This is a genomic window from Alkalimarinus coralli (genome assembly GCF_023650515.1).
Classification (GTDB): Bacteria; Pseudomonadota; Gammaproteobacteria; order Pseudomonadales; family Oleiphilaceae; genus Alkalimarinus; species Alkalimarinus coralli.
The window spans coordinates 2,408,361-2,466,031 of the sequence record NZ_CP096016.1 but is presented as its reverse complement, the minus strand read 5'-3'; the positions used below and the strand labels follow the sequence as shown (position 1 = coordinate 2,466,031).

Annotated in this window: 52 protein-coding genes and 2 tRNA genes (2 of these 54 cut by a window edge); 32 read left to right on the top strand and 22 right to left on the bottom strand. The window is 44.8% G+C overall.

Annotated features, from left to right (window positions below):
* Positions 1 to 450: the beginning of a methionine--tRNA ligase gene (metG, locus tag MY523_RS10940; RefSeq protein ID WP_250654741.1), read on the bottom strand. Its footprint begins 1,614 nt before the window's first position; 450 of the gene's 2,064 nt are visible here — the first part of the coding sequence; its start codon is at positions 448 to 450; its stop codon lies off the left edge, out of view.
* Between the two features lie 312 nt (positions 451 to 762).
* Between metG and apbC the strand changes: the two genes are divergently transcribed.
* The gene (apbC, locus tag MY523_RS10935; protein ID WP_250654740.1) at positions 763 to 1,863 is read left to right on the top strand and encodes an iron-sulfur cluster carrier protein ApbC; all 1,101 of its coding nucleotides are present in this window, start codon (positions 763 to 765) and stop codon (positions 1,861 to 1,863) included.
* Here apbC and MY523_RS10930 read toward each other — a convergent pair.
* The 5 genes from MY523_RS10930 to MY523_RS10910 all read right to left on the bottom strand — a co-directional run bounded on the left by MY523_RS10930 (position 1,831) and on the right by MY523_RS10910 (position 5,382).
* Positions 1,831 to 2,040: a CopG family ribbon-helix-helix protein gene (locus tag MY523_RS10930; RefSeq protein ID WP_250654739.1), complete on the bottom strand. Its 210-nt coding sequence runs from the start codon at positions 2,038 to 2,040 to the stop codon at positions 1,831 to 1,833. The two genes, apbC and MY523_RS10930, sit on opposite strands and share 33 nt — an antisense overlap.
* A gap of 88 nt (positions 2,041 to 2,128) precedes the next feature.
* Positions 2,129 to 2,884: a hypothetical protein gene (locus MY523_RS10925; RefSeq protein ID WP_250654738.1), complete on the bottom strand. Its 756-nt coding sequence runs from the start codon at positions 2,882 to 2,884 to the stop codon at positions 2,129 to 2,131.
* Positions 2,885 to 2,914: 30 nt separating this feature from the next.
* Positions 2,915 to 3,715 carry an ABC transporter permease gene (locus MY523_RS10920; RefSeq protein WP_250654737.1) on the bottom strand — a complete coding sequence of 267 codons (801 nt, stop codon included), beginning with the start codon at positions 3,713 to 3,715 and terminating at the stop codon, positions 2,915 to 2,917.
* Positions 3,712 to 4,323, bottom strand: coding sequence for an ABC transporter ATP-binding protein (locus MY523_RS10915; RefSeq protein WP_250654736.1), 612 nt, complete (start codon positions 4,321 to 4,323; stop codon positions 3,712 to 3,714). Before MY523_RS10915 ends, MY523_RS10920 begins: the two co-directional genes overlap by 4 nt.
* Before the next feature lie 18 nt (positions 4,324 to 4,341).
* Positions 4,342 to 5,382 carry a polysaccharide deacetylase family protein gene (locus MY523_RS10910; RefSeq protein ID WP_250654735.1) on the bottom strand — a complete coding sequence of 347 codons (1,041 nt, stop codon included), beginning with the start codon at positions 5,380 to 5,382 and terminating at the stop codon, positions 4,342 to 4,344.
* A 75-nt stretch (positions 5,383 to 5,457) separates the two neighbouring features.
* Here MY523_RS10910 and MY523_RS10905 point away from each other — a divergent pair, with 75 nt between their 5' ends.
* From MY523_RS10905 to MY523_RS10825, 17 genes are all read left to right on the top strand, one after another.
* Positions 5,458 to 6,675 (top strand): hypothetical protein, encoded by a 1,218-nt coding sequence (locus tag MY523_RS10905; protein WP_250654734.1) that lies wholly within the window; start codon positions 5,458 to 5,460, stop codon positions 6,673 to 6,675.
* Between the two features lie 51 nt (positions 6,676 to 6,726).
* Positions 6,727 to 7,347 carry a CpsD/CapB family tyrosine-protein kinase gene (locus MY523_RS10900; protein WP_250654733.1) on the top strand — a complete coding sequence of 207 codons (621 nt, stop codon included), beginning with the start codon at positions 6,727 to 6,729 and terminating at the stop codon, positions 7,345 to 7,347.
* Between the two features lie 19 nt (positions 7,348 to 7,366).
* A complete protein-coding gene (locus MY523_RS10895; protein WP_250654732.1) occupies positions 7,367 to 8,374 on the top strand; it encodes a polysaccharide biosynthesis/export family protein in 1,008 nt (335 codons plus the stop codon).
* A 15-nt stretch (positions 8,375 to 8,389) separates the two neighbouring features.
* Positions 8,390 to 9,670: a GumC family protein gene (locus MY523_RS10890; RefSeq protein WP_250654731.1), complete on the top strand. Its 1,281-nt coding sequence runs from the start codon at positions 8,390 to 8,392 to the stop codon at positions 9,668 to 9,670.
* 34 nt (positions 9,671 to 9,704) lie between these two features.
* Positions 9,705 to 10,829: a glycosyltransferase family 4 protein gene (locus MY523_RS10885; RefSeq protein ID WP_250654730.1), complete on the top strand. Its 1,125-nt coding sequence runs from the start codon at positions 9,705 to 9,707 to the stop codon at positions 10,827 to 10,829.
* Positions 10,830 to 10,867: 38 nt separating this feature from the next.
* The gene (locus tag MY523_RS10880; protein WP_250654729.1) at positions 10,868 to 12,325 is read left to right on the top strand and encodes an O-antigen ligase family protein; all 1,458 of its coding nucleotides are present in this window, start codon (positions 10,868 to 10,870) and stop codon (positions 12,323 to 12,325) included.
* 37 nt (positions 12,326 to 12,362) lie between these two features.
* Entirely contained in the window at positions 12,363 to 13,355 is a 993-nt protein-coding gene (locus MY523_RS10875; protein ID WP_250654728.1) for a glycosyltransferase family 2 protein, read from the top strand.
* A complete protein-coding gene (locus tag MY523_RS10870) occupies positions 13,352 to 14,497 on the top strand; it encodes a glycosyltransferase family 2 protein (protein WP_250654727.1) in 1,146 nt (381 codons plus the stop codon). Before MY523_RS10875 ends, MY523_RS10870 begins: the two co-directional genes overlap by 4 nt.
* Positions 14,498 to 14,556: 59 nt before the next feature.
* Positions 14,557 to 15,900: an oligosaccharide flippase family protein gene (locus MY523_RS10865; protein WP_250654726.1), complete on the top strand. Its 1,344-nt coding sequence runs from the start codon at positions 14,557 to 14,559 to the stop codon at positions 15,898 to 15,900.
* 58 nt (positions 15,901 to 15,958) lie between these two features.
* Positions 15,959 to 17,986: a hypothetical protein gene (locus MY523_RS10860; RefSeq protein WP_250654725.1), complete on the top strand. Its 2,028-nt coding sequence runs from the start codon at positions 15,959 to 15,961 to the stop codon at positions 17,984 to 17,986.
* 348 nt (positions 17,987 to 18,334) lie between these two features.
* Positions 18,335 to 19,081 carry a sugar transferase gene (locus tag MY523_RS10855; RefSeq protein ID WP_250654724.1) on the top strand — a complete coding sequence of 249 codons (747 nt, stop codon included), beginning with the start codon at positions 18,335 to 18,337 and terminating at the stop codon, positions 19,079 to 19,081.
* Between the two features lie 288 nt (positions 19,082 to 19,369).
* On the top strand, positions 19,370 to 19,936 hold the full coding sequence (dcd, locus tag MY523_RS10850) for a dCTP deaminase (RefSeq protein ID WP_250654723.1): 567 nt from the start codon (positions 19,370 to 19,372) through the stop codon (positions 19,934 to 19,936).
* Between the two features lie 144 nt (positions 19,937 to 20,080).
* The gene (locus MY523_RS10845) at positions 20,081 to 21,211 is read left to right on the top strand and encodes an MFS transporter (protein ID WP_250654722.1); all 1,131 of its coding nucleotides are present in this window, start codon (positions 20,081 to 20,083) and stop codon (positions 21,209 to 21,211) included.
* 35 nt (positions 21,212 to 21,246) lie between these two features.
* Positions 21,247 to 21,945 carry a class II aldolase/adducin family protein gene (locus tag MY523_RS10840; RefSeq protein WP_250654721.1) on the top strand — a complete coding sequence of 233 codons (699 nt, stop codon included), beginning with the start codon at positions 21,247 to 21,249 and terminating at the stop codon, positions 21,943 to 21,945.
* 65 nt (positions 21,946 to 22,010) lie between these two features.
* On the top strand, positions 22,011 to 22,613 hold the full coding sequence (locus MY523_RS10835) for a DUF416 family protein (RefSeq protein ID WP_250654720.1): 603 nt from the start codon (positions 22,011 to 22,013) through the stop codon (positions 22,611 to 22,613).
* Between the two features lie 132 nt (positions 22,614 to 22,745).
* Positions 22,746 to 24,005, top strand: coding sequence for a valine--pyruvate transaminase (locus MY523_RS10830; RefSeq protein WP_250654719.1), 1,260 nt, complete (start codon positions 22,746 to 22,748; stop codon positions 24,003 to 24,005).
* 106 nt (positions 24,006 to 24,111) lie between these two features.
* On the top strand, positions 24,112 to 25,917 hold the full coding sequence (locus tag MY523_RS10825; protein ID WP_250654718.1) for an acyl-CoA dehydrogenase C-terminal domain-containing protein: 1,806 nt from the start codon (positions 24,112 to 24,114) through the stop codon (positions 25,915 to 25,917).
* Positions 25,918 to 25,971: 54 nt separating this feature from the next.
* Here the strand turns inward: MY523_RS10825 and MY523_RS10820 are convergent, their stop codons facing one another.
* The 5 genes from MY523_RS10820 to MY523_RS10800 form a co-directional block, all read right to left on the bottom strand.
* Positions 25,972 to 26,898 carry a diguanylate cyclase gene (locus MY523_RS10820; protein WP_250654717.1) on the bottom strand — a complete coding sequence of 309 codons (927 nt, stop codon included), beginning with the start codon at positions 26,896 to 26,898 and terminating at the stop codon, positions 25,972 to 25,974.
* Positions 26,899 to 27,001: 103 nt separating this feature from the next.
* Entirely contained in the window at positions 27,002 to 27,622 is a 621-nt protein-coding gene (locus MY523_RS10815; RefSeq protein WP_250654716.1) for a class I SAM-dependent methyltransferase, read from the bottom strand.
* A 66-nt stretch (positions 27,623 to 27,688) separates the two neighbouring features.
* Positions 27,689 to 28,624 (bottom strand): D-hexose-6-phosphate mutarotase, encoded by a 936-nt coding sequence (locus MY523_RS10810; RefSeq protein WP_250654715.1) that lies wholly within the window; start codon positions 28,622 to 28,624, stop codon positions 27,689 to 27,691.
* 24 nt (positions 28,625 to 28,648) lie between these two features.
* Positions 28,649 to 30,022, bottom strand: a complete 1,374-nt coding sequence (locus MY523_RS10805; RefSeq protein ID WP_250654714.1) for an MATE family efflux transporter — start codon at positions 30,020 to 30,022, stop codon at positions 28,649 to 28,651.
* Between the two features lie 107 nt (positions 30,023 to 30,129).
* Positions 30,130 to 30,657: a hypothetical protein gene (locus MY523_RS10800; RefSeq protein WP_250654713.1), complete on the bottom strand. Its 528-nt coding sequence runs from the start codon at positions 30,655 to 30,657 to the stop codon at positions 30,130 to 30,132.
* A gap of 327 nt (positions 30,658 to 30,984) precedes the next feature.
* Between MY523_RS10800 and MY523_RS10795 the strand changes: the two genes are divergently transcribed.
* On the top strand, positions 30,985 to 32,040 hold the full coding sequence (locus tag MY523_RS10795) for a sensor domain-containing diguanylate cyclase (RefSeq protein WP_250654712.1): 1,056 nt from the start codon (positions 30,985 to 30,987) through the stop codon (positions 32,038 to 32,040).
* 248 nt (positions 32,041 to 32,288) lie between these two features.
* Positions 32,289 to 33,338, top strand: coding sequence for an oxygen-dependent tRNA uridine(34) hydroxylase TrhO (gene trhO, locus MY523_RS10790; RefSeq protein WP_250654711.1), 1,050 nt, complete (start codon positions 32,289 to 32,291; stop codon positions 33,336 to 33,338).
* Positions 33,339 to 33,444: 106 nt separating this feature from the next.
* On the opposite strand, the gene MY523_RS10785 is transcribed toward trhO, so the two are convergent.
* From MY523_RS10785 to MY523_RS10755, 7 genes are all read right to left on the bottom strand, one after another.
* On the bottom strand, positions 33,445 to 34,584 hold the full coding sequence (locus MY523_RS10785) for a diguanylate cyclase (protein WP_250654710.1): 1,140 nt from the start codon (positions 34,582 to 34,584) through the stop codon (positions 33,445 to 33,447).
* 177 nt (positions 34,585 to 34,761) lie between these two features.
* Positions 34,762 to 35,976 carry an acyl-CoA dehydrogenase family protein gene (locus MY523_RS10780; protein WP_250654709.1) on the bottom strand — a complete coding sequence of 405 codons (1,215 nt, stop codon included), beginning with the start codon at positions 35,974 to 35,976 and terminating at the stop codon, positions 34,762 to 34,764.
* 55 nt (positions 35,977 to 36,031) lie between these two features.
* Positions 36,032 to 37,345, bottom strand: a complete 1,314-nt coding sequence (locus tag MY523_RS10775; protein WP_250654708.1) for an acyl-CoA dehydrogenase family protein — start codon at positions 37,343 to 37,345, stop codon at positions 36,032 to 36,034.
* 127 nt (positions 37,346 to 37,472) lie between these two features.
* Positions 37,473 to 37,661, bottom strand: coding sequence for a hypothetical protein (locus MY523_RS10770; protein ID WP_250654707.1), 189 nt, complete (start codon positions 37,659 to 37,661; stop codon positions 37,473 to 37,475).
* 8 nt (positions 37,662 to 37,669) lie between these two features.
* Positions 37,670 to 38,359, bottom strand: coding sequence for a sensor histidine kinase (locus tag MY523_RS10765; protein WP_250654706.1), 690 nt, complete (start codon positions 38,357 to 38,359; stop codon positions 37,670 to 37,672).
* A 66-nt stretch (positions 38,360 to 38,425) separates the two neighbouring features.
* Positions 38,426 to 40,084: a tetratricopeptide repeat-containing response regulator gene (locus tag MY523_RS10760; protein WP_250654705.1), complete on the bottom strand. Its 1,659-nt coding sequence runs from the start codon at positions 40,082 to 40,084 to the stop codon at positions 38,426 to 38,428.
* 58 nt (positions 40,085 to 40,142) lie between these two features.
* On the bottom strand, positions 40,143 to 40,883 hold the full coding sequence (locus MY523_RS10755; RefSeq protein ID WP_250654704.1) for a response regulator: 741 nt from the start codon (positions 40,881 to 40,883) through the stop codon (positions 40,143 to 40,145).
* 466 nt (positions 40,884 to 41,349) lie between these two features.
* Between MY523_RS10755 and MY523_RS21805 the strand changes: the two genes are divergently transcribed.
* The 9 genes from MY523_RS21805 to MY523_RS10705 all read left to right on the top strand — a co-directional run bounded on the left by MY523_RS21805 (position 41,350) and on the right by MY523_RS10705 (position 51,875).
* Positions 41,350 to 41,769, top strand: coding sequence for a MarR family winged helix-turn-helix transcriptional regulator (locus MY523_RS21805; RefSeq protein ID WP_250659255.1), 420 nt, complete (start codon positions 41,350 to 41,352; stop codon positions 41,767 to 41,769).
* A 48-nt stretch (positions 41,770 to 41,817) separates the two neighbouring features.
* Complete coding sequence (locus MY523_RS10740) at positions 41,818 to 42,633, top strand: alpha/beta fold hydrolase (RefSeq protein WP_250654703.1); 816 nt, start codon at positions 41,818 to 41,820, stop codon at positions 42,631 to 42,633.
* 47 nt (positions 42,634 to 42,680) lie between these two features.
* Positions 42,681 to 45,890 carry an outer membrane lipoprotein-sorting protein gene (locus tag MY523_RS10735; RefSeq protein WP_250654702.1) on the top strand — a complete coding sequence of 1,070 codons (3,210 nt, stop codon included), beginning with the start codon at positions 42,681 to 42,683 and terminating at the stop codon, positions 45,888 to 45,890.
* A gap of 11 nt (positions 45,891 to 45,901) precedes the next feature.
* Complete coding sequence (locus tag MY523_RS10730; RefSeq protein WP_250654701.1) at positions 45,902 to 47,197, top strand: DUF1302 family protein; 1,296 nt, start codon at positions 45,902 to 45,904, stop codon at positions 47,195 to 47,197.
* A gap of 279 nt (positions 47,198 to 47,476) precedes the next feature.
* Entirely contained in the window at positions 47,477 to 47,974 is a 498-nt protein-coding gene (locus tag MY523_RS10725; protein WP_250654700.1) for a hypothetical protein, read from the top strand.
* A 453-nt stretch (positions 47,975 to 48,427) separates the two neighbouring features.
* Positions 48,428 to 48,862 carry a type VI secretion system amidase effector protein Tae4 gene (locus tag MY523_RS10720; RefSeq protein ID WP_250654699.1) on the top strand — a complete coding sequence of 145 codons (435 nt, stop codon included), beginning with the start codon at positions 48,428 to 48,430 and terminating at the stop codon, positions 48,860 to 48,862.
* A complete protein-coding gene (locus MY523_RS10715) occupies positions 48,850 to 49,320 on the top strand; it encodes a hypothetical protein (protein WP_250654698.1) in 471 nt (156 codons plus the stop codon). Before MY523_RS10720 ends, MY523_RS10715 begins: the two co-directional genes overlap by 13 nt.
* Before the next feature lie 469 nt (positions 49,321 to 49,789).
* Positions 49,790 to 50,485, top strand: a complete 696-nt coding sequence (locus tag MY523_RS10710; protein WP_250654697.1) for a hypothetical protein — start codon at positions 49,790 to 49,792, stop codon at positions 50,483 to 50,485.
* 82 nt (positions 50,486 to 50,567) lie between these two features.
* On the top strand, positions 50,568 to 51,875 hold the full coding sequence (locus MY523_RS10705; protein ID WP_250654696.1) for a hypothetical protein: 1,308 nt from the start codon (positions 50,568 to 50,570) through the stop codon (positions 51,873 to 51,875).
* A 305-nt stretch (positions 51,876 to 52,180) separates the two neighbouring features.
* On the opposite strand, the gene MY523_RS10700 is transcribed toward MY523_RS10705, so the two are convergent.
* Positions 52,181 to 52,257, bottom strand: a tRNA-Met gene (locus tag MY523_RS10700).
* A 73-nt stretch (positions 52,258 to 52,330) separates the two neighbouring features.
* Positions 52,331 to 52,407: transfer RNA gene (locus tag MY523_RS10695), tRNA-Met, on the bottom strand.
* Positions 52,408 to 52,645: 238 nt separating this feature from the next.
* On the opposite strand from MY523_RS10695, the gene MY523_RS10690 reads away from it, so the two are divergent.
* Entirely contained in the window at positions 52,646 to 53,704 is a 1,059-nt protein-coding gene (locus MY523_RS10690) for a sensor domain-containing diguanylate cyclase (RefSeq protein WP_250658749.1), read from the top strand.
* A 29-nt stretch (positions 53,705 to 53,733) separates the two neighbouring features.
* Here MY523_RS10690 and MY523_RS10685 read toward each other — a convergent pair whose 3' ends face one another.
* Entirely contained in the window at positions 53,734 to 54,738 is a 1,005-nt protein-coding gene (locus MY523_RS10685) for an AraC family transcriptional regulator (RefSeq protein WP_250658748.1), read from the bottom strand.
* Between the two features lie 262 nt (positions 54,739 to 55,000).
* On the opposite strand from MY523_RS10685, the gene MY523_RS10680 reads away from it, so the two are divergent.
* Positions 55,001 to 56,182, top strand: a complete 1,182-nt coding sequence (locus MY523_RS10680; RefSeq protein WP_250658747.1) for a CaiB/BaiF CoA transferase family protein — start codon at positions 55,001 to 55,003, stop codon at positions 56,180 to 56,182.
* Between the two features lie 177 nt (positions 56,183 to 56,359).
* On the opposite strand, the gene MY523_RS10675 is transcribed toward MY523_RS10680, so the two are convergent.
* On the bottom strand, positions 56,360 to 57,370 hold the full coding sequence (locus tag MY523_RS10675) for an AraC family transcriptional regulator (protein WP_250658746.1): 1,011 nt from the start codon (positions 57,368 to 57,370) through the stop codon (positions 56,360 to 56,362).
* Positions 57,371 to 57,612: 242 nt separating this feature from the next.
* Between MY523_RS10675 and MY523_RS10670 the strand changes: the two genes are divergently transcribed.
* A protein-coding gene (locus MY523_RS10670; protein ID WP_250658745.1) for an FAD-binding oxidoreductase crosses the window boundary here: on the top strand, positions 57,613 to 57,671 show its 5' end (the start). 1,540 nt of this gene lie beyond the right edge of the window; 59 of the gene's 1,599 nt are visible here — the first part of the coding sequence; it begins with the start codon at positions 57,613 to 57,615; the stop codon falls past the right edge of the window.

Below are 57,671 nucleotides of genomic sequence, written 5' to 3'. Positions count from 1 at the left end.
ACACTTGGGGCAGGTGCCTTTGATAAATCGATCTGCCAAAAACAGTTCTTTTTCCGGATCAAACGCTTGGGTGATTGATCGAGAGGCGATTCGGTCTTTTGCCAGACAGCGGTTATAGATCAACTCTGAAAGAGACTTGTTCTCTTCCGAGTGAGTTGAGTAGTAGTTGTCGAACTCAATTAGGAAATTATCAAAGTCTGACTTATGCTCTTTGTTTACTCGGTCAATCAACTGCTCTGGAGTAATACCTTCCCGCTCTGCTCTCAGCATAATTGCGGTTCCATGAGCGTCATCAGCACAGACGTAAATACACTTCTCACCACGGAGTTTCTGGAAGCGTACCCAAATATCAGTCTGGATGTATTCCAGCATATGCCCCAAATGAATAGGTCCGTTGGCATAGGGAAGTGCGCTGGTTACCAGAATGTTTCGTGCTGTGGTCTTTGTCATGGTTACTTATTCCAGTGTTGTCTCTTAGTGCTTATCAACTGCTTGGTCTTGGAGCATTAAAAATAGTGCTTGGAAATGACGGCATATAAAATGGGCGCTATGATACCGTTTGATGCTTAAAGTTTCATCTAATTCCTGATCTTAGCGAGTTATTATTGAGCAAACGCAAAATAAATGGCCTTCTGGCGAATTGCCAAGTCGTTAGGATTTTAACTTCGAGTTAGAAGTAGTAGACTATTTTACTCGGTTTTACCCTTCTGTAACATTTTTCGAACTATCGTTTTACACGCAAATGCTCGGTGGAATAATTTTATGAGTCAAATCGATGCGACGCAGTTAGAGTCTGCTATCAAGTGTTATCAAGACCCTTACCTTAATGAAAACCTTTATGAGCTTAAGGCGATACAAAATGTTGCCAGTGACGAACAAGGTAATGTAACTGTTGATATTCAGATGGGTTACCCTTGTGACGGGATCAAAGGAGGAATGTCTCAGATTCTAACGTCGGCCATTGAGAATGTTGAAGGGGTTGAGAAGGTTACTATTAATGTAACCACTGACATTATTCCCCACCAAGTTCAGAACCATATGAAAAATATGGATAAAGTGAAGAATATTATCGCAGTTGCCTCGGGCAAGGGCGGAGTAGGGAAGTCGACCACATCGATAAACTTAGCATTGGCGCTGAGTCAGGAAGGGGCAAAAGTCGGCATACTGGATGCTGATATCTATGGCCCAAGTGTCGGCTTAATGCTCGGATTCCCCGATGGAACGCACCCTAAAACCCAAGATAATCAATTTTTTATACCACTTGAAAAACATGGCATACAAGCGATGTCGATGGCATTTCTGGTGAATGATAAAACCCCGATGGTTTGGCGTGGCCCCATGGTCAGTGGCGCAGTCCAGCAGTTATTGAACCAGTCTCTATGGGATGATCTGGATTACTTAATTGTTGATATGCCGCCGGGTACAGGTGATATTCAGTTAACGCTCTCCCAGAAAGTGCCGGTTGCGGGTTCGGTTATTGTTACAACCCCTCAGGATATTGCGTTGCTCGACTGTAAAAAAGGCATCGAAATGTTCCGCAAAGTCGATATACCGGTGCTGGGTGTGATCGAAAATATGAGCGTGCATATCTGCAGCAACTGTGGTCACCATGAACCGCTGTTTGGCGAGGGGGGCGGAGAGCGAATCTCGCAAGAGTATGAAACGGAGTTACTGGGCCAGCTTCCGCTGCATAAAACGATTCGTGAACAGACTGATTCTGGCACTCCAACGGTTGTGGCAGAACCTGATTCTGAAGTTGCACTGATGTATCGTGATATTGCACGAAAAGTGGCGGCAGAGCTTTCTCAACGAGCCAAAAATTATACTAATCTATTTCCTGAGATTATCGTCAGTCAGGATTAATCTATTGCAGGCATGAACTTCAAGTTTGTGCCTGCTTACCTCCATTATAAGCTTATCGCTTTGCTTTATTGCTTGCGCCATCAGCCAGGCACGGGGCCGGTCCATCGCTTCAGCCATTTGGCCAACACGCTTTAACGTTTCATCGTCAAGCCTAACAGAGGTTGCTTTTAACGCCATTCAGGTTCTCCAAGAACCTATACTATAACGCATTAGTTTTAGGCTGTTGTTGGCAAACTCGATGGAGGTTCCCAAGGCCCATACAAGGCTAATAAATCTTGAATCGCTGCCCCAGTGTGATGAAGTAGAGATTGTCGTTAAACGATATATCACCTGCCACGTTGCCAAAATCCATATCATATTTGGCTCTTCTTACGCCTGCGCCAAAGCTGAACCCCGAACGGGTGAAGTACTCTAGTCCAGCACGCCCATAAAAACCTAATGAAACGTCATTTTCGCTTTTGCCAAGGTCAATCGTGATATTGGTTCCGTTTTGTGCTGCCGGGAGGTTTTCTGGCTGCTCATCAGTGTTATTAATGTGCCCGTAGGCGAGCAGAGGCCCGGTGCCTGCGTAAATTCTAAATCGGCTGTTGGGTGCGATAGCGGCAAAAACACCGCCATGGATTTCCATGAGAAAAAACTGATTCTTTAATGCCAGCGCAGCTTGATTGTTGGTTGCAACGAACACAAAACTGTCGTTTTTCCAACCAATATGGGCGCCTGTTTCAAAGCCGTACTCAAGCCACTGGCGGGCCATCGGGATTTGTGCCTGTATGCCTCCAAACGGTATGGATGGCACGTCCGCATATGCTTTTTCCCCTGTGTCTGGGTCGGTGATCGTAGCTTGAGCCTGGGTGTCGAGGCTGCCTAAATTGACGGTAAGATATATCCAATCATCGGATGTCGGTTTCTCGGGGCTGGAGACCTCTTGGTATCTGATAGGGTCTGCATAGAGATAGGGGGAAAAAAGTGTTGATATAACGAGTGATAGCGCGAATCGATATAAGGGGGTTCTGCTCATCATGTTTATTCTCCGTTGACCTGTCGTGTGGAGTTAAGGGGCACTTTTTAAGCGCTCAAGGCGCAACCGGTGGCGCTGATCGAACAGTCGTCGGCTGCCAAGCTCAAGAGAAGCATAGACACCAAAGCCAGACCCGGCAGAAATTAAAAATAGAATCAATAGTTGATACTTTACCGCTTCTAAAGGAGGGCTACCGGCTAGAATTTGGCCTGTCATCATACCGGGCAGTGCCACTATACCTGCCGACGCCATACCATTAATAGAAGGGATCATGCCTGCACGCATCGCCTCTTTTTTTATATCGGCAAGTGCTTGAGCGCTGCTTTCCCCGAGCATCAAGCGTTGTTCAATCACTTGCTGTTGTTGCCATGCAGTTGAGGTTAATCGGTCCATCGAAATTGAAATACCATTCATGGTATTGCCGAGTAGCATGCCTAGTAGGGGGATTGCATACTGAGGGGAGAACCAGGGGTCGGGTTTAATGATAATAGAGAGTGTGGCAGTGACGAGTATGAATGATGAGAGGAACATCGACAAAACGCTGGACAGGTATCCAAAGCCACCAGCAAAGGGCCGCTGTTGACGGCCTATTACCTCACGGCCTGCTGCCAGTAACATGATGCCTGCGACGACCACCAGCCAAACGGGATTTATATCGCCAAACAGCCAACGCAAAATAAACCCGATCAAAAAAAGCTGGATGGTTGCTCTTATTGCGGCAATAATCAGTTGCTTGTGGAGGTTGAATTGTTGTTTAAAACTGATTGCGGCCAAAATAAGTATCAGAGAGGAGGTCGCGAGTAGATCCCAGATGCTTAGACTGATCATATTCATGCGGCAGCCCCTTCAAGTTCCCCGTCGATCATATATAACGTGGTGTTTGCCACTCTTTCAAGCTGGCTGGGGTCGTGGCTAATCCATAGTGCGGCGGCGTTGTTGTCAGTGATGTATTCTTTAATAAATTTCTCGACGCTATCCGTGTTGCTGTTGTCCAAACTGGCAGTCGGCTCGTCTAATAACAGCACCTTAGGTTTTTTCTCTAGTGATCTTAGAAGCGCCAGCCTCTGCTTTTGGCCTGTGGAAAGCTGATTGACCGCTTGTTGCGCTATATCTGAATCTAAAGATAACCTGGCTAACCATGCTTGTTTAATGGGGAATTCAAAGTGCTTTCCAACTGTATTGTGCCACCACAGGCTTTCAGCGGGTACTAACTGTACTTTTTTTCTCCAGTCTGGTGCCGTAATCGCCTTGTGAGATTGGCCCTCAAGAGACATCTCTCCATTGCTTTCCAGCAAATCGGCAATGGCTTTTAGCAGCACGGATTTGCCACAACCCGAAGGCCCACTAAGGCCAATACAGTGATGGGCACAGAGGGTGAGGTTGATGGGGCCGACGTGCAGTAATGAGAGGTTCTGGATGGATAATAACGGGAGCGCGACCATAAATAAGCTCTATTGATGCTACATGCGTCCAGTGATTTTTGCAGAAAACCGTGCCGCATCATACGAGCCACCCTGGTGCATTGTGATTCTTTTTAGTGTGTATGGCGCCAGGTTGTTCAGTTTGTTAAGGCCTTTGCATGTAGTTACGGCAGCAGAATAGTGCTCTGAGATGACCTGCTCTGCTTGGGTAGATTGATCTCCGTTGGGGTAGCAAAACAAACTGACCGAGGTGTTCAGTTTCTTTTCCAGGTCATGCTTTGAGTCGACCAACTCCTCTTTGAGTAATTGTTTGTTATTAATATGGTTGATTCGAGTATGGTGTTTTGTGTGGCATCCGAACTTAATAAGTTTTGACTGCGTTAGCTCATCGATTTCGTCCCAGTTGAGTATTACCCTGTCTGAGGGGGATCTGGTCAGTTTTAGCTGCTCTTCTATTTTGTCTAAGTGTTGATTAATTGCTGAATCAGAAAGTGACTTTGCGTTTGAAATCGCTGCATCTACGAATAACTTGGGGTCGGATAGTGTGCTATCCAAGCATGATGTCAGCCAGGCTTTTGATTCCGAGTCGGGAAGGGTACTTGTCAGAGTCGATCTGTCTTTTGAAGCGGATTGAAGGTTATTTAATATCTTTATCAGACGCCCAGGCCAAAAAGTGTTGCTGGTTTCAATAAAGCTAGAAACTAGAAATATCGTGGCGGGAACGTTGTGTTTCTTTAAGAGAGGAAACGCAAAGTCAAAATTATCCTTCCATCCGTCATCAAAGGTAATGGCGCAGTAATTTTTACCGGTTTTGGCCAGCAACTTTGAATTATTAATAGCGTATTCGAGGTCAACTATTTCAAAGCGCTTGTTAAGTTCACGCAGATGCATGTCAAAGGTTTCCGGGTTTACGATCATTCCAGGCTGCTCATCGCGAGACTCTATGCTGTTGTCAGGTAGCACCCGGTGATAGGTCAGAATAATCAGATTCCCTCTATTAAAGCCCCAGAACACAGCAGACCCTAAATGGAATAGCTTAACGGCTGTGCGTTTTAAGAACTTTTTTAAGTTCGCATTCATTTTCTATGGCATCCATGTAGAAAAATATATTTTATATAATTTTACTTTTGATATGTGGCTAATAAAAGCCTAACTATGCATAATTACGCCGATTGGGACTTCAATGCCAAAATAGCCGTTTGTGGTCTTGGCAAAAAGCTACAAGGAAGAACAGACTATATGAGTGAAGGCCGAGAAACAGGTAGCCTGAGCCTGCCTCCAGGTGTAATTATCAGAGACTATCGTTCTAGCGATAAAGAGATGGTTTTTGAGTTGATGTCTGGCATTTATGATGAGAAAAGTGCTGTTGAGAGCCAGCGGCGCTGGCAGTGGCAGTATGAAGATAACCCCTTCAATCCTAACGGTGTTCCTGCTATACGGGTTGTAGAAAAGGATAAGCAGATATTCGGCTTGCTGTGCGGCATCCATCAAAGGTTTTACATTGATGGGCTGCGATGCGATGGTGTTTGGGTAACCGATCACATGGCCCGCCCAATGGAGGGCGTAGGTAATGCTCGTGCAGGGAAGTTGTTAGCGCTCGATTTCTGTGGGCATTACGATCTTTTGTCTGGGCAGTTGGCGCCCAAGTTAAACCAGTATTGGACCAGGTTGCTTCAACGAGGCCCTATCGATACTGCTCACCTTCCTGTTATGGTTAGGCCGCTAAGTATAGAGGCTGTGCTTGCAAAAAAGCTCAAGCTATCTGCTTTTACGAGGGGGCTCGCCAAAATCTTTGACCTGATGCTACCTCTATATTTGAAAAATAAAGCATGTAATGCAAAAGGTTACTCATTTGATATAGTAAGTACGTTTGATGCATCGTTTGATGAGATCTGGGATCGTGTGCGTGACGGGTATTGTAATATCGGATGCAGGAATAGCGAATACCTTAACTGGCGTTATAAAAATATCCCTGATCGAAGCTATGACTGTTATGTCGCACGCAAGGACGGGGTTATAAAGGGATGGATCGTCTGTCGGAGAATTTATGGCAAAGACATACCTAAATCCCGGATCGTCGATATGTTAATGGCGAATGGGGATGTCGAAACCGCGCATTACTTGATAACTAACGCGGTAAGAATGCAAAAAAAGCAGGGGGCTCTTATTGTTCACGCTCTTGGTACTGAGAATAGTGCGATAAAAGAAGCGTTTAGCTTGAGCGGTTTTAAAGCTCACCCTGATGAAAACCGTATGCCTGCGTTTATAGGTGTTAACAACCTTGAAGAGGTAGATAATAGCCTGTTTTATAAGTCAGAAAATTGGTATTTAACGCTCGGTGATTCCGATATTGATATATTTGATACCGTATAAATCATGTTGGCAACGTTAACGATACACTCATTTTTTTAGTGAAGGTTGATTATGGAATTGTTAGAGCCTAGTGAGCTCAACTTAACATCGACGATATTTAAATCTTCGGTTCGAACATTATGTATCACATCCGCGAATAGGGGTGAAGGCGTGACAACGGGAGCTATTTCATTGGCGGGCGCATTATCCACTCTTGTTCAAGGGAAAGTGATTCTGGTCGATGGGAACTGGGCCAACCCGGATCTTAGTAAGCATTTCAAGTTGCAAGATAGACCCGGGGTTGCCGAGTTGCTGGATGGAAATTTTAATGAATTTTCTGAAAGAATACATTCGGATAAGGCGTTGGCGTTTGATGTGTTGCCTGCGGGGGGCAAGACACCGGAGAAAAGAAATGTCTGGAATGAAGAGTCATGGCCGGGGTTATTAAATGAACTGTCAGCTATTTATCAATATGTGGTGATTGATGTAGGGGCAGTACACTCAAACCCTGACAGTATCGTTTTAGCCCGCGCGTGCGATGGAACTGCTATGGTCGTGCAAAGCGAGGCGACTCGATGGGAGGTTGCGGTTGTGGCTAAAGACAAGTTAATTAGCGCAGGTATTAATATTGTTGGGGCGATATTTAATCGGCGCAAATTTTACATGCCGAAGTGGATTTACAATTTATTATAATATGAAGGAAATATTGAGTATGAAATACCGGTTCCTGGCTATGTTTATCTCGGTGATCCTGATGACCGGGTGCGCGACGCCTAAACATTTTAATGGTGAAGAATTTGAGCTAAATATCGTCTCTGATCAAGGTGCCGGTGACCTGTCAAAAAATGATCATTTTGCCCAACATTTTCAGCCGGAAGATGAACTTGATGTGATCTTCCGCTTTGATGAGTTTGAGGGGTTGGAATACAAACTGGCAGCTGATGATGTTGTTGAGGTGACATTTATAGCGGCCCCTGATTTGAGTTTCCAGCAAAGAATCAGACCTGACGGAAAGATTTCCCTGCCTTATCTGGGGGGAATAAAAGCTTCGGGTAAAACGGTGGAAACCTTACAGGAAGAACTAATAAAACTGTATGAAAAGTCCTTGGTAAAACCGGAGCTTTATATTTCTCTGATAGAACATGGTGCACGAACCAATGAATTAAAAACTGCGCTGGGAACTCGTATCAGAGGGCAGAGCAGATTGCTAAGGGTTCGTTCAGATTATGTGGTTACCTTTCCTATCATCGGAGATATTGATGTCAGGCAGATGGGTATCAAGGACTTGGGTAAAAAGGTGAACCAACTTTATGCCGAAGAGGTGCCTGGCCTCGAGGTGGATATCATTCTAAACAAGTATGCGGACAAAACCGTATACGTATTAGGTGAAGTGTTATCTCCAGGTGCATTTTCTGTATCCAAACCCATCTCTCTGCTGCAGGCATTGGCACTATCAGGCGGAATTCGTCCGGGAGCCCAGTTGGAACATACCATTGCGATGCACCGTGTAGGAGACAAAATGGTCGCTAGAAGGTTTGATCTCAAGGCTGCGCTAGAAGGTCGTTCGATGGAGACAGCGCTTGCAATGCTTCAGCCGGATGACATCGTCTATATTCCAAGTTCTGACCTATCGAGAGCATCAGAAGTGACTCGCTTCATGAAAGATGTACTGTTTTTTAGAGGGATAGGCGTGACGTTTGGTTACGACTTTAACGAATAATACTGGCAGGAATGTATGAATAATTCAGTGGATACGGTAGAAAATAACTATATTCGGGAATTTGTCCGCATATTTTTTGCCAATAGAAAGTTAATTAGAAGAATTTTTGTAGGGTTTGCCATTTTTACACTGCTGGTTTCTTTGCTGCCCCAAAAATGGTGGGAGTTATCGGGACAGGTTATTGTACTATCAAAAAAACTAAGCCAGTCAACTGAAACTGAGTCTATGTATGGCACCCCAGCTGCGCGATACTTGCCTCCAGAACTACAAGACCTGGAAACAGAAAGTAATATTCTTCGGTCACAAGAGCTGATTAGAAAAACAGTGAGTGAGCTACATGCAAGTGGGGAGTTTTATTTGCAACCCGGCTTGATAGATACATGGGTGCTTGAACCTGTTAAAACTGCAATCGCGCCGATTAAGGACCAAATAACGTCCACGATTAACGACTTGTTTGACAAAGAACCTGAGGAAGAAAAAGATTCAACCATTGATGAGCTTAGTGAGTTCGTCAGTGAAGAGCTGACGACTGAAATACTGCCTGGTTCAAACGTGATTCTAATAACATTTAAATTCACAGACCCTGATATGGGGGTTATGTTTCTGAATAAACATTTGGATAATTATTTAGAAAAGCGTCGAGAGCTGCTTTTGGACGAGGCGAATATTGATTTTTTCCTCGATAAAAAGAATCGCTTCCAAGCTCGTTTTGAAGAGCTTGAGCGGGAAAAAACCAAGCTCCTGAATGACTACGGCGCGACAGACCCTGATCGTGAACTAACCCTGACTATGGATCAGCTATTTGACGAAAAAAATAAACGTAACTTATTACGGGATCTGATTCCCGAAAAAAGGAAAACTCAAGAACTGAGGGTGCTTAAAGCGCAGATATCAATCATTGATGAGCGGTTGGAATTGCTAAATAAGCGGGTTTCAGAACTAAATGAGGTTGAGTCCCGGCTAGTGCGGTTGAGTACGGAAATTGACGCCGTAAGAGAAGCCTATTTTACATATAGTCGAAAGTATGAAGATATTCGAACCCAGGAAAATGAAAATGCCAGAATTGTTTCGAATGTTAAAGTCCTGGAGCATGCAACGCCACCGCTTAAACCTGCATTTCCTCGACCTAAGCTTATGATTCCACTTGGGTTGGTCACGGGGCTGCTTTTGGCTCTCTCGTTAGGCTATATTCGTGAGTTTTTTGATCATGGCTTTAAACATCAGGATCAAATCATAAAATACCTCGACATTCCTGTCATTGCGACAATCAACGACAATGATCTAAATAAAAGTTAAATATAATGGAAAGCAATAGAAAAGGATTTTTCGAGTGAGTAACCCTCAAGTATTGCACATAATTAGTTCAAGTGGCTTGTATGGTGCAGAGCGAGTGCTACTTAACCAGCTTTCAGTCGATACGGGCGTTGAAGCTGCTGTTTTATGTCTTGGTGTAGAAAGTGGCAACAAGAATCCTTTTGTTGCCGCATTAACGAAACTAAATATTGACGTCATACTTGAAAAAGGAAAAGGCGGTACAGCTGATGCCTATAGAGCGTTGAGACATGCTATTTGCACGCTTAGGCCCGACGTTATTCACTGTCATGGTTATAAAGAAACCATATTAGGTTGCATTGCAGGGCTGCTGTTTCAGAAGCGTGTTATCGTAACGCAGCACGGTTTTACTAACCGCACCCGTAAAATTAAATGGTATAACCAACTGGCTACCTGGTGTTGCAGGCTGTTTGCAGTTGAAAAGATTATCTGTGTCTCGGACTCTATTCTTAAATACTACCAAGACCAGAAAATTGATCCTCAACGGCTGTTGCTGTTACCGAATGCAATCCATTTGCCCAGCTCGGAACCGGAGCGTGTGAAAGGAGATGTCTTTAGTTTTGAAAGAGGCGAAAATGAGTTACTCATCGGGTTTATCGGCCGATTGAGCTCAGAAAAGGGGCCTGATCGTTTCTTGGAAATGATATCTAAATTGAGTAAGGAGACAGCACGTTTTAAAGCGATTGTGGTAGGCGGAGGCCCATTAATCCGCGAACTCGAAGCATGGGTGACCAAGGCCGGGCTATCGGAAAAAATCGTATTCTGCGGTTTTAGAGAGGATGTAGAAGATATTATCAGATGCCTTGATATCCTGGTTATGCCTTCTCGAACGGAAGGAACCCCGATGGTGTTACTGGAAGCAATGGCTCTCCGTGTCTCAGTAGCTGCTTTTTCTGTGGGAGGGATTCCGGCCGTCGTTCAGCATGGTCAGAACGGGATGCTGGCACCAGATGGTGACATCGATATGCTGGCATCACATGTTATGTCCTTGATGAATGATGCAGGCTTGAGAGATAGGCTTGGAGAGAGTGCCAGTCAGTGTATAGCAGAACACTATAATATTTGCAGGCAAGGTAGTTTATTGGCGAGTCTGTACCGAAAAGAAGGAGCATATGCGGGGTGAAATTAAATTGTCAAAATGCCATCAAGAGTTTGTAAATAGTGGCAATTAATAACCACAACACACCCTTAGGGTTTATCGTTTCCGGTTTGGCGCTGGTATTGTGCTCGGCTGCTTTGTATATGACCCCTTACTTCTTTCTTGCCCCGCTTCTAATACTCGCGCTGGTGGGAGGGTTTTACTTATACCGTCACCCTGAAGTAGGGTTAATGATCGTTATTTTCCTTATTCCTTTTGAAATTTATAAAGAAATTCTATCAAAATATAAGTTTCTTACCATTTCAAAACTAATCGGTATTGCCATTGTTCTTATCGTGATATTGAGGATTCTTCAAGGCTCCCTTAAAGGAAAGGATTTGGCCTCCCCGATGTGGATGCCGATGATTTTTCTGGTGCTTGTTTACGGTATTAGTTCTGCTTTATCCATTAACCTGATGATATCGCTTAATAGCACCAGACAATTGATTACCGCAATTTCAATCTTCGCGCTCGGTTTGCTGTTGGTAAAAAATATAGGTTATACAAATGTCATCCGCTTTATTGTTCTGAGTGTTGCGATGACCGCAGGGATGTCGTTAATGCAAGGGGTGGCAGGAGGCCTTGAAAATAGAACGTCGGGCTTTTTGGAAGACCCTAACTTTTTTGCATTATTGGCTGTTGTGTCGACTCCTTTGGCAGTCTATTTACTACAAACTGAAAAGAATATTCTGGTACGGTTGTTAGTTGCCGTGTGTTTGGTTGTACTGATTGTAGCCAGTGTAAAAACCTTCTCGCGTTCTGCCTTTTTAGTGTTATTGGTCACGCTTATCGCCGGGTGTTTCCACTATCGACACTTGTTTGTGTACCTAAAAAAACCCAAGTATTGGGGATTTTTAATATTACTGGCGGCTATGGGGTTGCCTGTTCTGGTATCGGTTGTTCCGGCTGAATACGTTGACCGGATAGCGTCACTTGTGAATATTGGGGAAGGTACACAAACAACTCAGGATAGGTCGCTAGGGAGGAGAACCTCCTATATTTTTGTGGGCATGAAGGCGTTAAAAGAAAACCCTGTGCTGGGTTCCGGGCCAGGCACATTTCCGATCAATTATTCCAAAACACCGTTTGCATCGGCATTTTCGTTAGATGATGGTAAACCGAATATTTATCGTCGGGCACATAATACGTATTTAGAGGTGCTGTCCGAGACAGGCATTGTTGGTTTCAGTTTGTTTGTTGGTATTGTTGTGTGGGGCATGTTCAATTTCAGATATGCTCAAAACCGGTTTAAGCAATTGGGGGATAATGGAAACTACCAGCTAGTCAGTCATTTTTTGTTGGCTTTTGTTGCCTTATCTCTATTTTTACTCTTTCTAAGTTCGCCAAACCACAAGTACCTATGGTTTTTTCTGGCGATTTCACAAGCGTTACGAAACGATGCTGACATAAAGCAACTCAAGGCAAATAGCAGAGAAGGTTGCTCTGATCCAGACTTGAAGCTTAGTGGCAGAAGCAGCTAAATATGACCTTTTCTTTTGATTATATATGGAACCCAAAGTGAATAATGTGACGGACCCGCAGATCAGGTATTCGATTGTAATACCTGCGTACAACGAAGCGAGTAATATTAAGCGGCTGGTAACTTCGATAAATAGAGCCAAAGGGCAGCGAAGTGATGTAGAAATTACGCTTGTTGATAATCAGTCTACCGATAATACCCGGGCTATTGCTGTTGAAATGGGGCTTGACGTAGTTGATGCGCAAAGGGTCAAAATCTCGGCATTACGCAATATGGGAGGAATGAATGCCAAGGGGGAGATTATTCTATTTCTTGATGCAGACATGGAAGTACCGGAAAACTGGTTTCAGCTCATCGAAGAGTACTTTGATAAAAAAAATGTTGATGCGTTGGGGTTTGTAGAGAAAATTCCGGAAGAAGCAGGCTGGTTTGCTCGCGTATGGTCTCAGCGTACGGCTGCAAGACGGGATAATGCAATGAAAGTAGACTTCTTGCCAGGGCGGAATATCTGTGTAAGGAAGGCGTATTTCGATAAGGTTCAGGGGTTTGATACCGAATTAACTACCGGTGAAGATAAAGATTTTGTTTTGCGCTTGAGCGACGCGGGCGCTCAAGTTTGGTCTATCCCCAATGAAAATATGTATCATTGGGGATATGAGCGAAGTCTCGCTGAACTTTTGCGTAAAGAGTTTTGGCGCCAGAGTAGTCACGTCGACCTATTGAGGAAGCAAGGGCTTTCACTGAGGCTTTTGAGGTTTCCAGTAATCAGTGTTTTGCACTGGTTATTGGCAGTATGGTTTTTGCTTTGTGTATTACAGGGAAATGTATCTCAAGCAGCTGGTGTCGCAGTAGTCTGGTTTTTGCCTGCGCTCGTAATGACCCTGGCTAAACCGTTAAGCAGAACTAATGTTACTGCGATTATGCAATTTAGTTTTCTATATTGGCTTCGCTTCCATGTCGCAGGTTTGTCGGTTTTGCGTTCGCTTTATTTGTTGCAGAAGAACAGGGCGAAACAGGAGAGCACATCATGATCGAGTGCTTTTTTTGGGTGTTAGTTGGCTTGTTTGTCTATGGCTATGTTGGTTACCCCTTATTAATTTCGCTGATATCAAAGCTTTATCCAAAGCGAGAATATTCAGGTTTTGCTGAGGGGGAGTGGCCAACGGTTAGTATTATTATTTCTGCTTATAATGAAGCTGAAAATATAAGTAAGAAATTAAATACCCTATTACACCAGGATTACCCTAATGATAAGTTCAATATACTTGTAGCAAACGATGGCTCAAGTGATGCCACAGGCGAGAAAATTGAGCAGTTTAGTGACCAGGGCGTTGTTCATTTGGCATTGCCACGTGGAGGGAAAGCTGAAGCCCTTAATAAAAGTCTTGAGCGGGCAACGAGTGATATTGTTGTCTTTACTGACGCAGATAATCGCTGGGAAAGTGACACGTTACGCCAGCTTATCACCCCTTTTTCAGATAAAAAAGTGGGCGGTGTTGGCGGGCATATTGATGTTGATAACAACAATGCCCAACTCGGAATGGGGGACAGACTTTATCGTTGGTATGAAGGATTGGTTCGAGGCGGGGAGTCAAGAATATTTGGCGCTGTTTCAGTTGATGGTGCAGCCTATGCTATTAAACGCGAGCTTTTCACTCCGGTCCCTCTTGATGTGACCGATGACTTTTACATTAGCACGGGGGTGGTTGATAAGGGCTATAAACTCGTATTCCAGCCTAAGGCCGTTGTAAGGGATGAAGGGGTTGAAAAAGCTAAAAAACAATATAACAGGAGAGTGCGGGTAACGGTGAGAGGGATGACGAGTTTATGGCGGCGCAAGCGGCTAATGAACCCTCTGAAGACCGGAGCCTATGCGGTTGCTCTATTCAGTCATAAGCTATTAAGGCGACTGGCACCTTTTTTTGCGCTGTTATTGTTTCCTATCAATGTACTTTTACTTGATACATCATCTTTTTATGCATTCACGTTCGCCGTGCAGGCATTGATTTATCTAGTTGCCATTGTTGGAATTTGTGATGTCCAGCGACGCCTTCCCAAGGTTTTTTATTTAGTCGGATTTGTTGTGCTCAGTAGCTTTGCCGTTGCTGTTGGCGTCACCAAGTTTATATTTGGCACACGCTATACCATGTGGACTCCACAGAAGAATAGATAATAGACAGTCCTGCCAGTGAATTAATATGAAATCAGTACTGATGATGGATAAACAATACTGTGGGTGAAAGTACAAAGGTAAAAGCAAAAGAAGGTAATAGAGGCCGTCTTCTGCGTTTAATGTCACAAAGCCTGGCAACCAAGTTGATCATGTTAACGGTGCGCCTGCTTCGGAATGCGATCTTGGCGAGGGTTTTAGGGCCGGTAGAGCGTGGAGCTTTTGCGCTGATAATGACGTTACCCGAAATGATTAGCACGATGGGCAATATGGGAGCATCGTCGTCAGTTGCGTATTATGCATCTCAACGAGAGCCAAGACTACCCGCTATTGGCGGCTTTATTACACTGATTTGCTTTGCAGGCGGTGGTGCGCTTGGTTTGATTGCGTATGGCGTTATAACTTCGCAGTGGTTTTCGGCTAATTATGGAGTGATGATCCTGTCCTTTGTCGGTGTTATTACCGTCATGGTGCCTTTGTATTTGTTTAGAATTAACAGCCAAAGTTTTTTTGTTGCCCGGGATTCTATAGGTAAGGCTAATGTCTTGCGGTTGACAGAGTCATTGGGCCCGTTAGTATTGTTTCTGGTTTTTTGGCTTGTTCTGGATATTGCACCTTTATTAGCCGCCGTATACGCGTGGTTGATTAGCTTTGTGCTTATATTGATTGCCGCTATCTCGTGGTACAAGAAAGAAGGTGCTTTGCCACCACGATTTCATCTGCCGACTTTTAAGGCCATGATTAGTTATGGCGCAAGGGGGCACTTCGATGCACTGTTCCAGACAATGTTGTTGCGCATTGATTTCCTGTTTATCGGTGCTATGCTTGGTTCGGAGGAGCTAGGCTACTATGCAATGGCGAGTGCTGCTGCCGAGCTTTTGTTGATGTTCCCTGAGGCGATTGCGTTTCCACTGATGTCCCGGTTAATGAGAAGTCATGAGCAACCCAGGGATAAACTCACTCCACTAGCACTTAGATTTATTTTTACCTCAATGTTGTGTGCCGCTGTTATGCTTGCCATTGTAGGGGATTGGTTAATAATACTGTTATTTGGTCGAGACTATTTACCAGCGTATGAGCCTATGCTTTTACTATTACCAGGTTTGATATGCTTAAGCATATGCGGGGTTCTTAGACTGGACCTTCTAGGTAGAAACAAACCGGGTTTAGTCTCAATAATTGCCGGCATGGCAGTGTTAATGAATCTGTTGTTAAATTGGACGCTTATACCGTTGTGGGGAAATGCCGGTGCGGCAGTGAGTTCAAGTATCTCTTATTTTTTTGCGGCAAGCTTACTGCACACATTATATACGCGTTATTCTGGCGTAAGCCCACTTCATACTCTTTTGGTTCGAAAATCTGATATTGAAACCATTTTGTCTATAGTGAAACCAGCGTCGCGATAGTGTTGCTAGTCATTATTATCAGAGGTCGACATTTGGTCATTGAAAACGGTAACTCATTATGAAACCTGACTTTTTACGTTCAACCTGTGCAATCGTGGCGTTGATACTGCTATGGGTTCCCCATGTTGAAGCAGCCTACTGGGGCAGCTTGCGTGATGGTGTATTGCACGTCAGCCAACAACAAAGTAAAGAGCGGTCTATCCCTGTCAGCTGGAAGGGAACAAATATAGCCGACGCTCAAAATGAGACGCTGTATTGGAGCTCACCAAAGGGGATGTTGTTACAGCGAGTGGCAATACCTTTTAGCCAGCCCAGCGGTGGTACGAACTTAACAATACCGGCAGTTAAAGGGGATTACCGATTAGACATCCCGGGCTACAGTTTTAGAAAGTACGTCGTCAACGTACCGAATACACTGCCATCCGTTTTTGAACCCGCAAAACTGCATTTTAGTGCAGAAGTCCCCAACACTGTAAAACTATACTTTCAGGTGCCTGCGAATAAGCGCTTCATCCTCGCCGGAAAAGACCATGGGGGTGTGGACAGGTTGGAAATCGTTAATCTAACAAGTCACGAAGAGAAAGTCCTATCGTTGAAGGATTATGGCCAGCTCTATTCATCTTATGACCAAGTTGAAGTTGCAGCGTCTCCTGAGGCCTCTATCTGGCAGTTAACACTGAAAGGCGGAGGTAAGGCTGCATTTTGGCTTGATCACATCCCTAATCTTTTTGCGCTGGATCCAAAAGAGCTGTTTGTACCTACTTTGGAAGAGGGGCAGGTTGATATTAGCATCGAAGGTGTTGTTGCTGGTGACATGCCCAAGATTGGCGCTGCACTGGACTTTTCTCGCCCCCCTGCATCAGCAGACGCTATATTCGATAAACTTAAGCTTGGTTCTGCGAATTACTATTTTTATGAAGATATCTTGAGTAGCGATATTGCCAAGGATAATTCGTTTTTGGAATATTATGAACAGAAATTGGGGCTGGATAATTACATCTCAATTTTGGCTAAAACCGGACGACGTAGCACTATTTCTGACGCCGACGATACAGCCGACTTTTTGACCCGTTATTTAAAGTCCCACCGAGGAGAAAATGGCTTTTCTTTTCCATATTTGGCCATTGCAGACGAACCTAATCTAAACTATGGCAGTTATAATCAGTTTGAAAAAGACTTTGTTGCTATCGCATCCACGCTAAAGAATCACCCCGAGCCTTCGGTTTCGTCTATTCAGATGGCTGTGCCTCAATCTTCGCGCTTTGTGAACGGGCCAACAAGAAGTGATTCTGATGAGCGAATCGGGGCAGACTGGGCGGAACGCCTTCTCCAAGGTCACCCTGACCTGGTTGACAGTATTTCCTGGCATCAGTGGCTGGTGAGGGATTTGGTTGCGACTGAGCAGTATAAGTCGACTGTTTTAAAGGCTAGGGAGCTAGACAGGCAATACCCGGCTAAGAGTGGTCTCCCCAGGCCGCTTATCCTCGCGCAGACCAATATATCAAGCGGGAATAACCTGAGCCATTATGAGCAAAATACTTTTTTTGCGGGACTATGGTTGGCTTCAGTTGTTGCAAATGCAAGCTCATCGGGCCAACTTAGCCAGCTCAATTGGTTTAAGATAGCTGATGACGGAGTTTGGAATAAAGGTCTTATCGCTATAGAAGGGGCGCAATTTAAACTAAAGCCAGTTGCCCATATCATGGCAATGATTAACGAGATGTGGCTTCCCAAGGTAATGGATGTGAAATTTTCGCAGCCATCGGTTGAGTTTGAGCTACTACCCACTTCTCGGCCGGATACTGGTGAGGTGAATATGCTGGGTGTGAACAAGTCAAAGCGACAGTATGTGGCTAAGATAAGTGTAAATTGCAAACTGTTAAGTTGTGATGGAGAGCCATCCGGTACACTCAGAACAATTGACCAATCGTTAGCTGTTCGTACCCAGCCCCTAGCTAGTGTTGTTATTGAAAACCAACGAGTTTATGAGTTATCCATTACGCCCGAGACAGTTTTCTATTTAAACTTTAATGTAAATAGCGGGCCATTAGCGCCTAAAATCACCGTAAGCAGAAACGATAGGTGACCATTACGGCTTACCCGTCTTATTACCTTTCATCCCCCACTGCGTTCTCAATGGATGGGCTCCCTTGCTATCAATAGAAAGGGGTCTCCACACCGTTTAGGCTAAAGCTTGCAAGACAGTCTTTTTTGTTCGTGCAAGGCAGTCTTTTTTGTTCGGTACTTATAGTGAATTTGTAATAAAGTGCAAAATTTTGTTAGGTACAGTAGAACTACTCATTTGTATGTAATAAAATTCACTTCTGTCTCGCCCTTATTTCCAAATGGAATATACGAATTCTATTTGTTGCTAAGCAGGCTTGCACCTAAGGATAGGCATGACAATTGGTTATTTTGTAGGAGTTAGGTATCAATGAGTGAACTATTGGTTCAAAGCACAGCGGAAGAAAATATTCACTGTAAGCGTAAGCTAGGTGAATTAAGAAAGAATATTGATAAGGCGCTGTTAAGGTCTACCAAAGGGTGGATAACCGGACGACAGGGAGGACGTTGCTGGATGTTATCGCGAACCAAGCATGTTTGCTCGGTTATTGGTGCGCTGTTAATACTACTGGCCATTTCACCGTTGATGATCCTTATCGCCATCGCTATTAAGTCGGATAGTAAGGGCTCGGTATTTTTCTTACAGGAAAGAACCGGGTTTATGGGAAGGCGATTCAAATTATATAAATTTCGAACTATGGTTGATAATGCCGAAGAGCTAAAACAGTCATTACGACATATGAGTCACCATGGAGAAGATTCACCGGACTTTAAAATCGCAAAGGATCCAAGGATTACACGGGTTGGTGGTTTTTTACGCCGTTATAGCTTAGATGAACTGCCAAATCTGATTAGTGTTCTTGTAGGGGATATGCGACTGGTAGGCCCTCGGCCAACCTCATTCCATGCGACCACATACAATGCTGAGCATCTAGTCAGGCTCTCTGTTTATCCTGGCCTGACGGGCTTATGGCAGATATCGGGTAGAAGTAATATCGACTTTGATGGTCGTGTTAGCCTTGATAAAGAGTATATTGAAAAACAGAGTTTTTGGCTTGATATTAAAATTCTTCTCCTCACTCCTTTTAAAGTCATTGAAGGTAAGGGCGCCTGCTAATTCTAGCGGATAACCAAAAGCGTTAAGCTATTTTAGCTGTTTGAAGCAAATCCCCGCTCTTTAAGTGGGGATTTTTGCATGTGGGCTACTGTTTTATATCGCCCTCAGCATCAAGTGAGAGCAAGGTCTTCATTACTGCCTTTTTAAAAGTACCAGATCAGGGTATGATTGCCAGCAACTTTTTGTATAAGAGGCCTATGCGCGACCACTGAACTCACTCATTACATCGTGCAATTTCCTCTATAAAAATAGATTATTCTAAGAACTTAACCAACGAGACGAATTAAGATGACAATCAAGTCTGACAAATGGATTCGAAGAATGGCCGAGCAGAATGGCATGATCGAACCTTTTGAACAAGGTCAGGTGCGTGAAGACGAACAGGGTCGTATTATCTCTTACGGCACATCGAGCTATGGTTACGATGTTCGCTGCAGTAATGAATTTAAGATATTTACCAATGTACACTCTGCGACGGTTGACCCCAAGAACTTTGACGAAAAGAGCTTTGTTGATGTCCAGAGCGACGTTTGTATTATTCCGCCGAACTCCTTTGCTCTGGCGCGTACGGTTGAGTATTTTCGTATTCCACGAAATGTATTAACGGTTTGCCTCGGCAAGTCAACGTATGCTCGATGTGGCATTATCGTCAATGTCACGCCCCTTGAGCCAGAGTGGGAAGGGCATGTAACACTGGAGTTTTCGAACACCACAACGCTGCCAGCCAAAATATACGCCAATGAAGGTGTCGCACAAATGCTGTTTTTTGAGTCTGATGAGCAATGTGAAACAAGCTATAAAGACCGTGGCGGCAAGTATCACGGTCAAACGGGTGTAACACTGCCAAGAACGTAATAAGGTTTTCTTTATTGGTCTGCTTAAGCCACACTGTTTGTGCGGTTGTGAAGGGGTTGTGATGAGTCATGACTCCTTTTTTGTTTATAACGCACTGGCTAAGTGCCCAACAACTATTGGCTTGAGGTATTTAGAGTGCATTTTATGCAAATACTGCCACTCTTAATGGCATCGGTGCTGGCCTATTTTGTCCTTTATGCACCACAGCCGCTGTTTCCTATTTTGTCCGCATCGCTAAACCTGAGTGAGACTCAAACCGGGTTGCTGACGACGGCCACTATGTTACCCCTGTTTATTGCGCCGCTGACATTTGGCCAGTTACTATCCAGGCATTCACCAGAAAAACTGCTGCGTATTTCATTGGTATTGCTGGCGGTTACAACGGTGGGCTTTGTTCTCGCAGGCAACTTTTCACTTTTATTACTCATTCGTTTTTGCCAAGGCATGTTGTTGCCTGTCTTACTAACCTCTGTGATGACTCTGACCTCAAGAAGCGCAGGGCCAGACTCAATCCAAAAAGCGATGTCGGCTTATGTCACGGCAACGATTCTGGGTGGGCTTTTTGGTCGTTTAATCAGCGGATTTTTTGCTGACTACGGTGATTGGCGGTATTTCTTCTACCTGTTATCAATACTGTTAGTAGTGATGGCCTGCTTCCCGTTTATGTCTAATAAGCCTGACTCGACGCACGAAGACCTGATTCATTGGCAGGATATTAAAGACTTGTTGTTTAAACGTGATTTAGGGTTTGTATTTTTGGCGGTAAGTTGTCTATTCTTTATTTTTTCTGCGATGATGAACTTTCTGCCATTTAGAGTGGGAGAGTTGAGCGCAGGTGCATCAGGTGTTTTTATCAGTTTGATGTATAGTGGATACTTGCTGGGAGTCGTCACGTCGCTGTTGTCATCAAAGCTGTCAATGCTCATCGGAGGGAACTACCGAGCACTGATGGTCGGTTTTGCCGTATATATGGCCGCTGTAGCGATGACCGCCATTAACGACATTGCAATGTTGTTTGTTTCCTTATTTGTTTTCTGCGGGGCGATGTTTTTAGTGCACTCTATTGCCGCCGCTTGGGTCAATACGGTCGCAGGCGAAAAAAGGCGCGTGGTTAATGCCCTGTACTTGACCTTTTACTACTTAGGTGGCGTACTAGGCTCAGTGTTGCCAGGTTTGATTTACGAGGCTGCAGGATGGAACAGTTTTGTGGCGGTTTTACTGGTGGTTGCAATGGTCGGCCTGGTCAGTATTAATAGAATGAGATCATCAAAATAATAATTAATCTCAATGAGGTAAGAGGGAGTAGAGTCGTGTACCAAAATGGAGTTGTTGAGCCGCGTGAGAAAGAGGGCGTTATCAAGTATGAGCTCATGTTTACTCGCAAAGCCATTCCGTCAAATATTAATATTGAGCAACTTGATCAGTGGCGGCATGTACTTTTTAATCTCGCATTAATTGGTCAAGACTCCAAACGCTACGGTGGGTTTGGCTTCGGCAATATATCCAGCCGCGTAGTTGCAGAGTTAGCTCTGCCGCCTTCTCGATTTGGCGTTTCTGATAACCCTTTTTTAATCTCCGGGAGTCAAACCGGCCATTTGCGTTATCTTATGCGAGAGCACTTTGCTCTGGTCACTGAGTGTCATGCCAAGCAGAACTATGTCGCTGCGCAGGGGGCGTGCAAACCATCATCCGAGTCGATGACTCATGGTGTTTTGTACAATGAATTCCCTTCTATTGGGGCTGTTGTTCATGTTCATTCGCCCACTATATGGCGGCTTTCGGATGTCCTGGAACTTTCGGCGACAGATCAAAGCATCCCCTACGGTACGATAGATATGGCAGACGCCGTTGTTGATACCGCAAAGGGTATTTTAGACCAGGCTGTCGAACCTGTATTTGTTATGAAAGGGCATGTCGACGGCGTTGTTTCATTTGGCCCAGATCTGCCATCTGCTGTTTCAGCACTACTGGGTGTTTATCACAAGGCCATGATGAAAAGCGTTCGTTAAACTGTTTGATAAGCGCTAAAATAGCGACCTTATTTGGTTACCAAGACTATTAGACAGGGGTTAATGTGAAACCGAATCAGTTTCAACGGCATCTGGCTCAACTGAAGGGCTGGAGGGAAACCGCTTTTATTTTGGCTCTGGCAGAGCGGGCATACCCTAACTTTGCGTTGTTTTCTCAAGTCACAGCGTTCTCTGGTTTTAATGCGGTGACGACCTGTTTGGCAAAGGGCTGGGATGCGTTGATCGAGAATGCCGAAGAAGATCGCTATATCGAGCTTCTGGAGCTGCTTGAAGAAAATGTCCCTAATCTTGCTGATTATGACATGTATGGTGCTATTCCCGCGGTTAGTTTTTGTGAAACATTAGAGCAGGGGCTGCTTACGCAGGTCAATAATGAGAAACGTCGTGCGGCTGAAACAGCTCAAGGCTCATTTGAAGGTGTCATGGAGTTTATTGAAACAACCGAGGGGGAAGGGCTTTCTGAGGATGAGTTGGTCAAGCTATTTGATCAAAGCCCCTTAATCAAGCGGGAAATGGCGTTTCAGGAAGAGTTGGTTGACCGCTTGAGAAAAGAAAGTGTGCCTGACAAACATGTGGTGGCAGGGCTTAAGTTACTCGCTTCCGACGAGGGTGTTAGCAATATTGGTATTTCGCTAGATGAAGACTAGCCAAGCGTTGATCGAAACTTGCTATTTGTCTACTGGCTGGTTATTCGCCTGATGGACGAAAGCGGTAATTCACATTCGAGCCGTTCATGCTTATTCAGTAAAAAAGATCTATAAGGTTTAAGAGGCACATAAATGAAGCTGTCATCATTTGGAGACAAGTTTACCAGTCAGTCCGGTATTACATCATTGATGGATGACTTGGGGAACGCCCTCTCGTCAGGATCAGATATGATTATGATGGGGGGAGGAAATCCGGGGCATATTCCTCAGGTGCAGGAAAAGTTCCGCCAGCGTTTAGAAGATATTTTGGCCGATGAGAGTCAGTTTAAACGGTTGATTGGTATTTATGATCCACCGCAGGGTGAAAAAGAGTTTATTAGTCACTTGGTTAAATTGCTGAATAAGCTTTATGGGTGGAAGTTAACTGAACGTAATATTGGTCTTACCAACGGAAGCCAAGCGGCATTTTTTATGCTGTTTAATATGTTTGCCGGAGATTACGATGATGGCTCGCAGCGTAAAATTCAGTTGCCGCTGGCCCCTGAGTATATTGGTTATGCTGATGCAGGGCTAACCAGTAACTTTTTTACGGCGGCACGCCCAAGTTTTGAGTACTTCGACAAACATACCTTCAAATACCATGTTGATTTTGACAAGCTGCATATCACAGAAGAGACCGGCGCAATCTGTGTTTCTCGCCCGACCAACCCCACAGGCAATGTATTAACGGACGAAGAGGTTTCCCGCCTTGACCGTATTGCAAAAGCCAACGATGTCCCATTAATAATCGATGGCGCATACGGAACACCGTTTCCACACCTGATTTTCACCGATGCGACCCCAATCTGGAATGACAATACGATCCTTTGTTTGAGCCTGTCAAAACTCGGCTTGCCCGCGGCCCGAACAGGCATTGTGATTGCAAACGAGCAGGTCATATCAGCAATGTCTGGTATTAATGCCATTCTTAACCTGGCTACGGGTAGTTTTGGCAGTATGTTAGCCAACGATATGGTGGCATCTGGCGATATTATTTCACTGAGTAAAGATATCGTTTGCCCATACTACGAAAGCAAGGCAGAAAAAGCGGTCAAACTTTTAGGGCAAGGCCTGGAAGGGTATCCCTACCTGCTGCATAAACCTGAAGGGGCCATGTTCTTGTGGCTGTGGTTGAAAGATTTGCCGATCAGCAACCAGGCGCTTTATGAGCGACTGAAGGCCAGGGGCGTGCTAGTGGTATCTGGTCATTACTTTTTCCCGGGTATTGATGATGACTGGCAACACAAGCAAGAGTGTATTCGGATAACGTACTCGCAGGACGACGAGGTTGTTAAGAAAGGCCTGTCGATTATTGCGGAAGAAGTTAAGAAAGCGTATGACGGTGTTGCATGATGAGTGAGGTATCGGGCTCACCGTTGTAGGCCTTATCATTTGTTAATGATTCCAGCTGGGGCTTGGCGTGATAATCAAAAATTAAGTGATTAATTTTGAGGATGCCATGCACAGCTATAAAGCCCCACTGGAAGATATGCAGTTCTTGCTGGATTGCCAAGCAGGGATTCATCCTGCAGAAAAAAATTCCCGCCAGGCCAGCGTTGATCGTGAAGAGGCATCCTTTATTCTTAGTCAGGCTGCTCAGTTTGTTGAACATGAGTTAGCGCCTATTAACCGGGCTTGTGATGAGCTGGGTTGCCGTTTTGATAATGGAAATGTTTCCCTTCCCAATGCGATGAAACAGGCCTATACCCGCTATGCTGAGGCAGGCTGGATGGGGTTGTCCATGCCGGAAGAGTGGGGTGGACAGCAGGTGTCGAGCCAACTTGCTGCCTGCGCAGGTGAAATGCTCACCTCTGCGAACCATGCCTTCAGTATGATTCCGGCGCTTAATATGTCAGCGATTAAGGCCTTGCTCACATTCGGCTCTGAAGAGCTTAAATCACAATACTTACCTAATATGATCAGTGGCCAATGGTTGGGCTGCATGGCGCTCACTGAAGCCCATTGCGGCTCCGATCTTGGCTTAATCAGAACATCGGCGGAGTTGGTTGACGACAATAGTTATAGAATTAAAGGAAATAAGATATTTATCTCTGCTGGTGCTCATGATGGGTGTGAAAATATAGTCCACTTGGTTTTGGCAAGAATCAAAGGTGCCCCTGAGGGGGTGAAAGGATTGTCTTTATTTATTGTGCCCACGTACTTGCCGAATAGTCGGGAATTTAACAATGTCTCGTGCATTGGCATTGAAGAAAAAATGGGTATTCACAGTAATCCTACCTGCACGATGAGCTATGAAAATTCGACAGGCTTTTTGGTGGGTGAGCCTCATAAAGGCATTAAAGCGATGTTCATCATGATGAATGAAATGCGCATGGGAACCGCCACCCAAGGGATTGGGCTAAGTGAAATAAGCTATCAACATAGTTTGAGCTACGCAACGGAACGTCGCCAAGGCAGAAGCTTGAAGGGTATTGCAGAACCAGACCAGGAAGCGGACTCTCTATTGGTGCATGCAGATATCAGGCGCATGCTTTTGACTCAACGTGCATTTGCTGAAGGGGGCAGGGCGCTAAGTTTTTTTTGCGCTCAGTTGCTGGATGTGACTGAAGAGGCCAATGAAAAATCTGCTGATACCTGTGGCACACTGCCATCAGCAGAAGACAGTAAGCAGCTCCTTAACTTCCTGACGCCCATAGCCAAGGCATTTTGTACTGAAACAGGGCTTGAGTCCTCCAGTTTAGCGATACAGGTATTTGGTGGGCACGGTTATGTTCGTGAATCGGGTGTTGAACAGCTTTATAGAGATGGGCGTATCTCTACGTTGTATGAAGGCACAACAGGCATCCAGTCACTCGACCTGCTCGGACGAAAAGTACTCGGAACACAGGCAAAAAGCTTGTTGCTATTTACCAAACAAATACACCGCTTCTGCCTTCTAGAGAAAGGTAATCAGCCGTTCTCTTCGATGGTTAAGACATTGTTAGACTATGCCAAAGAGTGGCCTCAGCTCACGCAAGAGATTGGTATAAAGGCGATGAAGAGTCATGACGAGGTTGGTGCCGCTGCTTATGACTACCTGATGTATAGTGGCTACGTGACGCTAGCGTATTTCTGGTTGTCGATGGCGGTCAGAGCGGCCCGACTAATGGAAAGCAAGCCGACTAAGCAGCAGGGCGGGAACTATGGTGACGAGTTTCTAAACGCGAAGATACGTACGGCCTCTTTTTATTACTCTCGTTTGTTACCAAGAGCTGAGTCCCATCGTAAGGCCATGTTGTCGGGGGAAGACGCGCTCTTGCTATAGGCGCTTGGTTGCTGCAAGGATAAGCGCAACGACTAGCCGAGATGAGCTATCGCATTAGGTTGCAACGGCTTCGTAGTGGTGTGTTTTAACCTTATTTCTACCGGCAGTTTTGGCTTCGTACATCGCCATATCGGCGGTTTCTATCGCTTCGCTGATAGGGTGCCCTTTACAGAGTGATGATATGCCAAATGATGCGGTAATACTTAAGGTTAAAGTGCGCTTATCTGGCTCCTTAATCTCAATCACCTGATTGGCAAGATCCTCTCTGATTCGCTCCATTATTGTTTTGGCATCAGTGATGGTTGTGTCTGGCAGACATATCAGAAACTCTTCTCCCCCATAACGCCCTACGGAATCATATGGGCGAAGGCTCTTTTTGATATAGGTTGCGAAGTAGGTTAGCACTTTATCACCCACTTGATGCCCGTATTGGTCGTTGACCTTTTTAAAATAGTCGAGATCCACCATGACAATACTAGAGCAATTTGATGTTCGCTCAACCCGCGCAAACTCTTTTTCCAACAGTGAATAAAAAGCCTGTCGGTTGAAGACCCCGGTTAAATAATCAAAAGAGTAGAGTTGTCCAAATAGCGAGTCACGAAGAGCGATTAATGAAAAAGAAAAGTCGACCTCTTTAGCAATAACGTCATCGTAGTCTTCTGTGGTTAAGCGTTCTTGGTTATTGGCTTTATTCATTATCTGGGCAACGCTGTCGTGCAGCCGCTTATGGAGTTGCTCAAGCCTGGGGAATTCATCCTGCTGTAGGGTAAAAGGGCTGTGTTCCCCGTAATACCAAATGCCAAAGCCGCAATGTTTATAAGCGTCCGGCTGAATAAACGGCTCAGAAATAGCTTGCCCGCAAACCAGTATTTTATTCCATTCGGCAAGCCATTTAGTATGGCGGAGCATCGCCTTGTTTATGGCAGTAATATCATTGTTGATTTGTGTTACAACGGTGCTCTGGTAAGACTCTGATAGCATCGATAATCACGCTCACGACAAATAATCAAACTATGTGTTTTATACAAGCCAGTATAGCGTTATAACAAGATAATAATTTGATCTATTTCAGGTGAGGGTCGAGTTATCTGTTTTGGGCATAACCCCAGTAGTTGAAACCCGCAATTTTGGGTGTTGAAGGCAGGTATTGAGTGTCCATTTGTTTAATGGAAAATCCGCCCTGGTCGAGGAGGACGGGAATGGGGCGGTTAAGGTTACAGCCCCCGGCTATTTTTTTCCAATAGGGGTTAACGCGCTTTTGCCACCGTTTCACAGATTCATCAGGCGCTTCACCATGTTCGCAAAACAGCAGCTTTCCGCCGGGCTTTAGAACGCGCTTCATCTGGTTTAATGCAGCTTCCCAGTCTGGAATAGTGCATAGTGTGTAGGTCAGCAATATGGTGTCAACGCTATTGTTATCGAGAGGAATCTCTTCGCCAGGAAGATCCAGCCATTTAATATCCAATCTGGAGCCTGATATATTTTTATTGGCTTTTCTGCGCATGCCTTCAGAGGGTTCCAGCCCCCAGATAAATTCTATCTTATCTGCATTGTAGTAAGGTAAGTTTAGTCCTGAGCCGAACCCGACCTCTAATACGCGGCCCTCTGCATAAGGCACAACCTTATTTCGTTGTCGCAAAACAGGCTTGCTACTACAGGCCATATTTATGATGTGGGGGAGCAGGTAGTCTTCATATATTTTCATATTGTCTAAACCCTGTCTTGCAACGCTGCTGGCATGATATGGTTTTGATTGCGTGTTTCCGTTCTGCTAAAGCTTCTCTTTAATTATCAGCCTGGCGGTCTCCGAGTTACCAGGCTCAATGCGCCAGCTGTTGGCAAATGCTGCGCCTCGTTCTACGCAGATATATTCATCATAGTGTTCGATACCGACATCTGCCATTTTCTGAGCCAGTTTCTCCCCCGGATTCCAGACGATAGCTGTTGGACAGTTGTGCCCGCTGACGGATAGGTTGGGAGTACCCTGTATTTGCTGTGCAAGACCAACACTTTCATATACCCGGTCTACTTCCGACCTGAATCGGACAGGCCCATTTTGGCGAACGGCTGCAAACTGTTCAGTGGCGTCCAGATAGTCGTGTTGATCAAGCCCTGTCACTTGGACATCGGCCAAGCTATCAATAGAAAAATAACTATGTAATGCCCAGCTAAACAGCATGGTTTTATTGCTGATATTATGGACAGAGAATGAAATATCAATGTGGTCGGATAGCGTGATTTTAAGATCCAGCTTAAACGTGTGAGGGTACAGTGCTAGCGCTTGCTCAGCAGGTGTGAACTGAAAATGCAGTTCTACGACACCTTGTTGATCTTCAAATACACTGACTAACTGCCATGGTTGATTGCGAACAAAGCCATGTTTGGGCTTCGTCGGGTCTTTTTGGTTTACTCCAAACCAGGGGGCGCAGATCGGGATGCCGCCCCTGATCGTTTGACCTGGGCTAAATACCGCTTTAGGGCTTAACCAGAGCCATGGGTGTGAGTCGGTTGGAGAAAACTCAAGAAGCTGAGCGCCCTGAAGTGATATAACGGCTTTGCAGAGAGGGCTATTAATGTGGAGCAGTGAAAGTGGCTCGGAAGCGTTGTATAAATCCCGGCTATTGGTGGTTGAAACCGAAGGGGATGAACGAAGCTTCTCTTCTATATCTTTATTGTCTATCACCGCAATACCTTGATTGTCCATCATCACTATGCCTGCCTGGTTAAGTAATTAATGTGTCAGCGTACGAATTTTCCGTTTCAGTTTGGCGTAGGCAAATATACCTGCCAGAGCATTTGCCGCCATGACGCCTGCAAAAATGCCTGTTATGCCCCAAACGTGAGCCCCAATAAACGCCAAAGGAACCATTAAAATAAACAGTCGGGTCAATACCAGAATAGCGGCCTGTTTCGGCTGATGAAAGGCATTATAGGTTGCGCTGGTGATAATAATTAAGCCCATGCCTGCATAGCTGATCGGAACCACGGTTAAAAATATTTCAATTAGCTGAATAACGTCCGGGTTGTCTGAAAACAGGCTGGCAATGACAGTCGATAACAGTGCCAGGGTAACACAGAGCCCAACACCCCAAAAAAGCGCAAACTTTATGGCAAAGTGAAGACTTTGCTGCACTCTATCATGTTTTTTAGCGCCCCAGTTTTGACCGATAAACGGTGTGAGCACTGATGAAAGCGCCATCACGCCAATCATTGCCAGTGACTCAATACGCGTGCCTACACCTAGAGCCGCTACGGCAGAGTCACCAAATGAAGCGGCGAGGTGGGTGAGGATGCCTATCGTTAATGGTGCCATCATGTTGGTTGTTGCAGCCGGTATCGCCAGCTTAAAGAGCGCCTGCCATGAGTGCCAGAGCTCAGCTAACGTTGGCAGAGTAATGGTCAGCATTTTTTCACGTAAGCCCAAAACCCACAGAGAAAAAAGGAACGTCAGCGAATATGAAATTAACGTTGCGAGTGCAGCCCCTGTTAATTCGAGCCTCGGGAAAGGGCCAATACCAAAGATCAGTAGCGGGTCTAGAATGATATTGACTGCCGCTGCAACCATCATGACTCGGCTCGGCGTTTTGGTATCACCTGTTGCTCGTATTGCGCTGTTGCCGACCATGGGAATGACGACTAAACCGACCCCGATAAACCAGACCGACATGTAAGTGTGAATTAACTGGATTTGTTCAGCTGATGCCCCTAATGCCTTGAATACCGGGACAATGGTCAGATAACCTGTCAGTGCAACTAAAAAAACCAGAATAAATGCAAGCGATAGACAGTCAGTGGTTAAACGTTTCACTCGATCATGATCCCCCGACCCGATGGCTCGCGAGACAAGCGCCGATGTGCCGATACTTAAGCCCATTGCGAGGCTAATGACGATCATGGTAACAGGGAACGTAAAGCTGATCGCTGCCAGCTCTTTTGCGCCGAGTTGGCCCACGTAAAAGGTATCAACGACGTTGATAAAGATAATTGATACGATCCCCAGCGCCATATGTTTCGAAAGGGATATCAGGGTTTTATCAACGGGGCCTTGGGTGAGTCGAGCTGAGGCCTTGCGAGAGGCTGGGGGAGTGAGGGATTTTTTTATCATCGCCGGAGTATACTACATTTACCGCAGATCATGTCTCCTGTTAGTGTAATGAAGATATGATCAAGGTTGTATCTGAGCTCCTTCAGCGAATGCGTAGACTAATGGTATTAGCGCTGGGCCAGCTGCTGCCTTTGTACGTATTTTCTAAGGTCAGTTCTAAAGGTCACCAGCTCATCTATCTGCTTTTTAATGGTGGCAAGCTTATTCTGATCTATGATTTTATTTTTTGTGTAGAGGTTTAATGACTGATATTGATGACTCGCCTGCCAAAATACTGTGCCTGGCTCAATATACTTTACAAAGTCACGGCAGATCGATTCATTTTTGCCTGAATCTATAGCTGACTGGCAACTATTGGACTTCTGCCAGGCTTCAGAAATGATCGTTGAGACCTTTTCTACACGCTCATCCAGAGGCCCATCAATCATGATGGGTTGTTTATATTGATTTCGCTCTTGGATATCTTCCCACCAATAGGTATTCGATTGTGTGTTTGGCGCTTTTCGGATCGTCTGGTTGATATGGCTGCACGGGGTATCTGAATATACGGTCTTATTATTTATCTCGCAGGTATGAATTTCAGCCAACGCATTGGCAGATAGCAGACTTATAAACAGTGCAATAGACGTTTTCATGTTGTACCCCGGATTATGAGTGCTCAGTTGGATTTATATTGATTATTGTTTGTCTTCCATGAGCTTGAACAAGTTAATAGTAATCGGCTTTTACTTAACAAAACGTTACATAAGTCAAATAAATGACTACATTATCATATTTTTTTCTATTAGTTCCGATTGTTTTTTTTGAACAATATGTTCAAGTCTGAAAATATATGGCAATATTTTTTCACTTAAGACCAGGATGCTTCGTCAGTGTCGCACATTTTTTTATGACGAGCCCTACTGCTAGGTATGTACAGCATATTTTTTAGTGTTGTTCGATTAATAACCAAAGTGATTATTATGAACTATACTTCAAGAGGTGGCGTTGCCAATGCCGGGCTTGCGAGTGAGTATGAGAAGATGGAAGAGCAGTTAATTAAAACGAGTAATGACAAGGAGTCATGGCTACTAGGCTCAAAACATCCTGTTGATATCGTATCGAAGTGGCAGGAAACGATTAATTTGATGGTCGAGCTATTCAAAGCACCTGCGGGTTTTATTGTGCAAAAAAATAGCGAGGGTTATCAGATTGTTGTTGCCAGTGAGACGAGAGAAAACCCGTATCCAGTCGATGGCTCGGTTATTGGTAATGATATCAACTTATTCTGCCGCAAAGTTGTTAATGAAAACAAACCTCTTTATGTTAACCATGCCACCCGTGATGATGAGTGGCTTGATAACCCGGAAGTGCATAACGATGGATTTAACTCCTATTTAGGGTTGCCTGTGCACTGGCCAGACGGAACCGTTTTTGGAACGATCTGCGTGATGGACTTTGCGGTCACACACTACCAGAAAATCTTTAAGCGGCTCATTGACAGGTTTCGCAGTTTGGTGGAAGCAGACCTTAAAATCCTTGACCAATACTTGGTGATTCAAGAACTTTCTATGCGAGATCACTTGACGGGGCTTTTCAATCGAAGTGGCTTCTTTACACTGGGAGAACAAGCGTTGGAAATGGCCCAGCGTATGGGGAAACGCTATACGGTGCTTTTTATTGATCTTGATGACCTGAAACTGATTAACGACCAGTTTGGCCATAGTGCAGGGGATGATGCACTTAAAACACTGGCGAATATCCTACAGGATCGGCTCCGGCAAGCCGATGTGATTGCGCGAATTGGTGGTGATGAGTATGCCGTGCTTATGGTGATGGATAGTATGCTCAATTTGAAGCACGTTATTCAACAGATTCAATACTCAATTAAAAAAGTGGGTGACCTGAGGGAGTACCCGTTTTCTGCCAGCATTGGCCACTCTGGTATCTGTTCTCATAGTGAGGCTTTTTTGGAAGAAGCTCTACGCGATGCTGATCGGGATATGTACCTTTGCAAAGGCAAACATCACTCACAGTAATGCCCGTCTTATCGTATTGATTGTTTCGTCTCTACGTCTACTTTGTTGCGCTGACTTTTCAGCTACACCTGTTTTATAGATCGTTTATCATATCACCGAGCCAATTGCGGCCATTATCTGTTTATTGCACTCCGTTCTGGTGATATTTTATACAAATCATTACTGATAAATACCCCTGTTTTGTTTACAATTGCGGCCCCACAAATTGCTCTGGTTTTACGTTCCAGAACGCATGATAGGTTATTAATATGTCACAACAAGATCACACCCCTGTTAACAATTGCACGCTCTCTAACAAGAACGCATCGCCAGTCGTTGTATGCGCGCTATATAAATTTGTAACCCTTGAAGACTTTGAGTCGCTGAGGCAGCCGCTACTCAATGTAATGCTTGAAAATGGTGTAAAAGGAACCCTGCTTCTTGCCGAGGAGGGAATTAACGGCACTGTAGCGGGTAGCAGACAGGGAATTGATAATCTTTTAGCCTGGCTGAGGTCTGATAGCCGGTTCGCGGATATCTCTTATAAAGAATCCTTTGATGATGAGGTTCCGTTCAACCGCACAAAAGTTAAACTTAAAAAAGAGATTGTCACGATGGGGGTGGAAGGGATCGATCCTAAGCACATCGTTGGCACTTATGTTAAGCCAAAAGACTGGAATGCGTTAATTTCGGATCCAGGTGTTTTGCTGGTTGATACACGAAATGACTACGAGGTTAATATTGGCACATTTAAAAATGCCCTTAACCCGAAAACAGAAACATTTAGGGAATTTCCTGACTATGTTGATCAAAACCTGGATCCGTCAAAGCATAAAAAAGTTGCCATGTTTTGTACTGGTGGTATTCGCTGTGAAAAGTCCACGGCCTTTCTGAAAGAGAAGGGATTTGACGAGGTCTACCATCTTGAAGGCGGGATTCTAAAGTATCTCGAAGAGGTGCCTGAAGAAGAAACCTTGTGGGAAGGTGAGTGCTTCGTTTTTGACAATCGTGTTGCGGTCGATCATAAGTTGGAAAAGGGTCAGTATGACCAGTGCAATGCCTGCCGCTTTCCTATTACTGAGCAAGACAAACAAAGTGAACAGTATGTTTTGGGAGTAAGTTGCCCTCATTGCTTTGATAAAAGTACCGCGGAACAAAAGGCACGCTATGCTGAGCGGCAGCGCCAGATTCAGCTATCATCCGAACGTGGTGAGCAGCACGTGGGTGGTGAAGCCGCAAAAGTGATCGCCAAGCGGCGAGAGCTTAAGCAAGAAGCACGGCTTAAACAACAACAGCGTTGTTCTGACTTTCCGGGGTAGGTTTACCCTGGTTTTCAGGATAAATCGGTTTTTTTGGGGGGAATCGGCAGGCCCATCAGATGCTTTTAGTCTAAAGCGGGTTGCGTGGCGTAGCCCGTGCAACCCGCTAGGCGGAAACCACTCGATTTCTGCCACTTCGCTTGGCAGTATACAGCGCTTTGTCGGCACGGCTAAGCGCGCTTTCGAGTGACTCCTGTTTCTGCATTTCTACGACGCCAATACTGACGGTAAAGTTTATGGTTTTGTCGTCAGAATAGTCGATTCGCAACGCCTCAATAAGGCTGCGAATTTTCTCTGCTGTTTGAGCTGCATGGCTTAGATCCAATCCAGGCATCGAAATAGCGAACTCTTCCCCTCCTAAACGGCTGAACATGTCAGTATCTCGCAGGTTTTCCTGGCAGGTGCTGGCAAATTCAACCAGTGAAATATCTCCAGCCTGGTGCCCATAGGTGTCGTTAATCTTTTTAAAATGATCAATGTCCAGCATCATGACCGAGACGGGCATCTTATAGCGCACTTGATAGCTGTGGTGTTGAGAGGCCTGAGCAATAAAATAACGGCGATTATATGCACCCGTTAAATCATCCTTAATGGCCAGTTCGGTGAGCCGTCGATTAGCCTCTTCAAGCTCACTTTGAGTCTCTTGAAGTTTCTTGTTAAGTATTTGAAGATGTTCGTAGCGGGTGTGGCCTTCTCTTGCATTAAGCTGTTCAAGCTCTGACTTCAGCGTTGCGTTTGATTTAGTTAGCTCAATCCTTGCGCACATCCGGTTGTTTTTGCTTTGTATATCGGTAACCAGTGCTCGCATATTACTGTTCATTGCATGGCTGAAAATACCGGATACTTTTCCGCATATCATCGGAAGGTTGTCGCGTATATTTCTGGTTTGTCGTATTGTCAGTTCGCACGGGTCTTCAATTTCGATGGTTGCGGTTTTGGTTTTCCAATCTACCGCTTTGAGCGTCATAAAACCCCAACCAGCGGTGCTAACGACATCAGCCCACACCGCAAAGCCCTGCTCAAAGCTGCAGTTTTTGCGGGATGTAATATAGCGGTAGTTTTCGCTTGCGCCTTCGGAGGCCTCATAAGCAACTAACAAGAAATAGAAACTCTCACCAAGTTGTTCAATGAGTGGGTTTAGCATGTTTAGCAGAGTAGGCTTTTTCCAAAGCAGGACTGCATCATTGCCGAAAAAGCGAAGTTTCTTTTCCTGGCTATCCCATTGATACCAGTCTGGCAGTGACATAAAGCAATACTCCGAGCACCCCGCGATGCAAAGCAAGGGGAATTTAACAGTTGATAATTTTCGGCTTGCATTATAACAATAGTCGCAAAACTAAGCTTTTGCGACTGGCTAATAAATGAGCATTATTGACTGGTTTTTACAAGGTTTCACAGTTCAGCCTGCGAATAGGTGGAGCGTTTACTTTAACTCGCTTGAACTCTTGCCTAACATTCGCCTAGCGACAATAAGTTGTTGAATTTGCTGCGTACCCTCAAAAATATCGAGGATTTTTGAATCTCTGGCCCACTTCTCCAGCAGGTGGGATTCACTATAGCCAATGGATGAGCAAAGCTCGGCGCACTTAAGTGTGATACTGTTAGCCGTGCGGCCTGCTTTTGCTTTGGCCATTGAAGCTTCCTTTGAGTTAGGGTAGCCGTTATCTGCCATCCAGGCTGCTTTCAGTGTCAGCAATCGAGCGGCTTCCAAGTCGGCCTCCATACGGTATAGCTCAGCCTCACTCGCCAGCGAATTGTTAATTGGGGCTGCGTAGTCTGCAATAACCCCGGCTGACTTGAGCAGTGCCTGTGTCAGCTCAATAGACGCTCTTGCTAAGCCAACGGCCATTGCGGCAACAACAGGGCGGGTGTTGTCAAATGTTTGCATGACACCACCAAAGCCTTTTTGGGTGTCAATGTCAGGGTTGCCCAACAAGTTTTCCTTGGGAATTCTACAGCCCTCAAATCGGATCGTAGCAGTATCGGAGGCCTTTATTCCCAGCTTTTTATCAAGTCTGACAAGCTCCATTCCCGGGGTGCCTTTTTCAACGATAAACGACTTAATTGCAGCGCGACCGAGTTTTTTGTTGAGCGATGCCCAAACAACGACCGCATCACAACGGCCCCCAGCGGTGATGAAGATTTTTTCTCCATTGATTACGTATTCGTCGCCGTCCAATGTAGCTGTTGTGTTGATATTGGCTGAGTCAGAGCCTGCATCAGGCTCAGTGATCGCCATTGCGGCCCAGGTGTTTTTATAACGCTCAAGTTGCTCTTTGTTGGCGACTGCGGCAATCGCTGCATTACCCAGACCTTGCCTTGGCAGGCTTAGTGCGAGCCCGACATCTCCCCAGCAGAGTTCTGTTAGCCCTAACACGGTGGCCATGTTGCTGCCGTTTTTTACGGCACCTTCTGCTTCTTTGTCTTTGTCCTGTTTGAGTTTTGTTGCACCGGCACCGCCTTTAATATCGCCATCATTCATGCCGTCCATGATTGAGGCCAGCATATCGAGTTCGACCGGATATTCGTGCTCAGCAATATCATATTTGCGGGATATAGGGCGAAAAACTTCTACTGCTACCTGCTGAGCCTGATTAATAAGTGCGTTAAATTTACGGGGTATTTCATAGTTCATCATTTGCGTCCTGTGTTCTTACTGCAAACAAGCGGCTAATCAGAGTTCTTATGGGTTATTAAGCGTGCAGTCCGTATAAGATAGCGATGGATCTCATATCCCGGTACCAGCGTTCGACGGGGTGCTCTTTAATAAAACCGTGGCCACCCAAAAGCTGAACACCATTGGTGCCTATTTCCATCGCTTTATCTGAGCAGAGTACCTTGGCCAGATAGGCTTCTCGATGAAAGGGAAGCCCCTGTTCAGCTCGGCTGGCCGCCCGGTAGGTAAGGAGTCGCATGCCCTCCAGCTCTATCCCAATGTTTGCAATCATAAACGCGACAGACTGTCTGTGACTAATCGGTTCACCAAAGGCAGCTCGTTCGTTGCAGTATTTTACAACGTAGTCTTGAATCGCCTGACCACACCCGATTGCCATTGCGCACCAGGCTAAATTGGCCAAATCAAGAAATGTCTGGTAGTGAAAGCTGTTGTCGCCCAAGCGCGCATCTTCAGGTAGCTGCACATCTTCGAATGTGACTGTACAAAGGCCTGCCGCCTTGAGCCCCATCCCCGGGCTGTTATTAATAGTAATACCTTTTAACGCACTATTTACGATGTAGAGGTGCTGTTCTCCTCCTGGAGAGGACGCAGCGACTAGAAAAAAATCTGCCTGTTCGCCAATCGATACCGCACTTTTTTGCCCATTCAATTTATAACCATTATCAATCGGGGTGACACTGGTAGTCAGATTATGAGGGTTGAAAAGCGGTGTGGGTTCATTGATTGCGATAGTTGCAAACAGTGCCTGGGGTTGTTCAAGCGATTTTATCAGCGGGTTCAGCCAGTGCGCTTGCTGTTCTTCTGTGCCCCACCGCGTGAGAACATTCGCCACACTGATGGTTGATAGTAATGCGGTTGCGATTCCCATATCACCATGAGCAATGGACTCGGCGATTAGCAGGTTAGTAACGGTTGACGGCGTGTCTATATACCCGCCCAGCTTCTCGGGTACGGAGTATGCCAGCAGGCCTATTTCACTGGCTTGCTGGAACAATTCTGGTGGTGTTGAAGCCTGCTGGTCTGCTTCAAAGGCTTCTGTTCGTATGACTTCAGAAGAAAATCGATCCAGGCTGTCTTTAATAAGACGTTGCTCTTCTGAAAAGGATGGGTCGAAAAGTGCTGTTGCCTGTTTCGCGGAAGCAGTGGGAGTAAAGAAGTTTTTTGCTTGCTGAACTTTAGCGCTGGTAGATGAAATAACCTGAAACCCTGTTCGGGTTGATATATAGGCAATTTTTTCGGCTGGTTTTTGCAGTTTTAACTTTTTGACCAGTGAAGAGCCAGCAAATTTATTGACCGCTGAAAGAGCGAACCCGATTGTGTCTTTTGCCATAGGTGATTCTTCCTTTAAAATCTAATCTGAGTCCTTCTTGCGACTACTGCGCTTACAAATACTGCGTCAAGCGAGATCCTTAATATAAAGTGCAAATATATTATGCGTCTATTCATTACGAATCCGTTTATGAGTCACGGTTCGCATATACAACAGATAAAGAGCACTGGTAGAGTGCACCAACAAATGTTGCAGCAGCAATGGCTTCAGTTCTCTCTTGCTGTGTCTTTAAAGTCAATATGTCTTTAAAGTCAATTACGGTGCCTGTGCGGTCAGCGGTTATGCCTTCATGGTTAATTATTGTTTTTGACTGCACTCAAGATATCAGGGCAGGGTGATCCGAAAGATTCCTCCACCCAGTGCTCCGCCATTTTCCAGCGCGATACTGCCAACCTTATCGCCTTGTTTGTGTAAGCGTGCCACTTGGTAGGCAAAATACAACCCAAGACTGGTGCTGCCTGTTTCGAAGTCAATGCCTTTAAATATTCGCCCCGGCGCACTGCACATAGACGCCGGGTAACCTGCGCCATTATCGGCAATTTCAAAGACAGTATTGTGACCTTCCTGATACGCTTTTAGTGTAATTTTGTCATGGGTGTAGCGCGCAGCATTGGTCAAGGTGTTATTGATAATTCCGGCTGTCATATCCCGATCAAAATAACCGATCAGGTCATCTTCACACTCTATATTCAAAGTGATTGAGCGCGAGTTGAAAAGTACTTCGTAGCGAGCGGCCTGTTCTTCAAGAAAGTCTCGGACATAATGTTCATCTATATGTACCGAGAGTTTGTCGTTCTCAAGGCGATAAACACCCAGCAGCTGAATAAGATCGTTATTTACCCTTTCTGCTTCGTATTGAAGTGTTGCGACCTTGCCGGATGTTTTCATCTCATCTGGCAGTTCGTCGCTAATTAACTCTAACGAATGCAAAAGCATGCTTAGGGAGTTTTTCATATCATGAACCGCTGATGCCATCACCATTGCAAAGTCGGGTTTTGTTGAATCTTCAGCCATTGCGTAATCCTTATTGGTAAAGTGGTTTATTTGGTCGTAGCGATGGTTGTCGCGGCTTTATCGAAGTCATGAGGTGTGACTATTAACCCTGTCAGAAAGTGCTGCGACTTTTTTAGACAGACTGACAAAACGCTTGTACTGCCTGTGCTGACTCGGTATATGTTTAACGTTGTCCAGCGTTTGGTTAAGAAACGCTATTTCGCTATTGCCTGGGGCTTTGCCTTCCAGTGACTTGAGGGCCACTTGAACCAGATTGAGGTTGAGAGCAGGGTGTTTTGGCGTCTCTTTAAGCGCCTCTTTAAATGTATCGATCGCTTTTGCCAGTGCGCCCTCTTCAAACAATGAAATACCTTTTTTATTAAGTTCTCTAGCCTTCATTTTTTGGCGTAAGCTAACAGGCTCGTCTAATAGCTCTTCAATGCTGTTGATAATAGATGGGTCGTCCTCAAAGCGTTGTGCAAGGCTGTGAAGCACTTTCTCAGCACGGTCAGTTTTACCTAGTCGGTAGAGCGTTTTTGCGAACTCGACCCCTGTTTCGGCGTTTACGGTTGACTCATCAATGAGGGATTCAGCGATTGTAAAGGCTGCTTGAGAGGCTGCTTCATTGTCCTGACCTTTGTGAACTCTTGCTTCTATAAGGCTTGCGCTTGCCGTGACATCATCGCTGGCGTATTTTCGTGCGGCTTTATCAAGAATGTTAATGGCTTCTTCTGCATGCTCTTTTGACTTCTCGGGGTCGCCCAACTCACTGCTATCACACAGGCTACGGCCTAAATTGAGGTAGTTGTCAGCAGAGTCATGCACGGAATGGTTACTATGTTTTACGGCCGCTTTGAAGGCCGATATTGCGCCTTCCATATCCTGGTTTGCGGTTGCAAGCTCTCCCAAATGCTGTTGCCTTGGAATGGCCAGGGGGGAGATGGATGCTGCCTGCTGCAAAATAACCTGTGCTTCTTTTCGTTTGCCGACTTTTTCATAGGCTTCGGATAGCAGGTCATAGGCTTCGACATAGTCCTGATTGTCGGTGATGACTTTTTTAAATTGATCAATGGCATCGGGGTATTTTTGTTGCCCCATCTGGACTTTGCCCAGCCCCAGTCTGGCCCAGGCAATTTCCCGTTTATTGAGTATATCTTCGTATATTTTCTGGGCGTGCTGAAGATCTCCGGCTTTGTAGTACAAGTGAGCGAGTGTTTTATGGCACCAGTTATGATATCGGCTGCCTTTTTTTATCTCCTGCGTACACAGTGTAATGGCCTTCGGATAATTTTCGAGATCAAGCTCCCTATTGATGGGCAGTAACGCCTCGCGCTGGAGTATCAGGCTGTCCATTCGCTTTTGCAGTACTGCTTTGGTTATTGGTTTGGCAATGTAGCCATCAGGCTGGCACTCCTTTGTGCCAATAACAATTTCTTTAGAGGTCTCGGCCGTTACCAGAATAAATAAGCTGGTATGCTTTAATCGCTTGTTAAAACGAAGCTCCTCAAGCACTTGCTGCCCCGTTTGTCCTTCACCCATATTATGGTCGCAGAGTACGATATCGTAGCGTTCAAAGGTGCATTTTTGAACGGCGTCTTTGCCATTACTGCAAACATCAATATGTTCAGCGCCAAAAGCGCGAAGCATCTGTTTGACTGACATGCGAAAACTTTCGAAGTCATCAACAACGAGAAATTTAAGCTTTTTATATGTTTTGGGCAGTGCAGCCAGTTCTTTGATATTCACACTACATTTCTCTGTCGCGGCCTTCTTGCCTTATATGTACGGGAAGGGCTAGCTCGACCTAATTAAGAAGATCTATTATTTCCTGAATCAGGCTTTGCATAACGCCAATGCGGCCATCAAAACTACTCATTATAGATTCAACATGGCCAATCTCAACCCAGGCTGAAATACCGATAAAGAGTGAAACAGCAATAGCAATAGTTGAAACCCTGCTGCGGGAGAAAAAGGCTGGTGGCTCCTTCAGATGCTGTGGTTTTGAGGCAATGCTTTGTTTAAATTGTTTGAACTCTTCGTATAACTCTTCATATGCCGTTTCTACGGTTGATAGGCGGCCAGTTAACCTGCGCAGTTTTTCCTGATTGTCATCGGCTCGGCTATCACCGTTTGATGATGACTGCTCAAGCCGGGAAATCTCATCTCCTGGTGCGTTGTGAATGCAAAGCCGGTCTAGCATCAGGTAGAGCTTTTCCCGATCAATCTGCTTGGATATAACCCCGACGGCACCAAGTTTGTGAGCCTCTTTATAGTAATTAAAGGCGTTTTGCGAGGTGTACATTATAACGGGAATGTTACTGGTCAACGGGTTATTCTTGATGGTTTTAAGTGTTTCAAATCCATCAATGCCAGGCATGATGTGGTCGAGGAAAATAAAATCTGGTTTGTAGCTTCCGAGCTGTTTCAGAGCATCTTCTCCTGAAATGGCTTCTCGACAGACCATTCCAATATTACGGAGAACTTTCGATAGTAGCATGCGTGCAGTCGATGAATCGTCTACGACTAGGGCGGTTTTTTGTGACACAGTTAGACTCTTTTTTAGTTCCCTGATTAAAGCGCTCTGTTCCATGCGCGCCTTTTGGTACTTACTTAGCGAGTTGATTGCTGAATAGGTACTTCTCTGATAATTGTAGCAACTTACTGGATTTTAGGACATTTAGTTTAAGTCAGAAGGCGTTAACTTTTGTTGATAGTGGTTTTATGTGATGAGATATAGCCCTTTGGAGGCACTCCATACCAGCGCTTGAACGCTTTATAAAAACTGCTTGTTGCTGACAACAGGGAGATCTAGAAGTTTACTGTCGAATGGCAAACTATTCTGGTTGCATTGAAAGCGTCTACTCTCACCAAGTATTGGGGTAAGCATACCTAAATAGGGCTGGCTGGCAAATGTAAACTGTGCCTCCACAATATAGCCATATGCAATATGTAGTTAGCACTCAGACATATTATTTATTGACAAGCATGTGTATGCATGTATAGTTTTAGCTATGATTGACGTTGAAAATTGCATAAATCTTGAGTTGCGAAAGGCTAATCGTGTGCTGAGTCAGCTATATGATGGTTATTTGCAGGAGTGTGGCTTGAAAACGAGTCAGTTTTCGATATTGAGAGCTGTGAGATTTTTAAAGCAAACGACGAATTCCGAGCTACAAGAGGTTTTAATTTTAGATCAAACGACATTGTCTCGTGCACTAAAGCCTCTTTTACGAGAGGGGTTGATTCAAGCCTGTCCGGGGGTCGACAAGAGACAAAAAATGCTTTCTTTAACAAATAAAGGCCGAGCGATTTATAAAGAGGCTTTGCTACAGTGGGAGAAAGCACAAGCGTATGTCTCTAAAAATCTGGGGGAGGAACTGAAAGAAAACCTGCTTAAGGTTAGCCGTTCTGTCGTCGAGCTAAAAGCGTAATTTTTTACATAAATGCATGCGTATGCATGTTAATTCAAGGGAGAATGTATGAACATTGCACTATCACTCTTTAGAGCAAAAAACAGGGTCATGGGGTTTGTTCGACCTGAGGCAACGGTGGATCAGGCTAAGGAGCTTTTTCTAACGCCAAGACTTCATCCACTAAAGGGCTGGGAAAAAGTGAAAGAAAAGGAGGGAAGGCGCATTGGTCTTGAAAACGGGTTAAGTGCAATAGCCTGGGGGGATTCAAATCGCAAAGTTCTAATGGTTCATGGGTGGGAAAGTCGTGCTACTCAAATGTCGGGTTTTGTTGATGATTTGTTGCATCGTGGTTTTCAGGTTATTGCTTTAGACGGCCCTGCGCATGGGCATTCGGAAGGTCAAAAGGCGAACCCGTATGTCTTTGCAAAAGCGGTATCGCTTGCCTACAAAACACTAGGTCCATTTGAGGGAGTTATAGCTCATTCAATGGGGGGAAGTGCTGTAGGGCTGGCGCTTTCACAAGAAACTGACTGCGCTAAGATCGTGCTAATTTCCAGTCCTTCGTCTATTTACAATGTACTGCGGCGATTTTCTGCATTCATTGGGTTGAGTTCAAGCAATACTCAACGGTTTATTCAGCTAATTGAAAGTGTTGTTGGCCTGCCTGCAGAGGCTTTAAACACGGCAAGCAACCTTAAAGGATATTGCGGGAAAGGATTAATTATTCATGATAAGTCTGATCAGGAAGTGCCGTATGGGGATGCTTTGAATATTGTAGAAAACTGGCAGTCCGCGCGCCTTATTAGCACAGAGGGGTTAGGGCATAGAGCCGTTCTCAGGCAGCCCGAAATTTGGCAAGAAGTTGCAGAATTTATGGTTTAAAAACATGCATACACATATAAAGTGCCTGAATGGCAAGTGAGTTTAATATGAACACGTCAAAGATGAATGCTGCTACCGCTTTTTTCGGCTGGGTGGTGGATCACCCAAAACGTATTTTGTTTGTTGGTGTAGTGGTAATGGTGTTGCTGGGCAGCTTTTTGCCAACGCTTCAAAAAGATACTCGGTCAGACGCATTTCTGGCTGCTGATAACCCTGCGCTTTTGTATAAAGATCAGGTGAAGGAAATTTTTGGTTTGAGTGACCCTCTGGTCATTGCCGTAGCGGCTGACCAAAGCATTTTTACGCCAGAAGGTTTAAATACGATCAGCCTGATCTCTTCTGCTGTCAGCGGTATTGATAATGTAGACCCGGAGGGCATAACTAGCCTGGCGACAGAAAACAATATTTCTGGCAACGAAGAGGGGTTATTGGTTGAGTCTTTTTATGAGGGAACTTTATCGAGCCAGAAGCAGGCGAATCAGGTTCGTGATGCTATTAGGGAGTTCCCGTTATATCAAGGTACGCTTGTAGCAAAGGATGAAACGGCTTCTTTGGTTGTGGTTGAGATTTTGGACGATACCCGGATTGAGGAAACCTACCAACAAATATTAAAAGTACTTAAGTCCGTTTCTGTCCCATCAAGTTTAGAAGTTCATGTGGCTGGTGAAGGTGCAGTTGCTGGCTATATGGGGCGTTATATTGACTCAGATGCCCGCCGTCTTAACCCGCTTGCTGCGTTAATTATTACAGTCATTGTGTTTGTGGCTTTCAGGCGTTTCGCGTCGGCATTTTTGGCGAATGTGATTATTGCAGGCTCTGCAGTAACGACTTTTGGAGCGATGGCAGCATTTGGCGTGCCGTTTTTTGTCATTACTAATGCGCTTCCGGTTATTTTAATTGGAATTGCTGTCGCAGATAGTATTCATATTTACAGTGAGTATTTTGAACGCCGTGTAAAGTATCCAGAAGAGGGGATTCGAGAGAGCATTGTTGAAAGTCTCGCGAACATGTGGCGCCCTGTCACTCTAACGACATTGACAACCGCCGCAGGGTTTATGGGGCTATATTTTGCGGCAGATATGCCTCCATTCAAATTCTTTGGTTTGTTCACTGCGTTTGGTGTTGGAATGGCATGGGCGTACTCCTTGGTTTTTTTACCCGCTGCAATGAGCCTGCTAAAAACACAGGTTAATCCGAAGTTAGCTAAAAAACTCGCAGTAGAGAAAGTCGGCACTCGCAGGGACATATTTGCGTCTTTTATGAAGGTGATGGGGCTTGTTACCACGAGGTACCCTAAGTTGGTGGTTTCACTATTCGTGCTGACGATCACTCTCGGTTTGTTTTCTGCAACTCAACTGATCGTTAATGACAACCGTATTGAAACGTTCCATAAAGACGAGCCAATCTATCTCGCTGATCAGCTGATTAATGAACGCTTCAATGGCAGTAGTAATATAGATTTGGTCGTCGAAACACCTGATGCTGAAGGTATATTCTCATTGCAGGTGTTAGAAAAGATGGAGGCGTTACAACGTTATGCAGAACAGTTGCCGGGTGTTCAGGGCAGCGTGTCGGTCGTTGATTACCTTAAACAAATGAACCGGTCGTTAAATGACGGAAAGGAAGACTATTATCGTTTACCGGATAACCGGGATCTCGTTGCACAGTATTTTTTACTATATTCCGCTTCCGGTTCGCCAAATGATTTTGAAGAAGAAATTGATTTCGATTATCGCATTGCGAATATTCGTATCATGCTGAATGACGGTAACTATGTTAACAATAAGCAGGTAATCGAGTCGTTACAGCATTACCTTGATACCGATTTCAATACCTCGGAACTCAAGGGGAATCTGAGTGGTCGAGTAAATTTGAACTATCACTGGCTCAAGGGATTGGGAACGAGCCATTTTGCAGGAATGGGGATCGCGTTATTTCTGGTCTGGCTGGTTTCAGCAATGCTTTTCGGTTCAACCCTGGCAGGTCTTTATGCGCTGATTCCAGTGGCGACAAGTATCTTATTCGTGTATTCCGCGATGGTGATCTTTGGAATAGATCTCGGTATAGGTACCTCCATGTTCTCGGCCGTGGCGATAGGCTTGGGAGTGGACTTTGCCATTCACACCATCGACAGGATCAAGGTTCTATATCGGCAGTTTGGTTCAGTGCCGGATGCATTAAACCGGTTTTATCCTTCAACAGGGCGCGCCTTGCTATTTAACCTTTTGGCCATTGCTTTTGGCTTTGGCGTGTTGATTTCAAGCAGGGTTGTGCCACTAAACAATTTTGGAACCATTGTTGCGCTATCGATGACAACCAGTTTCGTGATGAGCATGACCTTGTTACCAGCACTTATCTTGCTGTTTAAACCCCGCTTTATTATTGCTGAAAACTCGTCAAAGGCGCTCAAGTCGAATAAGGGAGCGCGGGTGCGGAAAGTATCGTACAGATTAATGGGGGGCGCGATTATTATCGTGGGTGCCGTTTGGTTAATGGGGACTGAAGTCTCAGCGTCTGAATTGCCAGAAGGGCGTTGGGTTGCAGAGCAAATTAATGCGGTAGAGGAGGGTGAGCAGCGCTCAGCCAGCATATTGATGAAACTGACAGATAGAAGGGGGAAGACGCGAGAGCGAGAGACCCGAGTGTTTCGTAAATATTATGGCGAAGAAAAGCGCACGGTCATGTTTTATCTGTCGCCAAGAAATGTAAAAAACACCGCCTTTTTGACCTATGACTATCCCGATGAATTGGTCGATGATGATCAATGGCTGTACTTACCTGCTTTGCGTAAAGCACGCCGAATTTCTGCTTCTGACAGAGGTGATTACTTCTTAGGCACTGATCTTACTTACGAAGACATGAAGAAAGAAGGTAAGCTGGAGCTGGCTGACTACCACTTTAAGACGATCTCTAAGGTTAATGAAAACGGTAAGTCACTGTTATTGTTGGAGTCTCATCCGTTAAATGACTCCATTGCAAAAGAGTTGGGCTATGGAAAAGTTCATGCGTGGGTTGATACTTCAAATTGGCTTATCGTGCGAGCCAAATATTGGGATGTTAACTTAAATGAACTAAAAACGCTTAGGTTTGAGGATATTCGCCAGGTTGATGGTATTTGGACTCGTCACCGCCTCATTATTAACCATCACAAAACAGCGCATCAAACAGAATGGTTAATGTCGGAAGTTGACTATCTGACGAGTATCGATGATCAAATATTTCGACGCAACGCATTGTCTCGTGGTGCACCGAATTGAGCGAGGTTGTGATGAAGCCCATTAGTATACTGTTCCTTGCAATAGCATTGCTTACTATCGGTTCTGTTTCGTATGGCGGGAGGCTGAGTGCATTGCTAAAGAATCAAAATAGTTATAGCTATCTTGATCATTACTGGCAAAAACAAGACGTGCAGCTTGACGTGGAGTTCAATACCGCTCTAACGCATGGTGATTTAACGGTTATTGGCCGCGTTTTGGTAGACGGGAGTGATGACCTTAATCATGCATCCAGCCCTGATACATATTCGCGTTGGCAAGGAGGGAGGTATGCTAGCCAGCATGCGATGGCTGAGTTACGCGAGCTGTACTGGACCTTTGGTGATGCTACGTTTTGGAAGATCGGTAAGCAGCAAGTGGTTTGGGGTGAAGCGGATGGCTTGAAGTTGCTGGATGTTGTTAACCCTCAAAGTTATCGAGAGTTTATTCTGGATGACGTTGAAGATTCGCGAATTCCATTGTGGATGGTGAAGGCTGAGGTGTCAGTATTTGAAGATAGCCAGCTTCAGTTACTTTGGATTCCAGACTCAACAACCCATGATTTGGCGCCTCAATCCTCTCCGTTTGCATTTACATCGCCCCTGTTGGTGCCTGTGCCCTCTGGCAATTCAAAGGTGGATCTTCGTTCATCCGGTGCACCTAACAGACTCTTTCTAGATAGTGATGTGGGAGGGCGGTTGAGCACCTTTACGAATGGTTGGGATGTGACCTTTAACTACCTCTACCACTATGTTGATGAACCTGTTTTCCGTACTGGTTTGTCGAGTGCTGGTGTCGTCACCGAAGGCGAATATGAGCGCAGTCATTTGCTTGGAGGCAGTGCCAGTTCTGTATTTGGTAACTGGACTGTCCGCACTGAGCTTGCCTATGAAAAAGATCGTTATCATCGTACTAAGCAGGCGTTTCCAGGTGTGGTTCAGGCTGATCAATTTGGTTCTGTTATCGGCTTTGACTATCAGGGGTGGACGGATCAGTTAATATCATTCCAGTGGTTTCAAACGACTATTCTGGATAATACCGATCAACTACAGAAAGAAAGAACAGAGGATACTGTGAGCCTTCTATGGGATATTAGTTTTATGAATGAAACGCTCAAGCTCAGATTTTTGAACCTGTACTCCGTGGATCATGGTGATGGTTTGCTGCGTCCAAAGTTAACCTATAACCTATTATCAAACCTCGATGTTATATTGAGTCTGGATAAATTCTATGGTGACTCAGACGGTGTATATGGTCAGTTTGATGAAAATGACCGTGTTAGCATAGGTTTTGAGTTGGGTTTGGATTGACGCTAATTATTGTTGATGTGCTAACAAATGGGGGACAATAAATCCAAATAGCTGTCGTTAGAAAGCCGCTTTAAACAAGCCGTGCCAGGGTTGCTCGAACAGTATCAGGCAGAGTGTAGATGATTCATTTATGGCCATATCCTCTAAGGTTGTGCCCACGTAACGTGTCAGCATTCGAGATATTTAGTTTAAATAGAATACATGGTATGTTCTTACAGCGATCACAAATCTAATATTAATAGGGTGTTAGCCTACCCTGCCAATAAGGAGAATAACGTTATGAACGGAAGAGTAGCAGGGGTTTTGCTAGGTCTATTAATACTGCAAGGGTGTGGGATTGGCTGGGGATTGTCTGCGGTCAGCTATGGCGCATTGCAAGTGAGTGTAGCAGCCGAGGATGTTAGAAAAAGGGCAGAGGCAACTAATGCCATGGAGCCCGAGCTTATTGATACCTCCATAGATGCCATCAGTAAAAATAAAGTACTCGATGCCGAGCGGGCATATTTGCATATCTATGAAGATACCTCATATCCAGACAATGTCAGAGCGCAGGCGCTTTATCAAAACGGGCTGATGTATAGTGTGCCGACGCACAAGTACTATAGTGATGAGCGTGCGATGATGTACTTTGAAAAAGTTCTGGAGGAGTTTCCGAAGATGGATGAAAACCTGGAGGTCAGCCAGCGTATAGCAGAACTACAAGACCCAAAACGTAAAAAACCGCGCTATCAGCCTAATAAAATGCTGTTAAACCCCAAGGCACCACCTGCAAATTAATACTTGGCTGTTGTCTAACCGATCCCCTAAAGCTGGGCTCCCTCTTAGTTCTTTGCAGTCACACATTTTGCCATGGTCTTTGTATGAGGGCTCCCAGCGCCCGATTTTATGCTCGGCGGAAAACTAGAAGGTATTACAAAGGCTGTCATCGTATAGAGTGATTTATCTAATTCTATAATTCTTAAGTAAGCGCCATTTGGATATGATCTAAATAAATGAGGTCGCCACGCAAGAGAATTGGCGACCTCAGTAAATTCGTTGAGAGTATCCATGCCGATAAATAGTATGTTATCGTTTTTCATGGTGCTGACCCTCGCAATAGCGATAATCAATTAAGTTATGGCTCTGGCTCGTCTAACCCGCGAATTGGAGTTCAGCACTTTTGTAGTGGGTCATTATGCCTAGCAAGAATTCAGTGCGTAGTAATAGGATAGTAAATAAAAGGGAAATTTTATGTCAGTTTCATTTGGTTTTTTGTGGGCTAATCACCCTGCAAATAATGGGTTTGATGAACCATGCGCAACTAACGGAGTGGGAAATTTTGAGAATCAATGTGCGATAAGGATGGGGGTTGCATTATCTGCGTCTGGAGTTTCGCTTTCTAGTTTTCGTAGCGCGAAGTGTTGGCATGGTCATAAGAATCATGTTCTAAGAGCGCAAGAATTGGCCGATTGGTTAGCTTTTGGTGGCGGTAGCTTTGGTAGGCCAGCTATACACAAGAGCGCAAAAGCATCTTCTTTTATAAATAGCGGGATTGTGTTTTTTAAGAATTTTTGGGGTCGGGGAAATCAAGGTGACCATATTGATTTATGGGATGGCCAACGAATGACCAAGGGAGACGCTTCGTATTTTGGATATGCGGAGGAGGTGTGGTTTTGGCGTATTTAAGTAAATTTTCATTATTGTTACTAATATTGATTAGTTCTTGTGCTATTTCGGCGGGGCAAAAAGGTTTAGTTCAAGGAATAGCTTTTTCAGTGGAGCAAAAGGGAGGGGTATGTATATTGAGCGCGCTTACCCCAACTGGAGAAAAAAGGGAGTACGATTTAGGTATTGGCTCTAAGTGTTTCTTCTTGACTGAAAAATCAGGCGAAATCCGTAGAGAATATTATAAGGATGTTTCTTCTCACGTGTTTATCGTTGCTGGCGGATCTTTAGAAAAAGAAAGCATGAATTATCCAGTTGAATTTGCTTCAGAGGATGAGTGTGGGATGCTGTCCAAGGGGGTGCTGGTAAAAGAAAGTGGAGAAATATCTGTTTCAACGCATGTTGATAGAAGTACGATTTATTGCCCAAACTCTAAAGCAGATGAGAAAATATATTGGATGTTTGCGCACTGGAATTGATTTCTAGTTACAAGAGAGCTGAGTCCGACGAGCTTTTTGTCCGATTATAATTTCGTTTTCTCAAATCCCAGACGAAAAAACCAATTAGATTTCTCTAATTGGTTTTTTAATTGGTAGCGGGGGCGCGATTTGTTTTTCAAAGACAAGTTGTATTGAATAATAGCGCTTTTGTCCTGTCTATTTTATACGGTGGAAGTATGATGGTAGCGTCTTAGTTTTACAGTTATATTTATTTTAATTCTGTAAAGCACGAATAAACTGTGCAAGCAGGCGTCATAATAAAAAGCTTTTAATTAAACTCCCTTTTGATACCCTTCTTTTCATTGCAAAATTTCCCCTTATGCTAGGTTGAAGATGTCAGCATTGTTGTTCACGAGTTTTGTTAAATCGCTTAAAAGAGGCGACAGCAACATCTACTAGCTTGTCGAATTAAAACAACGGATGTTGCTCTATACATGGAGAGAAAGATATGAAGAGCGCTGCATTAATAGCACTGGTTTTTTTACTTAGCGGGTGCGGTATAAATCAAATAAAAGACTTGAGTATTCCCAACCCCAATAGCGTGGACAGTTTGGAAGCTTACCTTAGCCAAAAAATGGGAGAGCCTATTGAGCGAGGAAAAAGTTGGAACCTATACAACGTTTATACTGATTACAATGATGGTGTATGCCGCATAGGATCACCAAGAAATAATTCAACGCATATCACAGAGAGTTTCTTTGCAGAGTTGCTTAGTCGGTACGCTTATGAAAAAAACATGTATGTCCTACAATCCGATAAAAATCTTCCGGTAGGAAAGTATGTTGTAAACAAGCCTTTCCTGTATGAAATGAACAACGATCCAGCATCATTCTCGCATGCCTCAGCGTTGGTTTTAGGGCAGCCGTTGCCTAGCGCGGTAAGTAGGTTGGATCGAGAAAAATACGTGACCATATCTGAGACGAAGCCAAAGCCACAAAAATACGGAAATGTATTTTACTTATCTTCTAGCGCAAACATTAAGGACGCACAAGAAGCGGTGATTATTGCTCTTCATACACTTAATTGGGTTACTACAAATAAGCACTGCAATTATACTGAGTATCACTGGAGTATTTTTCATGCTAGCCATATTGATGTGAACTATCTTTCAGATCTTAAGAGAGCCGAAAGAGAACAGCTTTAAAGTGGCGAACAGCTTAATGTAGATGTGTGGGGTTAAAGAAAGGATATAGACAAATATAGGTCAAATACTACAGGAGGTAACGGTGAAAACATCTATTCATGTGCTATTGCTGTCATTGCTAATAGTGGGTTGTAATTCCAATTCGTCAATTGGAGACTCTCGAGACAGGGAGCCGAACCGGGAAGCAGGCAAATACGAATATCAGCTTTATGGCAAGCTTGAAAAACTAAATGATGGCTATTCGTTTACTGAATTTTCAGAGTTGTATGAAGGCTCAGACCCTTGGGTTAGGTTGTCTGACTTGCGTCCAATGTGGAATGTTCATGATGAAGACTGCCTTGCTGGTGTTGATGTTGCAGGCTTGAACCGGCAATGCAGCTCTGAAGATGAGCGACTGTTTAGAGTATCTCAGGTAGATTTTACGCCAAAAAAATCAGCTGGGTATGCTGTGTTGTCGGTTTTTACGTTGGGAATGGGGCTAGCATCCCCTCCAGCAGCAGTGAAATTTGATCGTGAGAAATTTGGTGAGGCGGTTAAGCAAGCAGAAGAGAAGTTAAACTCTCTTGGAAAGGCGTTTGGATATAATTATCGGGATGTGTTGCGAGATTATAATAGCGAAAAAGTAGAATTTGATAGGATTTACGAAAATAAGACCAAATCCTATAAGGTTAATGCCGTACCGAACATAAAGTTGATTGATCAGTCCGGCTTGTTCGACAAAAATTCCAGAGACTTTGAAAACCACATTTCGGTTAAGAAAAATATCCTAACGCAATCCAATAGGGTCAAGGCATTGGGCGCAAAAGAAATTAGCAATCTTCTTTATTTGGTTAAAAATCAAAACAAATTGCTGTTGGCTGATTTGGGAGATAGTGTATCTACTCTCAATGTCTCTTGTACTGAGGGGGTCTACCTATATGCCGACTATCAGCTGAAATGCCCGAAACAAATCAGTGCATCAATGGATGCGTTCGATGTGCAGGTTTTTGTGAAAGCAATGTCATACCAAAATGTATTGCCTAGGTCGTTTCTTGCAGAAGATGAACAAGTATCGATCTATTTAAAGGATGGTAAATTTATCATATCGAATAAAAGTAAAAACTACATTACGATCGATAGCTTGTCGTTTTACCACAATGGGAAAATTGCCACTTTGGCTGAGTTGGATCATGAGCTTGCTCCATTCTCCAAATCCACGCAGCATAGCGCAATTTCCGTTCAAAACCTCTCATTAGATAAAAAGGCTATCTATTTCAGTGGAGTTACGCAGGATATTGCGAAAAATACTGATGTAGAATATGGCATTGCAGCAAAATATCGAATCATAAACATGGATAAAGAGAATACGCTTTTTCGTTCTCAAACATTTACACTGTTAGAGTTGATTTAGGTTAAATACTTGCTCAGGTTGCCGTCGCACTAATAGAGGAGACTATATTTGCGGCGGGCTGTTCTCTTATGGCTTGATTTGTTTGATGATATTGCTATGTGTGTCTCGTCGTTTATCAGGTTGCTGACGAAAAAAAACCAACTAGATTTCTCTAATTGGTTTTTTAATTGGTAGCGGGGGCCCGATTCGAACTGACGACCTTCGCTGGCTACTGGAGGGCTGAGCCCGACGTGTTTTCTATCTTGTCATTTACTAAATAATAGACGAAAAAAAACCAACTAGATTTCTCTAATTGGTTTTTTAATTGGTAGCGGGGGCCGGATTCGAACCGACGACCTTCGGGTTATGAGCCCGACGAGCTACCAGGCTGCTCCACCCCGCATCAATACTGGTATTTCAAACTAAATTTTCGTTGAATTTTAAAAAAGCGACTCATTAAATCGATTTTTTAAACTTGGTAGCGGGGGCCGGATTCGAACCGACGACCTTCGGGTTATGAGCCCGACGAGCTACCAGGCTGCTCCACCCCGCATCAACGTGGGGCGTATACTATAGATGGCCGCGCGTAACGTCAAGTTTTTATTGTACTCAGGGCACAATTGGTCGTTATATCAAGAGGCACTGTAAAACAATGAGATAAGGTCATCATTGATACACGATCTATACAACCAAAATGCTGAAAATAAATGAATATTGGTTTAGGCTAGGTATATTAAACACAAGAGTAACAGTATAACAAAGACAACAAAGAGCTCAGAGACAACCAGATTATGCCAACTGTGGAAGAGTTAATCGAAAGGGCCAGGAAAAACGAAGATATTGCCAGGCGACTTTTTGATATAGAAGTTCAGATTATGAATATCGGGCACTGTTCTGACTTTTTTGATCAACTGCTCTCGTTGGTCGCTGACAAGTTTAATATTGAAAATGTGTGGGTTTCTCTCACTGACTCGCCGGTTAATGACCACCTTCTGCGTTCTATTGGGAGAGACAAAAAGCAAGATAAAAACCCGTTACTGCATATCATGGCGACAATGGATTTTTTGCAAGCCACTCAAAGTAGCCGTGAACCGATTTTGGTGAACGATGGCTTTAAAAAATACCGTTATCTTATTCCTGCTCCTATTTATCCGAAACTTGGTTCTATGGCCATTTTGCCACTGGTTGTGGATGGGAAAATAATTGGCAGCCTTAACCTGGGTGACAGTTCGACAGACCGGTATGAACCGTCAAAAGATAGCTTCTTTCTAAAACAGCTTGCCGTTAAGGCGTCTATTTCGCTTACCGGTGTTTCAATCAGAGAGAAAATCAGCTTTCTTGCCACCCGTGACCCACTGACACTTCTGCGCAACAGGCGAGAGATGGAGGAGTCACTTGATCGAGAGTTGAGCCGAAGCAGGCGTCACCATGACCCTCTGGCTCTGGTTTTTATTGATTGTGATGACTTTAAGCTGGTGAATGATACATATGGCCACGACTGCGGGGATATGTATCTAAAATACGTGGCCAATAAATTGATCGATATGACCCGTAAAGGCGACATGGTGTTTCGGTTTGCCGGTGATGAGTTTGTCCTGCTTTTACCGAACCAGAATACCAGTGATGCGGAGCTGATTGCGGGTAGAATTAAAGATCATCTGTCAGAAAGCCCTATGGCATATAGAGGGCTGCAAGTCTCGGTTGCGATTAGCTATGGTTCAATTTCGACGGATCAACTGGTCGAACCTACGTATAAAACATTGCTAAAAGCCGCTGATGAAAAACTATACGAGATGAAAAAGCACAAACCGCCTCGTTGCTCGCTGATTGATGTGCTGGATCTTCATTAGCACCTCGATTTGGCTTACCAGCAGGGCGTTTAACGTTCGCCCTGTCGGTATGCGCCGGGGGTTAGCCCGGTCCACTTTTTAAAGGCCCTGTGAAAGGTGCTGGGTTCGGTAAAACCGACTAAATGGGCTATTTCGTTTATCGAAAAGTCCATGCGACTTAAATGGTAAATTGACTGATCCCGTCGAATGTTGTCTTTGATTTCCTGATATGAGGTGTTCTCTTCTTTTAGCCGACGCCTGAGGGTTTGTGGGCTTAAGTTAAGCTCCGCAGATACTGTCTCAAAATCAGGCAGCTCTTCTCTTAAGTCTCTCCCTATTTGCTGCCTGATTCGGCTGGTGTAACTGTTGTAGTCATCCGGCTTTCCCAACAGATTTGCAGGTGATGACTTTAAAAAACTTTTCAGCTCTGGCTCATCTCTGATGATGGTTTCTTGTAGGTAGCGCGCACTGAATACTAACTGGGTGCAGGGCTGATTAAACGTTAGAGGGCAGTGGAAAAGGTGCTTATATTCATCTATATGCGGAGGTTCCGGATAGTTGAATGAGACGCTATCAAGCATGATGCGTTTTCCGGTTAACCAGCAGGAAAAACGATGCCAAATAACGAGCAGACTCTCTTGCAGAAAGTGATAGGGGTCATCTAGCTGTTCATCAAAAACAATCGTTAACCGGGCTTGCTCCTCGTCCCGGCTTAATGCCATGGATACCGGTTTTTCGAATAGATTATAAAATGCGTCTGCGCGCTTGAATACGCTTTCCAGTGTATTGCAGTGAATGGTTAGATAACACATGGTTGCAAAGGTGCCGGGCTTGCTTTTAGTGGATGCAAAGCCCATGTATTCGTCTTCCATGGTATTCCATATTATCTGCATTAAGCGTGTATATTGCTTGTCAGTTACACGCGCGCCTTGTTGAAGCATAAGCTCAGGCTCAATGCCCGCCTCTAACAGCATGTTTGATGTGTTGTAACCTTTTTTCTTAGCGCCACTAAGTGCTGCTGTTACAAAGTGTTCTGAAACCGTTAGTTTTGCCATGTCTATCCGGGCTGTCGCTAGTTCTAAATATAGAGTTGGGATCAATCATACCGAGCGCTAGGTTGATATGGCAAATTAAAGGGCAATAGTTTTGACCTTCAGAATGTGTGTGGTGTTCAGAATTTTTCGGGGGAAAGAATCTTGCACATGAGTGAATATGCTATTGGAAAAGTTGCTATTTCACATTGAAGGGGGTCGCTCTGACGCCTAGTATGAACGGATATAAAACCGATAATAGACTGTTGTTTCCTTGGAGAATCATATGACCGGGCCACTAGCCTCTTTAAAAATTCTTGATTTCTCAACTCTACTGCCAGGGCCTTACGCTTCGATGATGTTAGCGGATATGGGGGCGGAGGTGTTGCGTATTGAGTCGCCGACAAGGCTCGATTTGGTCAGGGTTTTACCGCCTATGGATGGTGATACCTCGGCAAGTCATGCATTTTTGAATCGGGGCAAGCGTTCCTTATCGCTGGACCTAAAGAAAGAGGGCGCGGTTGAGATTATTAAAAAGTTGGTAAAAGAGTATGACGTGGTACTGGAGCAGTTTAGACCAGGCGTTATGGAGCGTTTAGGTGTTGGGTATTCGGTCTTATCTGAGATAAACCCGGCATTAATATATTGCTCTATTACCGGGTATGGCCAAACCGGCCCCTATAAAAACCGGGCAGGGCACGATATTAATTATCTATCACTGGCGGGAGTATCCAGTTATAGCGGGCGAAAAGAGCAGGGGCCTCCACCGTTAGGGGTGCAGGTTGCAGATGTGGCGGGCGGCTCGCATCATGCGGTGATGGGGATTTTGGCGGCGGTTATTCATCGACAGCAAACAGGCGAAGGGCAGTTTGTTGATGTAAGCATGACAGATGCTGCCTTTGCGCTGAATGGAATGGCTGGAGCAGGGTATCTGGCAGCGGGGGTTGAGCCAGCAGCAGAAGAAGGTGTTCTCAATGGCGGCGGGTTTTATGATTATTACGAGACGGCCGATGGCCGTTATTTTTCTGTAGGGGGGTTGGAGCCTGCGTTTATGAAGGCGCTATGTGAAGCATTGGAGCGGCCTGACTTAACGAGCATAGGAATGAGCCAGAACAAAGATGATCAACGCCAGTTTAAGACGTTTTTGAAGGACTGCTTCAAGCAGCGCAACTATAGTGAATGGGAGGCGCTGTTCGAGCAGGTTGATGCGTGCGTTGAGCCTGTGTTGTCATTTGCCGAGTCGACTGAGCACCCTCAGCTTGACGCAAGAGATATGGTCATTGGCGTTAAAAAAGCGGATGGCACAACTCAAAAGCAAATCGGACACCCTATAAAGTTTTCTAACACCCCGTGTTATTCAGCGTTTAGCGGGGCAAAAATAGGGGCTCATACAGACGAAGTGCTTGCTAGCGTGGGACTCTCTGGCGAACAGATAGCGGAATACCGTGAACGCGGCTTGTTTGGTTAGAGCTGATCGGGCGCGGGGCACCCTTGTACAGTTAGAGGATTCCAGATTGGGCGCGGGGCTCCATTGAGTTAGGGGAGGGATACAAATCGGGCGCGGGGCACCCTCGTACTGCGAGTTAGCACTCATTTTAGAGAACTTGTTGGAGGGTGCCCCGCGCCCGATAGGGTTATAACCTAATTAGTCGCGATATTCCCCTGGGGTTTTGCCTGTCCAGGTCTTAAAACTGCGGTGAAATGACCGGGCTTCTGTAAATCCAAGTCTAACGGCAATTTCCTGAAGTGGAAGCTGGCTGTTTTTAAGGTAGTCTACCGCCAGTTCCTGCCGAACTTCATCCAGTATCTGCTGATAACTGGCTGACTCTTGCTGTAGTTTACGCTGTAATGTTCGAGCGTTCATTCCCATCTGTTCTGCGACGATATCTTTACGCGACACCCCTTGCTTTAATTGAGACCTGATTGCGTTTTTGACCCGAGTGGTGAGTCTGGCGGAGTTGTCAGAAAGAACTGAAATCTGAGAGGACGCGTGTTCTTCAAGGGTCTTCCGAAGAGATTGGTCGGGTTGTCTTAATGGCGTATCCATGTACTCCTGATTAATAACCAGGCAACTGGTGGGCTGATCAAACATCACGGGGCATCGAAATACCTCTTCATAAGCGTTGATTATGCTGGCATCAGGTTTTTCATGCTCCAGTCTCACTTCCAAAGGGCCTTCATCCATGTTGGCAAGCCAGCGTGTGTAGTTGCACCATGAGGCCAGTACATTATCAATCATGTGGCGGCGCACAACTGGGTCAGGGTAGGCACAGTTCCATGTGACTAAAACCTTATCATCTTCTGTTTCAATAGAGGTGACGCCCATATCCCCCACCAGCTTTTCATAGGGGATTATTCGATCAACCGCATCTTTAAGTGTTGAACAGCTCATTGTGATGTAGCCGAGCACACTGTACGAGCCAGGCTGAACGTAGTCTCCAGACTTGAGCCCAAGCAATGGGTCTTGAGATTGGTCGATAAGGCTGCGTATCAACTTCTGGAACTGTTCACCGGTAATACGCTCGCTCTCTTTGGATATAAGCGAGGGGGTTAGGCCCGCTGCTTCTAACGTAGCAGGGATAGATAAGCCAGTATCTTCTGCATAACGAAGGTATTGTTGAATTGCCGGTACTGATGCGAATCCCAAATGTTTCATGTGGCTTGCAGTGTCATTAATAGGTTGATCGGTTGTGGCCTGTGGTTACAGAGAGCCGAGCCATTTATACGAGTATTTTAATGGCTCAATATGATGAGCGACTTGTCGTAATAGGTCACTGACTCAAAAACTATTATCTATAGTATAACTACCTATCACAAGTATATTTATTAATCGAGCTGTGCAGCTCAATAGCGTGCTACAGCAAACTGAATCGTACATAGAGTAATCAGGGGAAGGCAATGCGTCGTTGGAATGGTTGGGGTGATGAAGCAAACAGTTTGGATTTACCGTCAAATGC

Bases quoted from the DNA above. Each gene is read 5' to 3' on its own strand.
- apbC (WP_250654740.1), top strand. From the start codon at position 763: ATGAGTCAAATCGATGCGACGCAGTTAGAGTCTGCTATCAAGTGTTAT.
- MY523_RS10930 (WP_250654739.1), bottom strand. From the start codon at position 2,040: ATGGCGTTAAAAGCAACCTCTGTTAGGCTTGACGATGAAACGTTAAAG.
- MY523_RS10925 (WP_250654738.1), bottom strand. From the start codon at position 2,884: ATGATGAGCAGAACCCCCTTATATCGATTCGCGCTATCACTCGTTATA.
- MY523_RS10920 (WP_250654737.1), bottom strand. From the start codon at position 3,715: ATGAATATGATCAGTCTAAGCATCTGGGATCTACTCGCGACCTCCTCT.
- MY523_RS10915 (WP_250654736.1), bottom strand. From the start codon at position 4,323: ATGGTCGCGCTCCCGTTATTATCCATCCAGAACCTCTCATTACTGCAC.
- MY523_RS10910 (WP_250654735.1), bottom strand. From the start codon at position 5,382: ATGAATGCGAACTTAAAAAAGTTCTTAAAACGCACAGCCGTTAAGCTA.
- MY523_RS10905 (WP_250654734.1), top strand. From the start codon at position 5,458: ATGCATAATTACGCCGATTGGGACTTCAATGCCAAAATAGCCGTTTGT.
- MY523_RS10900 (WP_250654733.1), top strand. From the start codon at position 6,727: ATGGAATTGTTAGAGCCTAGTGAGCTCAACTTAACATCGACGATATTT.
- MY523_RS10895 (WP_250654732.1), top strand. From the start codon at position 7,367: ATGAAATACCGGTTCCTGGCTATGTTTATCTCGGTGATCCTGATGACC.
- MY523_RS10890 (WP_250654731.1), top strand. From the start codon at position 8,390: ATGAATAATTCAGTGGATACGGTAGAAAATAACTATATTCGGGAATTT.
- MY523_RS10870 (WP_250654727.1), top strand. From the start codon at position 13,352: ATGATCGAGTGCTTTTTTTGGGTGTTAGTTGGCTTGTTTGTCTATGGC.
- MY523_RS10860 (WP_250654725.1), top strand. From the start codon at position 15,959: ATGAAACCTGACTTTTTACGTTCAACCTGTGCAATCGTGGCGTTGATA.
- MY523_RS10855 (WP_250654724.1), top strand. From the start codon at position 18,335: ATGAGTGAACTATTGGTTCAAAGCACAGCGGAAGAAAATATTCACTGT.
- dcd (WP_250654723.1), top strand. From the start codon at position 19,370: ATGACAATCAAGTCTGACAAATGGATTCGAAGAATGGCCGAGCAGAAT.
- MY523_RS10845 (WP_250654722.1), top strand. From the start codon at position 20,081: ATGCAAATACTGCCACTCTTAATGGCATCGGTGCTGGCCTATTTTGTC.
- MY523_RS10830 (WP_250654719.1), top strand. From the start codon at position 22,746: ATGAAGCTGTCATCATTTGGAGACAAGTTTACCAGTCAGTCCGGTATT.
- MY523_RS10825 (WP_250654718.1), top strand. From the start codon at position 24,112: ATGCACAGCTATAAAGCCCCACTGGAAGATATGCAGTTCTTGCTGGAT.
- MY523_RS10820 (WP_250654717.1), bottom strand. From the start codon at position 26,898: ATGCTATCAGAGTCTTACCAGAGCACCGTTGTAACACAAATCAACAAT.
- MY523_RS10815 (WP_250654716.1), bottom strand. From the start codon at position 27,622: ATGAAAATATATGAAGACTACCTGCTCCCCCACATCATAAATATGGCC.
- MY523_RS10810 (WP_250654715.1), bottom strand. From the start codon at position 28,624: ATGATGGACAATCAAGGTATTGCGGTGATAGACAATAAAGATATAGAA.
- MY523_RS10805 (WP_250654714.1), bottom strand. From the start codon at position 30,022: ATGATAAAAAAATCCCTCACTCCCCCAGCCTCTCGCAAGGCCTCAGCT.
- MY523_RS10800 (WP_250654713.1), bottom strand. From the start codon at position 30,657: ATGAAAACGTCTATTGCACTGTTTATAAGTCTGCTATCTGCCAATGCG.
- MY523_RS10795 (WP_250654712.1), top strand. From the start codon at position 30,985: ATGAACTATACTTCAAGAGGTGGCGTTGCCAATGCCGGGCTTGCGAGT.
- trhO (WP_250654711.1), top strand. From the start codon at position 32,289: ATGTCACAACAAGATCACACCCCTGTTAACAATTGCACGCTCTCTAAC.
- MY523_RS10785 (WP_250654710.1), bottom strand. From the start codon at position 34,584: ATGTCACTGCCAGACTGGTATCAATGGGATAGCCAGGAAAAGAAACTT.
- MY523_RS10780 (WP_250654709.1), bottom strand. From the start codon at position 35,976: ATGATGAACTATGAAATACCCCGTAAATTTAACGCACTTATTAATCAG.
- MY523_RS10775 (WP_250654708.1), bottom strand. From the start codon at position 37,345: ATGGCAAAAGACACAATCGGGTTCGCTCTTTCAGCGGTCAATAAATTT.
- MY523_RS10765 (WP_250654706.1), bottom strand. From the start codon at position 38,359: ATGGCTGAAGATTCAACAAAACCCGACTTTGCAATGGTGATGGCATCA.
- MY523_RS21805 (WP_250659255.1), top strand. From the start codon at position 41,350: ATGATTGACGTTGAAAATTGCATAAATCTTGAGTTGCGAAAGGCTAAT.
- MY523_RS10740 (WP_250654703.1), top strand. From the start codon at position 41,818: ATGAACATTGCACTATCACTCTTTAGAGCAAAAAACAGGGTCATGGGG.
- MY523_RS10735 (WP_250654702.1), top strand. From the start codon at position 42,681: ATGAACACGTCAAAGATGAATGCTGCTACCGCTTTTTTCGGCTGGGTG.
- MY523_RS10730 (WP_250654701.1), top strand. From the start codon at position 45,902: ATGAAGCCCATTAGTATACTGTTCCTTGCAATAGCATTGCTTACTATC.
- MY523_RS10725 (WP_250654700.1), top strand. From the start codon at position 47,477: ATGAACGGAAGAGTAGCAGGGGTTTTGCTAGGTCTATTAATACTGCAA.
- MY523_RS10720 (WP_250654699.1), top strand. From the start codon at position 48,428: ATGTCAGTTTCATTTGGTTTTTTGTGGGCTAATCACCCTGCAAATAAT.
- MY523_RS10710 (WP_250654697.1), top strand. From the start codon at position 49,790: ATGAAGAGCGCTGCATTAATAGCACTGGTTTTTTTACTTAGCGGGTGC.
- MY523_RS10690 (WP_250658749.1), top strand. From the start codon at position 52,646: ATGCCAACTGTGGAAGAGTTAATCGAAAGGGCCAGGAAAAACGAAGAT.
- MY523_RS10685 (WP_250658748.1), bottom strand. From the start codon at position 54,738: ATGGCAAAACTAACGGTTTCAGAACACTTTGTAACAGCAGCACTTAGT.
- MY523_RS10680 (WP_250658747.1), top strand. From the start codon at position 55,001: ATGACCGGGCCACTAGCCTCTTTAAAAATTCTTGATTTCTCAACTCTA.
- MY523_RS10675 (WP_250658746.1), bottom strand. From the start codon at position 57,370: ATGAAACATTTGGGATTCGCATCAGTACCGGCAATTCAACAATACCTT.